The sequence below is a fragment of the Chlamydia gallinacea 08-1274/3 genome (assembly GCF_000471025.2).
In the GTDB taxonomy this organism is placed as follows: Bacteria; Chlamydiota; Chlamydiia; order Chlamydiales; family Chlamydiaceae; genus Chlamydia; species Chlamydia gallinacea.
Genome location: NZ_CP015840.1, coordinates 230,685 through 288,355, shown reverse-complemented (window position 1 = coordinate 288,355; position 57,671 = coordinate 230,685). Strand labels below are relative to the sequence as shown.

The window sequence follows — 57,671 nt, the reverse complement described above, 5'->3', positions numbered from 1 at the left end:
GCTAAAAAATTCTCCCCATTTGCTTTTTTCCCAAGTAAAAGAGGGATCTGTAACTTGCGGTTACATTTTTGATAATCTTCTAATAAATCACGGAAATTTACAGGTTGGGGATAAGGGTTGGGAATTTCAATACCTACAGCAGCTTTGCCAGGAATTGGAGCGATAATTCGAATACTGGAAGCTTGTAAATTTAAAGCAATGTCATTTTCTAAAGCTTTGATTTTTTGAACCTTAACCCCTGTGTTAGGCTGGACCTCAAATGCTGCTAACGTAGGGCCAAAAGAAATATTACCTATTGCTGCTTCAATCCCAAAACTTTCTAATGTTTGTTGTAGGAGCACAGCCTTTTTTTGAAGTTCTTCATAAAGGGCTTCGGGTTTGATATTGTCGCTTTTACTTAGCAAATGGTATTGAGGTAATTCCGACTTTTCTTTTTTCAACACAGGCAGGGGAGAAGGTCGAATAATTTTTTCATGGGGATGTTGTGGTAATACTACAATTTTTGACTCTGATGAAGTAACTCGTGCTTTGTCTACAGAGGGTAGAATACGTTTTTGAGGATGCGGAGTTACAAAGATTGTTGTTGGATCTCCAGAGTCTATAGCATTTCGATGAGCAAATTGTTCATTTTCTTCCATGGGCAAAGATACCGTAGGTGTAGGAAATGAGCGTAAATGCATTTTTGTTGATGTAGGAGAAAGAACTTTAAGTGAAGGCTTAGGTAGATAATTTTGTTTATTTATGAGTCTTTTTAAGATGCTTTTGCAAATACGCCAGCAAGCATGTAGTTTGTTTTTGAGGAACTTTTGTAGGATTTTTTTTTTAATTAGAACAATTCCCCCGCAAAGATAGAAAATAGAAAAGAAGAGGATGAAAGAGAAAATAAGACCAGTACCTACAGAACCAATTAAATGTTTTAGACAGAGTGATTGGCCAGCATACAAGTTATAAAAAGGAATACCTCCTAAATAAGAAATAGGAAAATGCATTCCTAGCACGACTTTTTTGGGAAGCCGAGAGTCTAGAAATAAAGGAAGAACTCGTGCTGGGGAGAACATAGATAGAAGGATTGCAGAGCAAATAGGAATAGATGCAAACGCAAGTGCTTTACGGCGCAGAATTTTTGTTGGAGTGTTTTTAAAATGTAAGAAGGATAGCCACAAAAAATATGGGGGAATGAGGAATGAGGCTACTCCAAAACAATATAAAAGAAAAAAACTCAACAACCAACCGAATAGGCCAATCCAGTTTTGTGTGCAGGGTTGATTATTGTGAAAACTCCACAAACTTAACCCCGAGAAACATGTCAAAAATAAATAAATGCTAGCTTTTACGGTACAAGATATGGAAGGCCATAGGGAATATTTGGACTTTTGTTGCTCTTTCGCCATGAATAAACGCTAAGTTTTTAGTGGAGTGAAAATTTATTCTAATACTTGGTTATAGCAAGAATAACAAAAGAAACAAAGAAGATAAACGAGGGCGAACGACGGGGCTTGAACCCGCGACCTTCGGAACCACAATCCGACGCTCTAACCAACTGAGCTACGTTCGCCATAACGCATGGAATATTATCCCGAAAATAATATTTATCCAAGCTAAAAACCTTAATATAGGCAAGATAGCTCAATAATCAGGAAGAGATAGAGGATTTTAGTTATTGCAAGCTATCTTACTACACTATCCATATTCCCCATATTCCATAAGTGAAAGCATGTAATCAAATTTTATGTTGAAAACACAAAAGTGTTTCTTAAGACAGTTCCCAATAATGAATAAAGAAAGGGGATAGGATATTCTGAATATATATATTTTTTTTTTAATTGCATAAGGTAAGGGTTGATTATCTTTCAAAGATCAGAAAAAAATGAAAAATACGCAAAACTCGCGGCTTTCATTTTCCTGCTCAGAATATAATCAGAGGGCATAATATTTCGTCATGGTTTTTATAGTTCCGAAAAAAAATGAGTGAAATAGGTTGTGCAAAAAATAGGCTTTTTATAAGATGTTGATTTCTTCTTTTTGCGAATCACAAACGAAAGGAAGAAATAGCCCACACTTCGATGTGAGCAGGAAAATGAAGGCTTAATTGTTTAGGCTTTCTTCTTGACAATGCAAATGAGATAGAATGCAGGCCAGTAAATGCTTGTTTTGGATTTTAAAAATCCGTTAGTTTTTTAGGTTTATTTTTTTCTGAGAATTTGATCTTGGTTCAGATTGAACGCTGGCGGCGTGGATGAGGCATGCAAGTCGAACGAAATAACACTTCGGTGTTGTTTAGTGGCGGAAGGGTTAGTAATACATAGATAATCTGTCCTCAACTTGGGAATAACGGTTGGAAACGACCGCTAATACCGAATGTGGTATGTTTAGGCATCTAAAGCATATTAAAGAAGGGGATCTTCGGACCTTTCGGTTAAGGGAGAGTCTATGGGATATCAGCTTGTTGGTGGGGTAATGGCCTACCAAGGCTTTGACGTCTAGGCGGATTGAGAGATTGACCGCCAACACTGGGACTGAGACACTGCCCAGACTTCTACGGAAGGCTGCAGTCGAGAATCTTTCGCAATGGACGAAAGTCTGACGAAGCGACGCCGCGTGTGTGATGAAGGCTCTAGGGTTGTAAAGCACTTTCGCTTGGGAATAAGAAAGATTGGCTAATATCCAATCGATTTGAGCGTACCAGGTAAAGAAGCACCGGCTAACTCCGTGCCAGCAGCTGCGGTAATACGGAGGGTGCTAGCGTTAATCGGATTTATTGGGCGTAAAGGGCGTGTAGGCGGAAAGGAAAGTTAGATGTTAAATCTTGAGGCTCAACTTCAAGCCGGCATCTAATACTATCTTTCTAGAGGGTAGATGGAGAAAAGGGAATTCCACGTGTAGCGGTGAAATGCGTAGATATGTGGAAGAACACTAGTGGCGAAGGCGCTTTTCTAATTTACACCTGACGCTGAGGCGCGAAAGCAAGGGGAGCAAACAGGATTAGATACCCTGGTAGTCCTTGCTGTAAACGATGCATACTTGATGTGGATAGTCTCAACCCTATCCGTGTCGTAGCTAACGCGTTAAGTATGCCGCCTGAGGAGTACACTCGCAAGGGTGAAACTCAAAAGAATTGACGGGGGCCCGCACAAGCAGTGGAGCATGTGGTTTAATTCGATGCAACGCGAAGAACCTTACCTGGGCTTGACATGTATACGATCGCGGCAGAAATGTCGTTTTCCGTAAGGACGGATACACAGGTGCTGCATGGCTGTCGTCAGCTCGTGCCGTGAGGTGTTGGGTTAAGTCCCGCAACGAGCGCAACCCTTATCGTTAGTTGCCAGCACTTCGGGTGGGAACTCTAACGAGACTGCCTGGGTTAACCAGGAGGAAGGCGAGGATGACGTCAAGTCAGCATGGCCCTTATGCCCAGGGCTACACACGTGCTACAATGGCCAGTACAGAAGGTAGCAAGACCGTGAGGTGGAGCAAATCCTTAAAGCTGGCCCCAGTTCGGATTGTAGTCTGCAACTCGACTACATGAAGTCGGAATTGCTAGTAATGGCGTGTCAGCTATAACGCCGTGAATACGTTCCCGGGCCTTGTACACACCGCCCGTCACATCATGGGAGTTGGTTTTGCCTTAAGTCGTTGACTCAACCTGTAAAGGAGAGAGGCGCCCAAGGTGAGGCTGATGACTGGGATGAAGTCGTAACAAGGTAGCCCTACCGGAAGGTGGGGCTGGATCACCTCCTTTTAAGGATAAGGATAGTTGCCTTTTAGGCAGCTAGACTAGGTTGGGCAAGTGTTTGGTAGAGTTTGCATTCTATTTCTTTTGCATTGTCGAGAGTTTGTTTTCAAAACATTTAGTTGTAATCAAGTGTTATTGTAAATAATGGTAACAAGTATAATTCACATATAATAATAGACGTTTAAGAATATATGTCTTTAGTTAAGAGTTAACTTGCATGGATCAATAATTTACAGACCAAGTTGTTAAGAGCTATTGGTGGATGCCTTGGCATTGGCAGGCGATGAAGGATGCGTTTACCTGCAGTAATCTTCGGTGAGCTGGTATAAAGCTATGACCCGGAGGTCTCCGAATGGGGCAACCCGGTAGATTAATTGTCTACCATTGCATATTGAATACATAGGTATGCAAAGCGATACCCGCTGAACTGAGACATCTTAGTAAGCGGAGGAAAAGAAATCAACGAGATTCCCTCTGTAGCGGCGAGCGAAAGGGGAACAGACCAAACCATATTTTTAATATGGGGTTGTAGGGTCGATAATATGGGATCTTAAGTTTTAGTCGAATATTTCTGGAAAGTTAAACGATACAGGGTGATAGTCCCGTAGACGAAAAAACAAGAGACCCTATTCGATACCTGAGTAGAACTAGACACGGGAAACCTAGTTTGAATCTGGGGAGACCACTCTCCAAGTCTAAATACTAGCCAATGACCTATAGTGAACCAGTACTGTGAAGGAAAGGTGAAAAGAACCCTTGTTAAGGGAGTGAAATAGAACCTGAAACCAGTAGCTTATAAGCGGTCGAAGACCTATAGCTTCTTCGGAAGCCATGGTTGACGGCGTGCCTTTTGCATGATGAGCCAGGGAGTTAAGTTAAACGGCGAGGTTAAGGGATTTACGTTCTGGAGCCGAAGCGAAAGCGAGTTTTAATAGAGCGTTTAGTCGTTTGATTTAGACACGAAACCAAGTGAGCTATTTATGACCAGGTTGAAGCATGGGTAAGACTATGTGGAGGACCGAACCAGTACATGTTGAAAAATGTTTGGATGAGTTGTGAATAGGGGTGAAAGGCCAATCAAACTTGGAGATATCTTGTTCTCTCCGAAATAACTTTAGGGTTAGCCTCGGATATTAAGCTTTTGGGGGTAGAGCACTGAATTCTAGCGGGGGCCTACCGGCTTACCAACGGAAATCAAACTCCGAATACCAAAAGTGAGTCCGGGAGATAGACAGCGGGGGCTAAGCTTCGTTGTCGAGAGGGGAACAGCCCAGATCGCCGATTAAGGTCCCAAATTTTATGTTAAGTGAGTAAGGAAGTGATGATTCTAAGACAGTTGGAATGTTGGCTTAGAGGCAGCAATCATTTAAAGAGTGCGTAACAGCTCACCAATCGAGAATTATTGCGTCAATAATAATCGGGGCTCAAACATAAAACCGACATCGCGGGTGTGTATGTAAATATACGCGGTAGGAGAGCGTAGTATTCAGCTGTGAAGGTATACCGTAAGGAGTGCTGGAGCGGATACTAGTGAAGATCCATGGCATAAGTAACGATAAAGGGAGTGAAAATCTCCCTCGCCGTAAGCCCAAGGTTTCCAGGGTCAAGCTCGTCTTCCCTGGGTTAGTCGGCCCCTAAGTTGAGGCACAAATGCGTAGACGATGGAGTAACAGGTTAAATATTCCTGTACCACCTAAAACTATAGCAATGGAATGACGGAGTAAGTTAAGCACGCGGACGATTGGACGTGTCCGTATCACAATGAGATTGGTTAGTAGGCAAATCCGCTAACAGGAGGTCAGGTTGTGGTTAAGGGAAATCTTCGGAGGAACTGATAGTGTGGCGCGAGGCTTTCAAGAAATAATTTCTAGCTGTTGATGGTGACCGTACCTAAACCGACACAGGTGGGCGAGATGAATATTCTAAGGCGCGCGAGATAACTTTCGTTAAGGAACTCGGCAAATTATCCCCGTAACTTCGGAATAAGGGGAGCCTTCTAAGGTGATTGCATTTACTGCATGAGCTTCGGGGGGCCGCAGAGAAATGGCCCAGGCGACTGTTTAACAAAAACACAGCACTATGCAAACCTCTAAGGGGAAGTATATGGTGTGACGCCTGCCCAATGCCAAAAGGTTAAAGGGATATGTCAGCCGCAAGGCGAAGCATTGAACCCAAGCCCTGGTGAATGGCCGCCGTAACTATAACGGTGCTAAGGTAGCGAAATTCCTTGTCGGGTAAGTTCCGACCTGCACGAATGGTGTAACGATCTGGGCACTGTCTCAACGAAAGACTCGGTGAAATTGTAGTAGCAGTGAAGATGCTGTTTACCCGCAAAAGGACGAAAAGACCCCGTGAACCTTTACTGTACTTTGGTATTGATTTTTGATTTGTTATGTGTAGCATAGCCAGGAGACTATGAATGTTTCTCGTCAGGGAGGCAGGAGTCGCCGTTGAAATACTGGTCTTAATAGATTGGGAATCTAACATTATTCCATGAATCTGGAAGATGGACATTGCCAGACGGGCAGTTTTACTGGGGCGGTATCCTCCTAAAAAGTAACGGAGGAGCCCAAAGCTTATTTCATCGTGGTTGGCAATCACGAGTAGAGCGTAAAGGTATAAAATAGGTTGACTGCAAGACCTACAAGTCAAGCAGAGACGAAAGTCGGGCTTAGTGATCCGGCGGTGGAAAGTGGAATCGCCGTCGCTTAACGGATAAAAGGTACTCCGGGGATAACAGGCTGATCGCCACCAAGAGTTCATATCGACGTGGCGGTTTGGCACCTCGATGTCGGCTCATCGCATCCTGGGGCTGGAGAAGGTCCCAAGGGTTTGGCTGTTCGCCAATTAAAGCGGTACGCGAGCTGGGTTCAAAACGTCGTGAGACAGTTTGGTCTCTATCCTTTGTGGGCGCAGGATACTTGAGAGGAGCTGTTCCTAGTACGAGAGGACCGGAATGGACGAACCAATGGTGTGTCGGTTGTTTTGCCAAAAGCATAGCCGAGTAGCTACGTTCGGAAAGGATAAGCATTGAAAGCATCTAAATGCCAAGCCTCCCTTAAGATAAGGTATCCCTATGAGACTCCATGTAGACTACGTGGTTGATAGGTTGGGTGTGTACGCACAGTAATGTGTTTAGCTAACCAATACTAATAAGTCCATTGACTTGGTTTTTGTCATAAGAAGAGCCCTATAGGCTTTTCAAATGAAATAGAACGATCAATGTAAGTTACGCTAAAGACGTTCTTATGCGTCTATTAGTATACGTGAGTTTGCGTTACAAGAGTTTGCTTGGTGATAATGGAAAAAGGGGTACACCTGATACCATTCCGAACTCAGAAGTTAAGCCTTTTATCGCCGATGGTACTATACACAAGAGTATGGGAGAGTAGGTCGTTGCCAAGCTTTTATTTACCGTAATTCTTAGATTTTCAAAAAGAGAGCATGTAATATGCTCTTTTTTTTTGTCTTGATATTTTTATATTGTGTGAGAACGATCAATGTAAGTTACGCTAAAGACGTTCTTATGCGTCTATTAGTATACGTGAGTTTGCGTTACAAGAGTTTGCTTGGTGATAATGGAAAAAGGGGTACACCTGATACCATTCCGAACTCAGAAGTTAAGCCTTTTATCTATACGTATTGTTGGTTTCAATATTTCTAGGTGCTTAGAGGCTATTAAGCTGTCTAGCTAGGTTTTACAAGTGATTTTTATTCTTTAAGTAAAGCGTTACCAATTTCTCTATTTAGAATTCTATACTCTAGAAAAGATGAAGGTTTTCTTGTTACGAGAGCATACAAAGTAACGAGAAAACCTTCTTGTTTTTATATAAAGCTTAACTTCCAAAATCATCAAGAATAATTGAAGAGCGCTCAACGCCATAATTATCTAACAATGTTAAAATACTGCTATTGTGCAGTGGTGGACCACATACATAGTATAGGTAATCTTCTGGATTTTTTAATTTGCTTAATTGTCCAACTTCGAAAGCTCGAAATAAAAAATTCGTTTTTTCAGGATCGTCTTTTGGCCAACCTGAAGCAAGATCCTCAGGAAGAGGTTCTGATAAAACCAAATGATAGTGGAAGTTAGGAAACTCTTTGTCTAGTTTTTCATATTCTTCTTGATAGATGTTTTCTTTTAAAGAACGGGCCCCATACCACAGTGTAATTTCTCTTTGTGAGTGTTTATCTAATAATAAATCTAAAATATGACTTCTGCCGAATGAGGACCCTGCACCACCAATAAGAAAGATTAAAGGGCGAGCATTATCTCGCATAAAAGATTCCCCGTAGGGCCCAGATACAGTGATTTTATCTCCAGGTTTTAAAGAAAAGATGTAGGAGGAACATACTCCCCAAGGAATATTAGGATCTGGGGCATTGTTAACTATGGGAGGGGTAGCAATACGAATATTGAATTTAATTAAAGGAAGTTCTGCAGGATAGGAAGCTAGTGAATAAGCCTTATTTGAAGAATTGGCCTCTAAGGAACTATTATTGATTGTTTTATCGAATAAATGAAACTTCTCCCAATCACTATAATATTCGGGAGACATTGTTTGTTTCCAATCTGAAGTCTGTGTTTGATATGGAGGTACGCTAATTTGTAAATATCCTCCAGGCTTAAAAGGAATAAGATGATTAGAATCAATAGAGACTACAAGCTCTTTGATAAAGGTAGCTACATTGTTATTAGAAATTACCGTCCCCTCCCAAGAAGAGGCATGTAAATAGCGTTCTTCTATTTCTAAACTTAAATCATGCTGCACTTTAGTTTGGCAAGAAAGACGCCATCCCTGCTCTATTTGCTTTTTAGAAAAAGTAGCTAGGTCTGTTTCTAAAGGTGAATCCGCATTTTTTATGATTTTTACCTTACATTGTTTACAGGTTGCTTTGCCTCCACAAGGAGAGGGAATCGGTATACCAGAATCTAAGAGAGATGATAAAAGTATGCGCCCACTGGGTACTGTTTTTGTTAGTGAATCATCATTATTGATTTTTAGTTTGCACGGGTGCTCTTTGATGAGAAATTTACGAGCTAAAAGAATAATTCCGGAAAGCATCAAGCCTATAATAGAAAAGGCAACACTCGCAACACTAATGAAATATAGACCTGAAAGCCAAGCCATGATCGTGAAAATCCCTGATGTTATGAATAGCTTATAGGGTCAAGTTATAACTTGGCTTATAAAAAATCAATGTAGATCTCTTTTCTATAGTAGAAGGCAACTCTCTGTATTTTAAAGTGCTTATGCCTTGGTGCCATCAGGTTTGAATACTTCAGAAATAGCAGCTTTTAGTATTTCAATTTTCCCGGAAGCTATGTTGAGTACTACAGTATGTTCACGAATTTCATCTATAGTACCTACAATACCCATAGCTGTAACTTTATCCCCACGAGAAAGCTCGTTTCTACGTTTCTCCATAGCTTTTCTACGTTTTTGTTCGGGTCGCCATAAAATGAAATAGAAGAATAAAATAGCAATCCCTAGCATAATAGCGGGTTGGGCAAAGGTATTTCTCCCAGAAGTGCTATCTTCATTTGCTAAGAGAGGAAAGCTTCCCATAAATAAAGTAAACATGAATAAATGTGCGAACATTCCACCACCTGTACATCTATTAATTCAGAGAGAAGGTTAACACATTGGGAAGAGTACGTTCAATGCTTTTCCTGGGAGTCCTTTGCTTCTAGTAAAATAATATTTTCTAAATGGGGAGAATGTGGAAATTGATCTATAGGTTGCATTTTTTTGATTGAGTACCCTTCTGCAATTAAACGACAACATTCTTCAAATTGTACTTTGGGATTACAAGAAACATAAATAAGTTTTTTTGGAGCAATTCTTAAAAGATATTTCAAAGTTTTGTTTTGCATGCCACAACGCGGAGGATCGATAATAACAACATCAGGAGGGGGACAATCTTGTTGGCGTTTACAGAAAGTCTGAACATTTTCTAGATACACTTCGACACGAGATTGTTTGTTATTCATAATGATATTTTCTTTTGCCGAGGCTACGGAGTCGGGAATAATTTCTATGCCAATGACTTTTTTTACATAGGTAGAAAGCATGATTCCTATTGTTCCTGTGCCGCAATATAGATCTACTAAGGTTTCATCACCTTGGGGCTGTATGAACTCTTTAATGACTTCGATAATCTTTTCATTTTGCTGAATTTGGGGTTGAAAGAAACTTCGTGGGTGAATGTAAAAAGTCGCGGAATTTTTATCTTTAGGTAATGTTAATTTTTGTGTAATAAAAGCATTACCATGCAAAAGATGGGAGCGGAAATATGTTGGTGTATTTACTTCACTACATTTTTCTTCCCAGATAATAGATGTTATGGGTAGAGAGGAGTTGACAAGAGAGCATTTCCATTGTTCTATGATTGCTCTGTCCACAGAATACTCTTTTCTTGCGGATGTAGTAAGAATGGTCATAAGGTGGTGTTCAGGACCTCCAATGCGTATTGTAAGTGTGCATAGCGATCCTTTATTTTTTGGAGGGTAATATGCTTGGAGTTCTGGATAGGCTTTCCACCAAGATCGTGTTAAGCGAAGAATTTCCATAGCATCTTTATGAATCATAAGACAATCTGTAATGGGAATGCCTTTTTTAGGTTTAGTAGGGGTAATAAATCCTAAGCTTTTTTCTCCTTCATATGTTTGATGAAAAGAAAATTCCATTTTATTTCTTCCTCCTAAAGTGGGAACACAAGGAAGGACCGGAAGAATATTTTTATCTGAAAAAATAGGAGAAAATAACTGATGGAGAAGGCGTTCTTTTATTTTTAAAGAATTTTGATAATCAGATTGTGGTGAGGAACATCCTCCACAAATAGGGAAGTGTTTACAATTGACTTGCATGGTTATAGCAAACTCCAAAGTCAATGATGCTACCATATGTTCAGGAAAATTACGCTAGGAAAATCTATATGCTACTTCAGAGAACGTAGGATCAGAGAAAAGGGAATAATAGTTTAAATAAAAAAGAGGATAATTGTAAAAAAATTATAATTACCCTCTCAAAACCAAGATAGGGGGAAAGAAGTTATTTTCTTAAGAGATGGGATTTAGAACCTTTTTTTGTTTTTACAGCAGCTTTTTTTGCTGAGGTTCTTGCTTTTGGTTTTGCTTTTGCTTTTACAGCAGTTTTTTTTGCCGGAGTTTTTGCTTGTTTTTTGGCAGCAGTTTTTTTTGCTTTAGCTGCAGGTTTACGTTTCATCAAACCAGCTTTTTCAGCTTTGATTGATTCTTTTCGGTATAGTTTTGCAATTTTTTCTAATTTAATAGAGTCTGTACGAACTCTTTGAGCTGCTGCTTTATTTCCTTTTTCGGCTTTGTCTAAATCATGCTGGATACTTTCCAACAGATCCCTCATTTTTTTTGCCGTATCTTTTAGCGCCATGAAAAGCGTCCTCTAGTTGTAGTTTTAAACTATTTTTACTTGTTTTAATTTTTAATTAGTTTGTTTGTTCAAATTCATGCAACATTTTTTTTAGAGAAAACAATAGAGATAATCCTCAATGGATTTTTATATGGAATATAGTTCTTTGTTTATCAGTATGTTATTTTGACAAGTTCTATTTATCTTTTTTTTCATACAAGTACGTTTTGGTTCTGGTAAAGTCGAAAAGGAGGATGCGGTATTTTTAAGGTTTAGCTGTATTGGTAATGATGATTTCGTAGAAAAGACATTTTTTAAGTAATAGTACTCTTTTTCTATTCTTGAGATTTGCATAGGATGTATTTTTAATACTGATTTTTGTTTATGCTTATTCTCCAGGGCTATGGTAAATCACTACTGATGATGAAAATGTATCGCGACTTATTTGTACGTGTTGTTCAGAGTTGCTGTATTTTGCTGGTAGGATTTCTGAGTATTTGTGCTTCACCATCTCAGAAGCTTCCTTTTGGTCATTATTGTGCTGATGTACACACAGCATTAAAGGCAGAGAGAGCATGTGATGAAGTTTTTTCTGGATTTGTAGATCGCATTATTGAAGAAAAAACAGAACTGTCTTTACGGGATTGGGAAACAATTGCATTTTTGGTGCGAGATTATGTTCAAGTAAGAATAAAACAAGGCAATCATGCAACTAGTGCGGAGATTTTAAGAAAATTGTTATCTGTTGCTTCTATGCCTCCTCGGATTAAATCTTCTATACACCTTTCCTGGCAAAAATTAAATCCCGAGGGAGTTTCCTTAAGGGAGCTAACGGCAAAATTGCATGATATCAGTAATTTTCAAGATACTCTAGAGGATCATCTGCTACTGCAATTATATACTATGACCTTGCACAGTAGTTATAACGATCGAAAGCAAGAAATTCTTTTAGCGAAGGAACGTGGAGATTACGATGAAGCTCTACGATTGTGTTATCAATTAAAGAACAGCATGAACGAAGGAATTTGTAGCCCTCATCCTGATATCCTCACTATAGAGAAAATCTTTTTAGAAAAGATAATTCTGGCTTTACAATTGGAGCGATCTCAAGACAATATGGAGTCTTGCGCGTCATTATTGTTATCCTACTGCCGAACTGAAAAGGATTACGCACAGTCTGTAGCCGACTTAGTATTGAGAATATCTCAAGGAGAAGTTTACCGTGCCCATGAGATTGATGTTATTCTTTTAGCACATGCCCTATGTATGCTTCCTTGGAATCAAAAACAAGCGATTCATGAGTTAGAAGTACTTATTGATCATGGAAGGTATTTACAGTCACCTTTGGTGTATTGCGGGTACTTTTCTTTGTTAGAAGTTTATTGCCAAAATAGAAATTTTAAAGAACTTCATAAATTACTTACCGCTGGAGAAAAAATTTTTCTTTCCGATCATCCTTATGCTCCTGAATATAATTTTTTCCTTGCCAGTTACTATTATGAACAACAGGATTATGAGAGATCTCAAGAAGTTTTTTTATCGATTTTAAAACATGCGACAAAATTAGGAGTGACTTTAGCTAGAGTATATGAGTACCTTGGCTGTATTGCTTGTATGCATCAGCATTATTCTGAAGCAGAAGATTTTTTCTTGAGGGCATATAAAAGTTGGAATCGGCAGGAAGCAGGTTTAGGGTTATTCCTTACCTACGCTATGCAAGGGAAATCCGTGTTGTGTGAAGAATTTCTTACTCATTCAACCTTTTCTTTTGCATATCAAAACATTGTGAAAGCAATGACTTCGTTATTTTTACATCATGATCATGTGATAGTGTCTCCCGTGATGAAAGTTTGTCTGAGGTTACAGAGCCGTCAGCATGTTCCTCTTGAGGATATCTATTATCACTGTATTTATGATATGATAAAGAGATATTCTATTCGCCACCATTCTCATCCTATTTTTTCCCTTATCGATACACAAATTACACGTGCTGAACAAGAATATCTTGAAAAAACTCGAGAAACCTTGCGGGATACAGATTACTCTCAAGCATTAACTTTTTGGTTAGCCTTTCGTCAGGGCAAGTTAGCAAAAGAACATACGGGAGAACCTCTCACCCATTCTGTGTCTTTGAGAGAAATTGCTTTGTGTTGTTTTCATGCTTTGTATAATCATAACTCTGCGTCTGGAGATGCCTTAGCTCAGGTATTTTCTTCTGAATGTTCTTCTTTGCAATCTGTCATTCGTTGGGTATGGGCCTTAACAAGGTCGCATTATGATTTGAAAGATTTAGAGCGTTATTGTGAAAACTTGTCTTTACGTCCCTACGGCGATCGGTTGTACTTACTTGCTTATGATATTCAAGAGTATTTCTTAAAGAATGCTCGAGCTTTGTCACATTTGTCTGCTTTTTCTAACTATTTCCCTAATTCTTCGTTATTGCCTGTAGTTTATTATTTCCAAAGTTATGCAGAGACTACTTTGGTAAGAAAAATTAGTTGGCTAACAAAAGCATTGCATGAGTTTTCAGAAGTTACTTTATTAGGAGAGAATACGCAATCCTGGACATATCTATATTATACTGCGAAGTTAGACCTTGCACATACTTATCTTGCTTTGGGGGATGTTATACGAGCTAAAGAAGTTTTTGAGGAGGTGAAGGAAGATTGGGTTATTCCTCACCCTCAACTACTCTTTATTGAAGATTCTCGTGTTCGTATCACCATGGAAATGCGTTGGGTTATAGGCTTAGCCCATGTGTATGAAAAACTGAAAGAAAGAGATCGTTTAATTCATCATCTTTTAGAACATATTGAACAGCGTTTGCTCAACCATTCTTTACGTCGTGAATATGTTGGAGAGATGTTAATGGAGACAGTGGCTCTTTGTGAACGTTTTCTCTCTATAGAGAGTAGCAATGGTATGGTAGGCTGATGCTACACAGCGATTAACTCCAGGCCCTGAGAAGTTTTGCCCCACAATCTTGAGATTCTGAGGGATATGAGGGAGAACACAGTTTTTCATTTCTAAAAATCCCACACAGTGTTGAGGTAAACCGTCTTCAGGAGAGAATAGAGAAAAGACATCGGGTTTGCATGTAATATTGAGATATTCGGAAATTGCTGCTAGCGAAAATGCATAAGCATCTTCTTTATACCAACGGTTTTCTAAGAGTAAAGAAATCACCGTTTTTCCTGAGAGTTGCTTAGGGAAAATTTGAGAATGAAAAACAATTCCTAGTAGAGGGGGGGCATCAGAAAATAACATGCCATATCCTTGAGGTAGATGTGGGTGTTGTGTCTTCCATCCTAAAGTTGCACAGGAGAGATCCCAAGGAAGAATTTTTTTTGCAAGCTGAGACATACCAGGAATGTGGATAAGATGAGACAAAGAAGTCAATGGTCCTGTGTAAATCGCTAGATCCCCTGCAAGAGTTTCTTTTTCTGTATGAATAATTACTTGGGAAGGTAAACAGTCGATTTTTATTACAGGCGAGGAGAATTTCCACGTGACAGGTAGTTTTTTTACTAGTGTATCAATAAGAATTCCAAAACTGGGTTTTAATGAGGCAAGATAGGGACTATTCTTAGTTTTTATTGAGGATTCTTTGAGGTAACTGCGTAATAGAGATCCTGTTTGTGCTTCATACTTTGAAAGAGAAGGGAAAGCCATATGAGCAGAAAGCAGGTGGCTATGTCCAGCTCGGGTAGCTAGGACAATAGGATTGAGAATATGATGGATCAAAGATTTTGTGCTATGCCGTTGTAAGAATTCTTGCACGGAACTATCTTTATCATATCGAAAAGCAAAAAGGTCTTTGATTAAAGCTAAAGGTAGTCCCTCTTTAAGCAGAGTCCATAGAGAAATTTTTCGGGTTTTCCCTTTGTAATGGATGAATCGCGTCTTTGCTGCTTTATTACTAGTTACCAGTGAAGAGTAGAGCCCAAGTTCTTTAATTAGTTGTAGGGTGTATTTACCATCGCCATGAGTAAGAAAGCCTTTAGGTCCTAAATCTAAAGCAAAATCATTAAGATATTCCGTATAGAGTAATCCTCCAGGTCGAGGAGATTTTTCTAGAATAAGGCATTCGGTGTGAGGAAATTTTTTCTTTAACCACCATGCTGTGGATAATCCTGAAATTCCTGCTCCTATAATAAAGATTTTTCTCATATGGACTTTGAAAATTTGGGAACCGAAGAAAGTGATTTTAAGAAATAATGGTCAAAAGCAGTAGCAATGACACGGACAAATAATTCTCCTAGAGGCGTAACTGTTATAGACGAGGAACTGTTTTGTAAGAGACCCGTAGATGCCATGCTAGAGATCCTTTCTTGGCTTTCAGAGAAGTAGGTATCGAAATGATGACCATAAAGATCAGAAAATTCTTCTTTAGATACATGGAATGTGCACATTAATTTATGAATTACCCATTTTCGGATTTTATCATCTTCGGATAGGATTTTACTTTTACTCGTTGCTAGAGAACCTGCAGCTATTTTTTCATGGTAAGATTTCAATGTCTTTGTATTTTGTAAGTAAATCCCTCGAATAAAACTTGTCGCTGTAATTCCTAATCCTACTAAGTCTTCCTCAGGGGGTAAGGAATAGCCTTGGAAGTTGCGAATGAGCGTTTTATTTTTGAAGGCAATGTTTAAAGGGTCTTCAGGAAGAGAGAAATGATCTAAACCGATTGCTTGATATCCCGCTTGTGTTAGCGTATGGCGTGCATGAGAGTAAATGGCAAATTTTTCTTCCATAGAAGGTAAGGAATTTTGTTGGATTGCTTTTTGGTGTGGCTTTGCCCAGGGAACAAAAGCAAAAGAAAATAAAGCTAAACGGTCGGGTCGCATCTGCAGAATATCGGCAATTGTTTGTGCGAATGTTACTTTTGTTTGTTTGGGGAGACCATAGATTAAATCGATGTTAATACTTTCAAAACGTAATTGTCGGAACTTTTCGTAAGCTTGTAATGATTCTTGGTGGCTTTGGCGGCGACGTACAGATTCTTGCACATCGGGATGCGTGTCTTGTACGCCTAGGCTAACCCGATTAAATCCCAAAGATTGGAGGAACAGAGGTTTATTCTCATCGTTCCTTAAAGAACGTGGATCAAATTCAATAGCAATTTCTTGTGTTTCCGTAAGGTTAAATAGGCGATGTATGGCAGAAAAGAGTTTTTCAAAAAGCTTCCGAGATAGACGACTTGGTGTTCCTCCTCCAAAATGGATACGAGATACTTTTCTTTTCCCTAGAAGAGAGTGGATTAGCTCCATTTCTTGAATTAAGGTGTCGATATATTGTTCTACAATATCTTCGCGACGATTTAGTATTACAGAACACCCACAATATAGACACATAGATTGACAAAAGGGAATATGAAAATATAAAGATAAAGGATGATTGCTCTGCTGAAGAAGAGAAAAAGCTTGGTAAGCAGGCTGTGCATCAGAATTCTCCCATTCTAAAACAGTAGGATAGCTAGTGTATCTAGGTGCCGGTTGCTGGAGACCTTCTAGGAATTTAAAGTTGAGGTTAAACATAATAGTACGGCCTGAACGTTTTCTAAAGGGGTTTCAGGAAGAATACCGTGTCCTAAATTGAAAATGTACTGAGGCTGTGATTTTAAAGGAACAAGGTATTGCTCAACATAATGAATAAGTTTGTCTTGAGGCAGGAGAAGCAGTGCTGGATCGAAGTTTCCTTGTAGAGATCCTGGTTGCGGAAGAGTAGCATATAGATGTGCAAGGTCAACATGGTAATCAGGATGTAAAGTATCAGCTCCTGTGGTGTAGAGATCAATAAAGTTTTCGTAAAAGCATCGGCAAAACAAGCTAACGGGGGAAGAGGTTCCCTGTTTTATCTGAGTAATCAATTGCGTATTCCATCTAGTGATGTAACGGGAAAATAGAGAGGGAGGAAGTCGTAAACTCGAGGATTCAAATAATTGAATAGCCGAAGCTCCGGCATGGATTTGTACTTTTAAGTAAGAAGCTATTGCCGTGGTTAGTTGTGATAAAAGAGAGTCGAATTTTTCAGGATATTGGTACAAAAAGGACATTGTCTTAGGAGAATCTTTAGTATTTCCCCCATCTAAGAGGTAGTTAGCTAGTGTAAACGGAGAGGCAGAAAAAACAATCAAAGGTACAGACAAACGAGGAACAAGACGGCGAATAGCTTCCAAAAGATAAGAAAAATGTTCTTCAGGATACTTTGTAAAGAGGTAGTCGTTCTGAGGAGAAAAATTTACTTTAGGACCAGGAGAGAAATCATAGGGAATGGCGAAACCATCTAATATAGAAAGAATATCAGCAAAGAGAATAGCAGCATCTACATTTAGTAATTCTGGCCCTAGCAGGGTAGCTGCAACAATAGCTTCGGTATCATGGAAAAATTCTTTCAATGTTCGAGAGCCTTTGAGTTCTTGATACTGGGGCATATACCTCCCCACCTGTCTAAGAAGCCATGCAGGTGGACGAGAAGTGTCTGGTTTAATCAATTCATAAAATTTTGACATGATATTTCTCTAGCAAGAGGCTTGTGTAGGGAATGCTTTCTCTAAAGATTCTAAAACTTCTGATACTAATAATTCAGGAGTAGGTGATAGGGAATAAGGTAATACCTTTTTAAGTTTTTCTGTTTTTTCTTGGTGTTGTTGGATATATAAAGCATTTGTTGTGCCTTTAATACTGGTAATATGGCGTTCTAAAGCAAATATACGTATTCTAGCTAGAGCGAACAGCCATAAAACTTCATCCGGAAGAGGGCCGAAACGGTCACGCATTTCTTCTTGTATACAAGTTAATTGTTCTGGGTTTTCCGCATTTCCTATTTTTTGATAGAACTCTATGCGCATCGATGCTAGCTCTATGTAAGAGTCAGGAATACGCGAATTGTAGGGGAATTCAATTTTTACATCATCGTTGAATAACAGCGGCGATGTATTGTTTTTCAAGGCAGCTACTGTTTTTTTTAGTAATTTACAATATAAATTGAATCCTATGGCGCTAATGTGTCCTGATTGATCTGTACCCAAAATATTTCCTGCTCCTCGAATTTCTAAATCATGCAGAGCAATTTTCATTCCTCCCCCATATTCTTGTTTATTTAGGGCTTCCAAGCGCTTAGCAGCTGGGCTAGATAACCGATCTAAATGGGATACTAAAAAATAGCAATAGGCTTTTCGATTCCATCGTCCGACACGCCCTTTCATTTGATATAAGTCAGCCATACCGAATTTATCTGCTTGGTCAACTAAAATGGTATTAGCATTTGGAATATCAATACCATTTTCAATTAATGCTGTAGCTACAAGAATATTGATTTGTTGATCTTTGAATTTTTGAAAAATAGCGGCGAGTTCTTCGGAAGACATTTGTCCATGAGCGACAGCGATCCGCGCTTCAGGAATTAAAGAGCGAATAGTGTTCGCCAATCTAAAAATACTTTCAATACGATTGTGAATGACATAGGCCTGTCCACCTCGGAGTAGTTCGTGGCGTAAAGCAGCTGTTAATGTTTCATCACTATATTCCAATACAAATGTACTCACGGGAAGCCTATCTAAAGGAGGCATGGTGATGAGAGAAAGATCACGAGCTCCCGATAATGACATGTATAAAGTTCGAGGAATAGGTGTAGCGGATACAGTAAGGCAATCTACAGTGGGATAGCGTTCTTTTAGGAAATCTTTTACTTTGACACCAAAACGCTGTTCTTCATCAATAACAAGCAAACCAGGATTTTTAAATTCTAAGTGTTTATTAATAAGTTTATGTGTGCCAATAAGGATGTCAATGTCTCCATTAGATACGCCTTCAAAGATTTTTTTTGTTGTCTTGTTATCTGAAAAGCGAGATAGAACAGCGATGTTTATTGGTAGTCCCGCCATACGCTGGGTAAATGTTTCATAATGTTGGGTGGCAAGAATTGTTGTAGGAACCATAACAATTACTTGACGATGACCATCGCAAACCGTTTTTACAGCCGCACGCATAATGACTTCCGTCTTTCCGAATCCAGCATCACCACAAATAAGGCGGTCCATGAGCTTTTCTGACATCATGTCGTTATAAATTTGTTCGATAGCTTTTAATTGATCAGGAGTTTCCTCATAGGGAAAGCTTTCTTCGAATTTGATTACTTCTTCTCCATGAGGGGGATAGGTAAATGCTGCTGCTGTTGAACGTTGCGCCTCAAGTTGAAGAAGCTTTTCAGCATAGAGAATCAGAGACTTTTCAGAGAGATCGCGAGATCTTTTCCATTTAGATCCGTTGAGATTATGCAATTCAGGAGATTTTTCAGAAGTTCCCACATAACGAGAAATTAAATACGCTTGATCAGAAGGTACGTAAAGTCGTGCTCGATCTGCATACTCAATAACGAGATAATCTGTCTCAATATTTAAATGGTTGGGTTTTTTTTCTATTCCGATGAATTTCCCGATACCATTGTGCAGGTGGACAACAGTTTCTCCTGGAATGGGAACGAAAACTTCTTCAGTCGCTACAGAGGCATAACTCCGCTGTTTTTGTCTTCGTAAAACTTTTGTAGATGCAAACTCAGATAAGGAAATAGCAACAAAACCTTGTTCTACTAAGGCAAAGCTTGATGAGAGATTATGGCGTTTTTCATGAATCTGCCAGTGGGGATGGCGGAGAGTTTCTATGAGTGTGTGAGCTTCTTTTAAGGACTTAGTATTAGTATGATAGATAGATATATGGAACGGAGATTCTGTATTAGGAAGATATTCATGCAATTGTTGTAAAAAGTCTAAAAGAGGATTTCCTTCACTAGCAAAGATTTCATTAGGATAGATGAAGGGAGCTGCAACACGTGATGTTGCAATATGGCAATGGAAAGCCTCTATATGGACTTCTTGATTTTTTTTAATTTGCGCATTGGGATAGGTTGTTTCTTCAAAAAAAATTGTCGGAGATAGGAAAGCACGCGAACAAAATTCTTTAATGGATAAAAAGCGTTTAGGTAGAGAGGCAAGCGTTCCTGCCATTTCTGCAAAATCATCTTCTAATTGTGTTAAATTGTCGAAAATAAATGCAGGGGGGGAGAGGAAATAATCTAAAAGGCTGTGCTCTAAGGACTCTTCTCCAGAATTTTGTATTGCTGGAGATATGGAGAGCCTAGAAGTTTTCCCTGTAGAGAGTTGATCTGAAGGATTAAAGGGACGTATAGAAATAATTTTTTCTCCCCAAAATTCTATTCGAAAAGGCTCGGGAGAAGATAAGGGGAAAATATCAATAATCCCACCACGATAAGCAAATTCCCCTTTATCGCTAGCAAGAGTTGTATGACGATAGCCTAAATTTTTACATAAATCTATCATCGTATCAGGATCTAACATATCCCCTACGTGAATATCTAGATATTGGCTTGCTAAATTCTGAGGAGAACGTGTTTTCTCTAATAATGCTTTTAATGTAGTCACACAAAATACGGGTTTATCTTTCCCACAAAGTTCATAAAGAATTTTATCACGCTTGCCCACAGCATCAATATTGACCAGCTCAGGAGACAAATCAATTTCTGATGAAGGAAACTCTAGAGGAGGGACTTCTAAAAATGCAGAGAGATCTTCAAAAAGATCATCCAGTCGAGAACGTGTTGTTACCATAACAACGGAAGTATTTTTTTGATGAAAAAATTGAGCTGCTAAAAATGCGCGTGCTCCCGAGTGGATGTTTTCTATTAATAATGGAGTAGAGGCATGAGTAAGTTGAGAAAGAAGAGTTGGAGCTAAGTTATCTGTGTTGAAATCCATTGCCATAAAACTGTGTTTATTGTGTCTATTTGTGGGAATGTATTTGTACTACCCTGAGCAAATGTAGCTTTCCCTCCCCAGCGACCTCCACAAGGTGCTAGTAATTGTTCTAACAAATTGTTTGCTTGTAATCCTTGGTGGACAAGATCATCGGAAAGTTTAGAAAAGAGGATATATTTTCCTTGCTTTTGAGTAATCCATAAAGAGATGCTACGGTTAGGGATTCTTTGATGAAAACAATTCGCATATTGCTGTAAACGATGACTTTCTGATGCATCTAAGTACTGTACTATATAAGAAATGTCCTCTATGCGTTGACAGTTCTCAATAATTTTATCTAACTGTGCATTGATTAACTGCGTTTCTAATTCAGAAATCAGTTTATTTTGGAGTTTTTTCTCTTCTAGAACATTGTGTAGCTTATGTAGAATTTGATCACGAGGGGATTGTAAAATCACAGAGATTTCGTTAAGGTCTTCGTGATCTCGAAGAGCTAAAAGCTCAGCTTCTTTCCCTGTGACGGCTTCTATACGACGAATTCCCGTAGCAACAGCGTGTTCCTTGATAATGCGAAAGTATCCCAAATCACCTGTATATTCTGCATGAGTTCCCCCACACAGTTCATGAGAAAATCCAGCAGAAACTATTCTTACAACATCACCATACTTGTCTCCAAAGAATTGTTTAATCTCTTTGGAATTGATAACGTCTGAGTACAGAGTTTCGCGAATTTCCACACGATGGTTTTCTCGAATTTTTTCATTTACTAGGAGTTCTATCGATGTTAAGTCTTCGGGCGCTATAGCTTTGGGGTGTGTAAAATCTAAACGTATTTTTGTGTCATCAACATAAGATCCCGCTTGGCGAATATGATCACCTAAAGTCATCTCTAATGCTTTATGTAGAAGGTGGCAGCCGGTGTGATTATTGCTGATATGTGTTCTTCGGACGTAATGTACTTGCGCTGTTACTGCAGAAGACTGAGAAAGATGTCCTTGTACAAGCTCCCCATGGTGCACAATAACTCCTGGTTTTGGCGATGTTGTATGAGTTACTATAAATGTCCCATCCGAACAAAAAATTTCTCCAGAATCACCAACTTGCCCACCTTTTTCTGCATAGAAAGGAGTTGCTTTTAAGATTAAAGCACCTTTGTCTTTTTCGTTGAGAGCAGGAACTTGTTGGCCCTCATATAGCAGAGCTTCAATAAACGTATCACAAGATAGTGTGGTGTAGCCTAGGAACTTAGAATTTTCTTTTAAAGATAGTGTGTCGTAGAAAGCTATGTCATCATCCGTTAAGCTAGGAGTTTTCACTGCATTTTTCTTAGAACGCTCTTTAGCCTCTTTTTCTAATTGATCAAAAGTTGCCATATCTACAGAGAGATTATAGTCTTTGGCTAATAGTGCGATTTCATCAATAGGCAGCCCGTAGGTGTCTTTGAGTTTAAAAGCATCCTGCCCAGAAATCGTGGAAGTAGATGTTTTTATCACCTGTTGCAATAGGTTCCCTCCACGATGTAGTAATTTTAGGTAATTTTCTTCTTCCGTAGTAACAGTTTCTTGAATTTGAGATAGAGAAAGACGAAGCTCTGGATATGCATTACCCATAGCTTCAACTAGAGAAGGAACAATATCGGCTAAAAAAGGTTGGGTAAATCCTAAACGTTTTCCATAGTTCACTGCTCTGCGTAGAATTTTTCTTAACACATAACCGCGTTCTGTATTTCCAGGAAGCAAGCCATCCGCAATAGCAAAAGATAAGGAGCGCACATGATCAGCAATCACCCGAAAAGCAGCTCCTAAAGGATGGTGGGGTTGATACGGTTTTCCTGATAATTGCTCTGTTTGAGCGATGAGGAGACGTAAGACATCTGCTTCGAAAATCGTGTCAGTGCCTGAAATAAGTGCAACTAAACGCTCTAGTCCCGCTCCTGTATCTACGTGTTTATTAGGAAGAGAGAGAAGAGAACCATCTGCAGATCGATTGAATTCCATGAAGACAAGGTTCCAATACTCTAGAAAACGCTCGCCCTCAGTATCTTCTAGAGGAGAGGAGGCTTTACCAAATTTTTCTCCTCGATCAAACAGAAGTTCCGAGCAGTAGCCGCAGGGGCCTACATCTGCCATACTCCAAAAATTGTCTTTATCTGTTAAGCGAAAGATGCGATCTGAAGGTAAGTATTCCTCCCAGAGAGCAAAAGCTTCATCATCTTTCTCATGCACAGTTGCGTAAATTTGCTCAGGGTTAAAATTAAATACAGAAAGAGATACCTCCCAGGCAAAAGCAATAGCTTGAGATTTAAAATAATCACCAAAAGAAAAGTTTCCCAACATTTCAAAAAATGTGAGGTGACGTGACGTGTGCCCTACGTTAGTTAAATCATTGTGCTTCCCTCCAGCACGGATGCATTTTTGTGAAGTAGTTGCTCGAGAGTAGCTAGTTTTTTCTTTATTTAGAAAAACATTTTTAAATTGGTTCATCCCTGCATTAGTAAAAAGAATGGAGGGATCGTTATGGGGGAATACTGGGGAGGAAGGAACAATGGTATGGTGCCGATTCGCATAGAATTTTAAGAAGTTGGATCGCAAAGTATTACTTAACATAAGATGGGCTTTATCGCGTTATTAAAGTATTATAGATTGATTACAATTATATGAGAGTTATTCATTTTAGTCTCTAATCTGTCTTTTGAACACTATTTTTTCATTGGATGCATAGAATTCCTTAATTTTATGAATTCATTGCAAACAATAGTATTCTACGATGTTGTACATGTATAGTGTAGAAATCGCGTAACTTGCTTTTTTGATAATACATGCTATAATTCTGAGTTTCTTCTTTACGCAGTGCATTTAGGTCTGAAAAATGAATAAGGGAGTAGATGTAGATATCTTAGAAAAGATAGCTGGAACTCTAAAACAATTGAGTATAGAGATGATCCAAAAAGCGGGTTCAGGACATCCTGGTTTGCCTTTAGGTTGCGCGGAGCTTGCGGCTTACCTCTATGGCTATCTGCTAAAACATAACCCCAAAGATCCTCTATGGATTAATAGAGACCGTTTTGTTCTATCTGCGGGGCATGGATCTGCTTTATTATATGCATGCTTACACCTTGCAGGATATGATGTATCCTTGGAAGATTTGCAACAGTTCCGTCAGCTACATTCACGTACTCCGGGGCATCCTGAATTTGGAGAAACTAGTGGTGTTGAGGCAACTACAGGTCCTTTAGGGCAGGGAGTTGGTAATGCTGTGGGCATGGCATTATCTATGAAGATGCTCGCGGTGCGATTTAATCGACCAGAATATGAAATTTTTAATGGTAAAGTCTATTGTTTAGCTGGTGATGGCTGCATGATGGAGGGAGTAAGCCATGAATCTTGCAGTTTTGCAGGTGCTTTGAGTTTAGATAATCTTGTAGTCATTTATGATTATAATAATATTGTTTTAGACGGATTTTTAGGAGAGGTTAGTTGTGAAGACGTAAAAAAACGTTTTGAATCCTATGGGTGGGAAGTTTTTGAAATTGATGGTTATGATTTTTTAGGGATGCATGAAACATTTACTAAAATCAAACAATCCCAACAACGCCCCGTCTTAGTTATTGCTCATACTATTATAGGTCATGGTTCTCCTAAGGAGGGGAGTCATAAAGCACACGGTTCTCCTCTAGGAGAAAGTGGTGTTGAGCAAACAAAACGTTTTTGGCATTTGCCCGATGAAAAGTTTTTTGTATCTCCTGCGGTCAAAGCATTCTTTTCACAGAAACTACAGAAAGATCGTAAGTTGCAGGAAGCATGGCAAGATAATTTCTATGTGTGGTCCCGGCAATTTCCCGAACTGCATCAAGAATTTCTTTCACTTAAAGCACCCATAGTTTCAGAGCAACTTGAAACTATTCTTGAAAGCGTAGACATGCCAGAGATCATAGCGGGTCGCGCAGCATCTAATAAGGTAATTCAGAACTTAGCTCAGCATATTCCTTTTTTAATTGGAGGATCGGCGGATCTATCTAGTTCTGATGGGACCTGGATAGCCGATGCTAAGGAAATTAGTCGTCAAGATTTCTCAGGAAGGAATATTAAATACGGTGTTCGTGAATTTGGTATGGGGGCGATTACTAATGGCTTAGCTTATTCTCAAATATTTCGTCCTTTCTGTGGAACATTTTTAGTCTTTTCTGATTACTTGAGAAATGCTATTCGCTTGGCTGCATTAGCGAAATTGCCTGTGATTTATCAGTTTACTCATGATTCAATTGCTGTAGGTGAAGATGGACCCACCCATCAGCCTATTGAACAGGTTATGTCCTTAAGAATGATCCCGGGTTTACAAGTGCTCCGACCTGGAGATGCTAATGAAGTTAAGGGGGCCTGGCGTGCAGCTTTGCACTATATGGGACCCACGGCTTTAATTCTTTCTCGTCAAAATCTTCCTACTCTATCTCAAACAAAAGTTGCCTATGAAGAAGGTGTAGGGCGTGGGGCGTATATTGTATTGTCTGAGACTCCGGGAGTTCCCCTGGACTATACTTTATTTGCTACAGGTTCGGAACTTCATTTAGCTTTAAATGTAGCTAAGGAACTGATGTATTTAGATAAAAATATTCGTGTTGTCTCTTTCCCCTGTTGGGAGTTGTTTGAAAAACAGGATGCTGAGTATCGTTCTAGCGTAATTGGGGGAGATTTAGGGCTTCGCGTATCTATAGAAGCAGGATCCGCATTAGGTTGGCATAAGTATATTGGAACGGATGGCCTAGCAATTGCTATGGATAGATTTGGGTATTCTGGAACTCCCGCCGATGTTACAGAAGCTTGTGGATTTACTACGGACTGTGTAGTGCAAAGGATACTCTCTCAGTAGTCTTGATCTGAGATTCCTGAACCTGGAGGCATAATATCATCGGATTCTCCAGGTTCCATATGGGGTAGTCCTTTTGATTTTACACGATTTTTTAGGACGAAATTGAGTTTTGAAACAACTTTTACTCCGACATCAATATGGTCGTGAGTAAAGGTATCTAATACAAATTTTCCGCTTTTTTTGGTTTTTATGCCCTCTTTGCGTAAAGGTAAGTCTGAGATGATAAGTAAAGCTCCTATAGGTAAATTTCTTCTGTAGCCCGCAGAAAATAGCGTTGCGCATTCCATTTCTATAGTTTGTGCTTTATTTTCATATAATTTTTTTCGAAATTCTGTATTAAACTCCCAAAAACGGATATTTGTTGTTTGCGTAATACCAATATGATAGCTTGCTTTTCTTTCTTCTAAGACTTCAGAAATTGTTTTCTGTACAATAAAATTGGCTAACGCGGGGACTTCCGGAGGGAAGTAAATATCCGAGGTGCCTTCTCCTCTGATGCTAGCTATGGGGACAAAATAGTCTCCAACTTGATAATGTGAACGCAAGCCCCCACACATGCCTAACATAACTGCAGCTTTTGCATTAGGAAGAAAAGAACATAAATCCATGGTTAAAGCAGCACCGGGAGATCCTAATTTAAAATCTAAAATAGAGATATTAATTTGGGGTGCATGAGCAGCTGAAAACATGGAACCTTTAGAAATAGGAACTTGATATGTTTCTGCAAACACATGGGTGTAGTGTGCAAAATTGGTTAGGAGTAAGTAGGGACAAAATTCTTCAATCGCTGATCCAGAATACCTCTCTAACATGTCCTGAGCAATTTTTTTTTCATTAATTTGTTTATCTGTATCTGACATGTTGTTGCCTTGTGAACTCCATTTTGCTTAGATCCATAATTACTTGTGGTATTCGTGTCTAGAAAATTTTATAGATTTATTTTGCACATCATTTTTATTTATGCAGGTTGTAGTTAAGACATTCTTCTGGACAAAGGATAGGAGTCCGCGATAACATAGAGAAGAGAATTTTAAAGATTAGTAGCTATGGTTCGTATAAGTACTAGTGATTTTCGTGTAGGATTAAGAATAGAAATTGATGGACAGCCCTATTTGATTTTACAGAATGATTTTGTAAAACCAGGAAAGGGTCAAGCTTTTAATAGGATTAAAGTAAAAAATTTTTTAACAGGGCGAGTTATTGAAAAGACTTTTAAATCAGGAGAGTCTGTAGAAACTGCTGATGTTCGTGAGAAACCCATGCGTTTTCTCTATTCTGATCAGGAAGGAGCTACATTCATGGATGATGAAACTTTCGAACAGGAAGTCATCTTCTGGGATAAGATAGAAAATATCCGGCCATGGTTGTTAGAAGATACTATCTACACATTAGTTTTATATAACGGGAATGTCATTGCTGTAGAACCCCCGATTTTTATGGAACTCACGATTACAGAAACAGTGCCCGGTGTACGTGGTGATACCGCATCAGGAAGAGTACTAAAACCCGCAGTGACTAATACCGGAGCTAAGGTGATGGTTCCTATTTTCATTGACGAGGGTGAAGTTGTTAGAATTGACACACGCACAGGAAGTTATGATTCTCGTGTGTCTAAATGAGTTGGTGCGCGTCTAAGTTCTGTTGTATAAAAAGAACGCTTCCTCTAATTTCTACAATATGAAAGCAAAAAAAATAAAAGAGCTGTCTGTAGAAGCAGAGTTGTTAAAAAAAATGCGTGATAAAGCTGTTGCTCTTGAGGAACAGAAAAAACGTCGGGTATGGGTAGAAAAATTAATTGCTCTTCCCGAGTCTACGCGAGCTGTTTCTCCTAGCGAAGTTCTCGATACTCCTGATGTACTCAGAGCTATTGCGGAAAAAATTTATGAAGAAGGCGTGTAAATTACACGCCTTGATCTCCCCTTGTACATTGCCTTTATTCTACGTGCGCTTCTACTACAGAAATTTCAAAAGGTTCTCCGGTCGTAAGGTTTGTGATTGTTGCTGTATAAATACGATAACCTTGCGGATATAAATCAATAATATGAAAGCAAGCATTTGAAGGAAGAGAAATAGAACCACTATTTAAAATCAAGTAGGGGGCAGAGTCTTTATTGTGATACATAGCAGCTTGATGGTCATGACCATGTAGATACAAATGCACATTAGAATATTTTTTTAATGTGTGTTGTAAACTTCTATTGTTGATTAGGTCATGAGTAGGTTTCGCTGTAGATAGCAGAGGATAATGATTAGCAATAATAATATTATCTTGAGGAAGGCTAAGAATGAAGTTCTCTAGTATAGAAATTTGGGAGGATTTTATCATGCCATTAGCTGCAAACCAGCCATTTAAACAAGAGCAATCTAATAAAACTAACCACCAGTGATCGAAAAGTTTATGAAAGGAAATACCTGTATTTTGTAATGGTGTATTCGGGAAATACTGGTAAAATGTTTGCTGAATTAGAGAATGCTGGGTGTAGACATCATGATTCCCAGGAAGGACGTACACAGGTACATGGTGTGCTAATGTATGGACAAATTGCTTAGCTAATGCAAATTCTTTATCCAAGGCAGTGAGAGAAAAGTCTCCTGTAATACAAATACTATTTGCCTGTAATTGTTGAGCTAAAATGGGAAAGCCTTGCGCAATTGCTTTCGCTTGAAAATGTACACAACCAAAAACTTGACGAAGTAGACCTTTAAATCTTTTATTTGTAAGAGTTAAAGGATTTTTGGGAAAAACAGTAAAATGTATATCAGAAATATGAAGAAGACGGTGTGCTCCATACGGTTTATTATACATGTTTTCTTCTCCTTAAACGGGAAACCTTCTATGGAGTTCTCTCCACCTAAGCCGTTGTTGCTGTCCCTACTTCATTTTGTATTATTGTTTCGCAAAATTTACACGTTTTTTTGTGAAAATAGCCTATCACGTACAAGACAACATAAAGTTATGTATTCCTTCACGGACAGTTGGAGTTAAAGCGTGCTTAGCTGTTGTGAGCTTGCGTAGCTCCCCTAGACAAGGATAGGAATTACCGCGGAGCGTGAATAACTCCTTTTGTTAATAATATAGTTATTGCTGTTTCCAATGCAAATGAGAAGATGTCTTCTATTTTTCCTAAAGGGTCTAAAACTCCTGAGGCGATGAGATCTTCTATTTGTCTCGAGAGTACGTTAATTCCTAAACTAGGTGTTTCTAAGGAAATCAGTTTTTCTGTAATTGCTTTCCCATCTAATTGAACGGCATTTGCTAGTTGTTCCATAAGTGTAAGCGAACTTGTTTGCAAAATTGTTCTCGCAGCCTTTTCTTCTTCAGAAAGTTCTTGTTCATGATTTAGTTGTAAGGCGGCATAGAATATGCCCGCTCCTCCTCCGGGAATATATCCTGATTCTATAGCAGAAGTTAGTGTCGATAAGGCTATAGAGTAGGGAAGTGCAAGAGTTTCTTTAATAGGAAGGATAGCTACGGAACTTTGTAATCTTCGTTTCCTTTGTATAAGCTCCGTTTTTCTCATTTGGCAGCTATTGGTATGAATTTCCTTGTCTATTTGATGAATTTTAAGTTTAAGAAATTCTGACACACCTTTGCCATGCATAAGCATCGTATGTTTCTCAGAGATTTCTACAAAATCACAAGAGCCTAAGGATGAGCGTTCTGGCGTAGGTCCATTGGGAGAGATAGAATGAGAAAATACATTGGTTCCTGTAAATAAGCTAATATCTTCAAAGAAGGAGTTTGCTTCCGAGCACGTTGTAGGAATACGGACAACAACAATATGTAAGAGTCCTTCTAGCCTATTTAAAGTAAGTGTTGAAAGAACATTGGGATCAATATCTTGGCACACAAGAAGTAAAGATTCATGATGTTCGCTCAACTCTTGGAGTAAGGGAAGGAAGTGCAGAATTGTCGTAATCTTTTTATCGGTGACGAAAATCCGAGGTTGTGAAAGTACAAAAGAACGCGGTGGGGACTGCATAAGAAAATAGGGAACGATATAGCCATGAGGAATATGTAAGCCTTGCGTGATTTGCATGGCTGTAGATTCCTGATGAGATACAAAGATGAATCCATCAGATCCTACTTGGGAAAATGCTTCTGATATTTCTGTAGCTATCTCTAGGTCTGGTACAGCAGAAAAAATAATATTTTTTGCTTTTGTTTTATCTTTTAAAGGTAAGGACTGGTTTCTTAAAGCAGATAGCAGCTTCTTCCCCATTTTCTTTAACGCAATGCTCAGCTGATAGGGGGATAGTTCTTGGTGGCATACGCAATAGCTATTTTTAAGAAGAGCATAGAGTAAGAGAATCCCAGTAGTAATCCCATCGTGATATTTCTTATAGATTTTATTTGATAGGATTTTTGTAAAATCAACACCGATATTTTCGTAAGGATCTGATAATATAGTTTTATCTATGAGAGCGCAGCTTGTATTTCCTAGAGGAGAGTTTAGATCAGGACCGTAATGATCCTTAAGTAAGTGAAAGATTTTATCTATTCCAAGGAAAAGTCTTTTATCTGGATTATACAGTAATTTTTCCTTGTCGAACATGGATAGCCTCCGGAAACTCTTGGGAAATTTCCACACTATCAAGTCATTTTTTAGTATACAATACCTTAGGTGAAGATGAAAAGGTGGCACCCGGAATCGAACCGGGGATAGAGGCTTTGCAGGCCTCGGCCTTACCGCTTGGCTATGCCACCAAAAAAGACAAGCAGCTTTAGTTTAAGCAAAAGATGATTTTCTAGTCAGTAGGAAATCTTGGTCTTCGACAACCTTACTTGCATTGATGTAGGGTATTTCTTTATATTTATGAATAGAATATTTGACGTGCTCTTAGGTTTATTTGGAAAAATGCATTTCCTTCGGGTGTCTGCTGGCATAAGTTTAAGCAAAAGAATTAAGGCAACGCTATGCGATCTATCTTATTAGAAGATTGGGTATCGTTAATGTTATCCGATGCTAAATTCCCCAGATCAGGGAAAAAAATTTCTGGCGTAGCTATTGATAGTCGTCAAGTACGTCCGGGAGATGTATTTTTTGCATTAACTGGAAAGTGTACTGACGGTCATCGATTTTTGCATGATGCTGCCCGCGCAGGAGCCGTAGCTGCTGTTGTTTCTAGAGATTATCAAGGGAATGCTTTTGGCTTGGATTTGATTGTTGTAGATGATACTACAGAAGCTTTAAGGGAGGCAGGAGAAAACCAAGGGCATTTATTCCAAGGAACGATTATAGGGATTACAGGTTCTCTTGGGAAAACCACAACAAAGGTGTTTGCCCAAACATTTCTTTCCTCAATGTATAAGGTGTACGCGAGTCCTAAGAGTTATAATTCGCAATTAACAGTACCCCTGAGTTTGCTTCTTTCTGATGGAGATGAAGATTTTCTTATTTTAGAAATGGGAGTTTCTGAACCCAATAATATGCGGGATCTTCTTTCTATTGTAGAGCCGGAAATCGCAATTATTACGCATATAGCAGATCAACATACTATGCATTTCTCTAATGAAGGAATACGAGGTATTGTTGAAGAAAAAAGCCGTATTCTACATAAAAGCCGTATTCAGCTTTTCCCTAAGGACTCTCCATGGTATCCTTATTTTATCAAGCAATCTTCTTTTTCAGAGAAATTCTCGTTTGCTTTTTATGACGAGACTGCGGATTTTTATTATAAATTTCTTGGTGAGGATCACGTAGTTATTCATACTCCGGAAGGGGATAGTGAATTTGCTATTTCTCTTCCCTATAAGCCTGCGTATAGTAATTTATTAATCGCTTTTTCTCTGGCATGGTTATTAGATATTCCTACGGATAGGATCGAGCACTCTTTCCCTTCTTTGCAGCTTCCTCCCATGCGCTTTGAGCAGAGTACGCGCAACGGTATTCAGGTAATTAATGATGCGTATAATGCTTGCCCTGAGGCCATGTTAGCTGCCTTAGATGCTCTTCCTCATCCTCCAGAAGGAAAAAAAGTCGTTCTTATTCTCGGACATATGGCAGAGCTAGGAAGTTATTCTGAAGAAGGTCATCTAGTTGTAGCAGAAAAAGCTTTGTCAAAAGCGAATATTATTTTCTTTATTGGAGAAAAATGGCTCCCTACACAATATCTTGTTAAAAATAGCTCGTGTGATGCTTCTTTTTATCCTTCAGCTAAAGACATTGAGAAAGCCTTAAAGAGTGTTGTCCAGCAAGGGGATGTTGTCTTATTGAAAGGATCGCGTTCTTTAGCTTTGGAATCTTTATTAAGCTGTTTTTAATTGTATTGTCTGCATATTATGGACTTTGTGTTTTCGTGTTTTTATAATGTTTTGAGCTTATTTTTAATTTTAGTTTTTAGTGTTGCTGTAGCTCAAGGGCTGATTCTAGGGTATCCTATGATTCAGTGGCTAAGAGCACAAAATCATTATAATCAACTACAGAAAGCTTATTGTGAAAAATTAGAAGCTCTTCATTATGAGAAAGCTAGCACTCCCACAGCAGGAGGCATACTTTTTGTTCTCGTTTTGCTTACAGCAGTTTTTCTATGGCTCCCTTTAAGTTATCCGACGACATGGCTTTTTGTATTTTTAATTGGAAGCTGGGGAAGCTTAGGTTGGTACGATGATATAGTAAAAAAAAGGCAAAAAAAAGGTCATGGTGTTACAGCACAACAAAAATTGATTACGCAATTACTCATAGCTGCGATTACTGTAAGTGTTGTCCTATATGTTTATGATGAACCGAGTAAGTTTTACACGTTGCATGTGCCTTTTTATGGTGTGATATCTTTGGGAAGTTCTTTTCTAGGGAAGTGTTTGTGCTTTTCTTTGGCTATTCTTGCTATTGTAGGGACAAGTAATGCCGTAAATCTTACTGATGGTTTGGACGGATTAGCAGCGGGAACAGTAAGTATGGCTGCTTTTGGCTGTTTAGTGATTGCTGTTCTGCGTACATCTTCTCTTCTAACTGCCAACATTGCTGTAATTCTCGCTGCTTTAATAGGAGCATGCTTAGCATTTTTAAAATATAATCTTCTTCCAGCAAAAGTATTTATGGGAGATACGGGGTCTCTTCTAATTGGAGGGATATTAGGTAGCTGTGCTGTTATATTACGTTTGGAGCTTTTTTTAATTTTGTGTGGTGGGGTATTTGTTGCTGAAGCTGGCTCCGTTATTTTGCAAGTTCTAAGTTGTCGTTTAAGAAAGAAGCGTATTTTCTTCTGCTCTCCCTTACACCATCATTATGAATATCAAGGAATATCGGAAAAAATAGTTGTGAGAAATTTTTGGTTGGCTGGATTCCTCTGTATGGTGTTGGGAATTGCAGGCGCTATTTTAGGATAATGATATGAATCATCAACGAGTCGTTATTTTAGGTGCTGGCGGTGTTACAGGGAAATCAGTAGCAGAATTTCTTTATAATCGAGGTGACTACGTTCTGGGAGTTGACAAAGATACATGCGCTTTAGCTAAGTGTTTGTTTTTGCATGAGCGTTATTGTGATTCTAGTGACGATTTCCCTGAGCATGTAGATCTTTGTATACGCTCTCCAGGGATTAAGATGTCCCATCCTTGGATAGTTGAAGCTAGGCGTAGGCAGATTCCTATTCTTTCTGATATACAACTTGCCTTTCAAGATGCAGAATTCAATAAATACCCTTCTCTAGGAATTACAGGTTCTAATGGGAAAACGACAACATCTTTATTTCTTGTCCATTTATTTCGTATTTTAGGACTTCCTGCTCATGCTATGGGGAATATTGGTATACCAATACTTCAAGCTATGCAGTATCCCAGTATACGTGTTGTAGAAATGAGTTCATTTCAGCTAGAGGGACAGGAGATGGTGATTCCTGTGTTATCTGGAGGGGTGATTCTCAATATTTTCCCTAATCATTTAGATTATCATCAAACTATGCAAGCGTATAGTGAAGCAAAAAACAATATTATTTACTGTTTGCAGAATTCTGCATCTTTATGGGTTGGAGAAAATGTCTCTGAGGGGAAATCTTATGTAGAATACACGCAAGGAATTCAAGAAGTTTTAGATAAAGAAAGTGCATTAAAACCAATATACTTGCATGATAGGAACAATTATTTTGCTGCTTATGTATTAGCTAGTGAAATCGTGCGTGTAACTCCGGAGGCATTTTTGAGTGCTGTGCGTACTTTTGAAAAGCCTGCCCATAGGATAGAATATCTAGGAGAAAAAAATGGCGTGCGTTATATCAATGATAGTAAAGCTACGACAATGAGCGCTGTAGAAAAGGCTCTTATAGTTGTTAAAGAAAATGTCATTGTTATTTTAGGTGGAAGGAATAAAGGCAGTGATTTCACTTCCCTCATCCCCATACTAACTCAAGCAGCAAAATATGTTGTGGCTATGGGGGAATGTCGAGAGGAAATAGCACAAGCTTTGTCTGATACTCTTCCTTTAACTCAAGCCCAAGATCTACAAGAAGCTGTAACTTTAGCTCAAAGAGTAGCTCAACCTGGAGATGTGATTTTATTATCTCCTGGTTGTGCAAGTTTTGATCAGTTTAAAAGCTTTGAAGAACGAGGGAATGTTTTCAAGCAATTAGTTGGTGATGTGGAGGCATTAGAATATGAACCGTAGAGATACGATTATTATTGCAACACTAGTTAATGCTGCGTTAGTTGTTGTTCTCTTTGTTACAGCAAAGCAGACGGATAAGAAGCATACGGATAGTCTGCTTCTTAATTTACCCCCTAAAATAATTGAAGCCGTACCGGCAACGACGATTGTAAATAAAAAGCAGGAGAAAGTAGAGAACATTGAGAAATCTGTTGTTGTTCCACAAAAGATATCCAAAGAAGAATTAGCCTCAGATTTTGCAGAAAAAGAGCTTATTGTAAAAACTACCCCACAACCTGTTACAACTCTTAAATCACTATCCCAGCCATCGGCTACAGAAGTCTCTACACCCACTGAACCTAAGACGCAGCCTAACAAAGAAGCTTATACAACAGTTATTGTGAAGAAAGGAGATTTTTTGGAGAGAATTGCCAAGGCAAACCACACTACAGTCAGTGTGTTAATGCAGTTGAATGACTTGTCTTCAACACAATTAAAGATTGGCCAGGTCATCAAAGTTCCTGTATCAGATAAACAAGAAGAGGCAAAAAAAGCAAGAATAGCTTTGGCTGATGACTTTTATACTGTTCAAGAAGGAGATAGTCCCTGGACCATAGCTTTACGTAATGGAATCCGTTTAGAAGATCTATTAAGGATGAATGATCTTGATGAACAAAAAGCACGTCGTTTACGCCCAGGAGATCAATTACGTATAAGATAATGAAAAGGACCCAAGCCCTATGAAGTGGTTTATTGTTTCGTGTTTATTGGGTATTTTTTTCTTAGGGCTTATTATGGTGTTTGATACCTCTTCTGCAGAAATCTTAGATCGTTCTCTTTCTTGTAGTACTCATAAAGCATTAATTCGTCAGATTATCTATCTTGTCTTAGGACTAGGTCTTTCAACTATAGTATACATGACAGGGTGGAGAGATTTTCTTAAAATTAGTCCTTCTCTTTTACTAGTTGCTGGGTTGGCTCTGGTTATTGTACTTATCCCTGGTGTGGGTATATGTAGAAATGGAGCACGACGTTGGTTGGGCATAGGACAGTTAACATTACAACCTTCTGAATTTGTGAAATATCTTGTTCCCTGCGTTGCTATTGACTATCTTGTTTCTCGTCCTCAATATCGGAAAAACTTCCTACTCTTTTTAAAGCTAACAGCTGTATTGTTTCTTCCTATTTTTCTTATTGTCATAGAACCTGATAATGGCTCTGCTGCAGTGATTGCTTTTTCCTTAATTCCTGTGTTTATTATGACTTCTGTGCGTTTGCACTATTGGTTGCTTCCTCTGACCTGTATTCTTATTTTAGGTGGAGCTTTTGCTTATCGTATGCCTTATGTACGTCATCGCTTGAATGTTTATTTGCATCCTGAATTGGATATTAAAGGTCGAGGACATCAGCCATATCAAGCAAAAATTGCAGCAGGGTCGGGAGGATTGTTAGGTAAAGGGCCGGGAGCTAGTTTACAAAAACTTACCTATCTTCCTGAGGCACAAAATGATTATATTGCTGCTATTTATGCTGAAGAGTTTGGCTTTATCGGGATGTTGTTATTAATCTTATTGTATATGTGTTTTGTCTATAGTGGTTATACCATCGCTATGAAAGCTTCTTCTTTAGAGAGTGCGTCATTAGCAATAGCTATTACGGTGATTATTGGCATGCAAGCTTTTATGAATTTAGGTGTCGTATCAGGACTATTGCCTAGTAAGGGAGTAAACCTTCCCTTTTTTAGTCAAGGAGGGTCCTCATTGATTGCCAATATGTGTGGTGTGACTTTGCTATTAAGAGTAGGTGATGAAGGAAATCAGTAAAGTAGTTCTTGCAGCAGGAGGGTCGGGAGGGCATATTGTTCCTGCTCTTTCTGCAAGCAAAGCCTTGCGTGAACACGGAATAGAGGTTATATTATTAGGTAAGGGATTACAAAATCATCCGAGCCTTCTGGGGTGTACGATAAATTATAAAGAAATCCCTTCGGGCTTGCCCACACTCGTACGGCCAATACATTCTTTAAGAAGTTTACGTTCTTTATATAGAGGATATAAGAAAGCAAAAGAGGAGTTAAAAAGATTTTCTCCTAATCTTGTTATAGGCTTTGGAAGTTACCATTCTCTTCCTATATTACTTGCTGCATTAAGAAAGAGAATCCCTATAGTTCTACATGAACAAAATTTATTGCCTGGGAGGATAAATCGAGTATTTGCCCCCGTAGCGAAAGGAATTGGAGTTACGTTTTCTCCAGTAATAAAACAGTTTTCAGGCTTTGCTCAAGAAGTCACTTTGCCTAAGCGTGCTGTTTCCTCTAAGTATCCTCTTGCCGATAGTCTACCTAACTACTCTCCAATTATTTGTGTTGTAGGTGGATCACAAGGAGCAAGAAGATTGAATTTTCAAGTTCCTGATGCTTTGGTCTCTGTTGCTAAAAGCTATCCCCATATGTATGTGCATCATATTGTTGGACCTCAAGGAGATATTGGTTCCATACAGAATGTGTATACTCAAGGAAGAGTCGCCTGTTGTGTGAAGTCTTTTGAAGACAATATGCTGGATGTTTTGCTTTCCGCAGATCTTGTGATTGGTCGTGCAGGAGCAACGATTTTAGATGAAATTCTGTGGGCAAAAGTTCCTGCTATACTGATTCCTTATCCTGGAGCTTATAGACATCAAGAAGAAAATGCTAAATTTTTTGTTTATCAAGTAGGCGGAGGGTCAATGATTTTGGAGAAATATCTTTCACAGGAACTTCTAGAGGAACATATTTTCCTTGCTCTAGATTCTAAAATGATGAAGAATAGGCGAGAAGCACTTCAACAGTATTATCAAAGAAAGTCTCCGAAGTCTTTTTATCAATTTATTTGCGAATGCTTATCAAGGTAGGCTATGAATACAGTCCATTACCATTTTATCGGTATTGGTGGAATAGGAATGAGTGCCTTAGCGCATATTCTGTTAGATCGAGGGCATTGTGTTTCTGGAAGTGACGTACGCACGAGTGTAATTATAGATACTTTAAGATCTAAAGGAGCAACATGCTTCTTGGGGCACGATAAGAATCATGTTCCTAAAAAGGGTTATGTAGTCTATAGCTCAGGGATTGCAGATGATAATGTAGAATATCAGGAAGCAAAGTCTTTACGGATTCCTTTGATTCATCGTTCTGTATTATTGGCACAATTAATGGAAAATCATACGAGTATTCTGATTTCCGGTAGTCACGGGAAAACAACCGTATCTTCATTAATCACTGCCATTTTGAAAACAGCAAATCAAGACCCTTCCTATGCTATTGGGGGCCTAAATGCTGAGTCTTTGAATGGATATGCAGGACATACGAAATATTTTATAGCAGAAGCGGATGAGAGTGATGGTTCTTTGCGAAATTATTCTCCATCAGCTGTTGTGATTACCAATGTGGATAATGAGCATTTAAATAATTTCGAAAATGATCGGAGGAAATTAGTCGATTCTTTGGAAGAATTTGCTAGAAAAGTCCCTGACCCTCGCTATTGTTTTTATTCCAGTGATTGCTCCGAGCTACGTGCACGGATTCAAGGAGTTTCCTATGGATTTTCTGAGAAAGATGACCTTTACATTTCTTCATTTAGTCAGCAGGGATGGCAATCCGTATTTTCAATAAAATTTTTAGGTAAAGAATATCACGATATCCGTGTCTGGCTTGTAGGTAAGCATAATGTAGCGAATGCTGCAGTTGCTATGGGGATGGCATTAACATTGGGTATAGATGAAGGTCATATCCGTGCAGGATTGAAGAATTTTTCAGGTATTCAGAGGCGTTTGGAGAGAAAAAATCACTCAGAAAAGTTTTTGTTTCTTGAAGATTATGCTCATCATCCCCGAGAGATTATGTGTACGTTACGGGGAGTGCGAGATGCTATCGGATCTCGGCGGATTCTTGCTATATGTCAGCCACATAGGTTTTCACGATTATATGCATGTTTAGAGGATTTTTATGTTGCGTTTCGCGATGCTGATGAAGTGATACTTACTGATGTCTATAGTGCTGGAGAAACTCCCGTAACTTTGCCTGATATTGAAAAGATAGCTTCTATGATCTCTAAGTTGTCACATGTACAATGTTATTATATCCCTTATGATCATATTGTGAGTTACCTGAAACAAAATATTTGTGTTCATGATGTTTGCCTAGCACTAGGTGCAGGAAACATTGATGCTATAGGGAATGCTTTACAAGATTTTGAACCTAAAAAGCTGTCTGTAGGTATTATCTGTGGAGGGCAATCGTATGAACATGATATTTCTCTACTTTCTGCTAAGAACGTAGCTTCATATTTTTCTTCTGAGCATTATGACGTGAGCTATTTTATTATCAATCGTCAAGGGCTTTGGAAAAAAGTCGATCATCTACATGATGTTCTATACAGTGGTCAAGGTGTTTTTTCTTCTATTCTCTCAGAAGAGATTGCCAGTGCGCTGAATGATACGGAGTTTGTTTTTCCTATTTTACACGGCCCTTTTGGAGAAGATGGAACTCTTCAAGGTTTCGTAGAAATGCTTGGGAAACCCTATGGAGGACCTTCTCTTCTCTGTGCCTCTATAGGTATGGATAAAGTTATGACTAAGCTTATTGCCTCTTCAGTCGGTGTTCCAGTAGTCCCTTATCAAACATTAACCTTACGAGCTTGGAAACGCTCTCCCGAATTATGTCTTCAGAATCTCTTGACTACGTTTACTTTTCCCATGTTTGTCAAGACAGTGCATTTAGGATCAAGTTTGGGAATCTTTGAGGTTCATAATGAACAAGAACTTCATGAGAAAATTTCTGAAGCTTTTTTATATGATACCGATGTGTTTGTCGAAGAAAGTCGGTTGGGATCTCGAGAAATTGAAATCTCTTGTATAGGGGACGCGAGTACTTGCTATTATATGACAGAGCCTCATGAACGTGGATCACGACAATTTATCGATTATGAAACCAAATATGGTTTAAATAATAGGGACAGGGCGCAAATAAATTACCATCCGGATTTATCTTTGGAAGAAAAAACCACAGTCAAAGAATTGGCAAAAAAAGTATACCGCGTGCTACGAGGTCAAGGTTCTTGTAGAATAGATTTCTTTTTGGATCATGAAGGAAATTTTTGGCTTTCCGAAGTTAATCCTATTCCAGGAATGACCAAAGATAGTCCTTTTTTACACGGCTTTTTACATTTAGGATGGACTCCGGAACAAGTAATTCATGAAATAATTATCTCAGGATTATATAAATTTAGATGTAGACGTTCTGTTTCTATGAATAATGAACCTAATCAACGTAGCACAATAAAAAAGCTAAAAACCCCTTAATGCAAGGAGATTTTAGCTATAAAAAATAATTGAGTGTTTAAGGCTTACTCGTCACAACAACCATGGCTATGACAAGCACACTCGTGATGCATAGAAAATACTTCTTGAGTTTCTTCTTCTTGAGATGAACAACAACTACTTTCATGACAACAGCTGCTTTCCCTATCTAAATCATCAAAATCGCAGCAACTTTTTGAAATTGTGACATCATCACAAGATTGTTGCACGCTTTCAGGCTGAACTAAATCAATTTGTACTTTCTTTTTTAATCTAGAGCACACACGTCTAAGAATAGTCCTTAAAGCATGTATGGTGCTTCCTCTTCTACCTATGATTTTCCCAATATCATCAGGAGAAACTCGGACTTCTAATTTAATAGATTCACCAGTTTCATCCTGTGTAGAGAGAATTTCTACAGCTTCAGGATTAGCAACTAAATTTTTCACGATATATGCTACAAATTCTTCCATAAAATCCAAACTAAGATAAGAAATAATGTTGATTCATCTTTAAAACTTTAGAGAAATTGTACTGAATTAAAAAATAATGGCAAGACTAGTGTGTACGGCTAAGACGTTTTAGAAGAACTTTCTGAGGATAACCAATGCAAGTATTCTTCACTACCCGAAGTGATTTTTACTAAGAGGATTTCAGGCACTTGGTAAGAACACAATGAGCGGATGACTCGAGAAATAGGGGAGAATTGTACACACAGGGTTTTGATTTGTAGATGATATTCTGAAGAAAACTGTAGCTCCCCATTCCACGTGTAAATAGATTGCCCTTGAGGGAAAATATGCACACAAGCAGCAAGTTTTTGTGTGACTAAGGTAGTTGCTATAAGTTCGGCTTCTTCTTTAGAAGGGACTTGGGTAAAAATTAGTGCGGGCATCATTGTTTGCTAAATAATACACAATGAGGAAACCGCAAATCATAAACATAGCGGCATTTTTCTTCTATCCCTATACTAGCTTGCATACGGTGATAGTTATCTAATCCAGCTTGGAGGGCGTGATAGTGAAATCTAAGAAGGCTCCCCGAGTGTAAGGTCACAACAATTTCCATAGGGTAAATTTCCGTAGTGGACATGTCAATGATCTCTGGGGGATCGAGTTGTAATTTTTTGATCAAGAGGTCAGCAATAGCAAGTTTCCAAGAGGGGAGCAAAGGCCTTTCTCTATCCTGTTGAGAAAAAAATATTTTAGGGAGATTTAGAGATTTAAAGAAGGGCTGGCAGGGGAAGCATTGTCCTGAGGAATTAATTAGTGTATTTGTTTGATTCCCGAAGTACCCTAGAGGGGTATGTAGAGCATAAAAGATAATGATTCCTTTGTTGTCAGGGACCTTTTGTATAGAAAGAGAAGAGAAGACCCCAATGTTATTTAAAATCGTTTCTGCTTGTTTAGTAGAAAATTGATGAAGAAATGTCGGGTAATCGGCTGATAGCCCTAGGATTTCTGAGAAAAGAATAACAGGAAGTTTATAAGGGGAAGAGGAGACAAGGAAGATGTTTTTAATCGGAAGGTGTTTTTTAGAGAGAAATGTATAGGTTTCGGGGAATAAAAACCAATGAACAGGAGGAATGCATACAAGAACACTCAGTAATATGCATAATAGAGAGTAGGAAAGAGAATATTTTGGACCTGAAGAAAATATTGTTTTTATATAACTCCTTACCATAGGTGTGCGTTGTTTTTTATTTTTATCGTAAATAATATCGGTAATATTTGCAGGTACTATTTGGAGATGTTTTTATGGACTGGGTAATTAAACAGTATGGAGATATTCTTATTATTACTTTAAATGGGAATTTAGATGCTGTTTCTGTTCCTCCTGTAGAAGCGTTTCTAGAAAGTAAGCTTCAGGAAGGTAAAAATAAAGTTATATTAAATTTGCGCCATGTCGTTTATATGAGTAGTTCTGGGGTACGACTCATATTTTCTATAGCGAAGTTGTTGCAATCCTGTCAGGGGATGTTATGTTTGTGTTGTGCACAGGATGGCGTTGCTGAAGTTCTTAAGATTGCGGGAGTAGACCAATTGTTACCTGTATGTCAATCAGAACAAGAATGTTTCTCTAGATTTTAACGTGTAGCCTATGCGTAATGCGGAATTTCAAGCAGATGATAATATTTCTGTGGAATATGATGTTTGTTTAGATCCTCAAAAGTCATTTATAAAATTGTTTAAACGGACAGTGATTTTACTTGCAGGCCCTACAGGATCTGGGAAAACAACAGTTTCTTTATGGCTAGCTCCTATGGTTGATGGAGAAATTATATCCGTCGATTCTATGCAAGTCTATCGAGGAATGGATATTGGTACAGCAAAAGTATCTTTAGAAGATAGAGAAAGAGTTCCTCATCATTTAATTGATATTTGTCATATTCAAGAAACATTTAATGTTGTGGATTTTTACTATCATGCTATGCAGGCGTGTCAAAGTATTCTTACAAGAAATAAAGTCCCTATTCTTGTCGGAGGGTCAGGCTTTTATTTCCACACATTTCTTTCAGGGACTCCACAAGGTCCCCCTGCAGATCATACATTGAGAAGACAACTAGCTCAATATGCCCAGGATTATGGTATAGAATGTCTATATGCGAGTCTTTGTGAAAAGGATCCCGAGTACGCGTCCACGATTACGAAAAATGATAAGAATAAAGTGATTCGCGCTTTAGAAATCATACATCTCACAGGGAAAAGAGTTTCTGATCATCACTGGAATTCCCAAATGTCAGAACCTAAGGAATATTACTGTCGTGGGTGGTTTCTTTCTCCTCCTCAGGAGTTGCTACGTGATCAGATTCAATACCGTTGCCATAGAATGCTTGAAGAAAATTTACTTGGTGAAGTGGAGCAATTATTACACCAGGGGATACGGGAAAATACTTCAGCGTCTCGAGCTATAGGTTATAGAGAGTGGATTGAATTTATAGATCATGGATCGCAACAAGGAGAATATGAGGATACAAAACGACGATTTATAGCAAATACTTGGCAGTACACCAAAAAACAAAAAACATGGTTTAAGCGGTATCCCCTATTTCGTGAGTTGCCTACTAGGGGACTTTCTGCTGAGGCAATCGCCGAGAAAATCGCTGAAGATTATTTTTTACATGGATAACTAGGAGAGATGGTTGCATAAAAAGTATTTCTTTCTACAGGAACAAATCCTTCTGAACTAATAAGAGTACGGATCTCTTCTTCTGAACTTTGGATTGTCCAGCCTGTACATTTGTGAACACTTTCATCGATAATTGTTCCCCCGAAATCATCTGCGCCATAATGAAGACCACGAACCCCATTTGCTTTCCCCTCACCAAACCAGGAGGCAGCTATATGATCAAAATTATCCAAGAAAATTCGTGATAATGCAAGTATGCGATAATACATTTCAGGTGGAGCAAGGTTAGGGACTTTACGCCCTAAAGCTGTATTTTTAGATTTGTAGCTCCAAGGAATAAAGCTATAAAATCCAGGATTTTCATCCTGCGCTTGCCTTAATGTTTCTAGATGCATGAGGATGTCTTCGGGTGTTTCTATATGCCCAAACATCATAGTTGCTGTGGAACGAAAACCTAAACGGTGTGCTAGCTTATGGAAGTGTATCCAACCATCAGGACCTAGTTTTTTAGGAGAGAGAATTTTACGTACTCTTTCAGATAGAATTTCAGCTCCTCCTCCGGGGAGAGTTCTTTGCCCTGCATCCCAAAGCCGAATTAGGGCTTCTTTGTCACTAATTCCTGATACGCGAGCTGCATGAGAAATCTCTACAGCAGAGAAGAAGTGCGGGTGGATTTGAGGAAACTCTTGGACAGTAATTTTCACAAGCTCCTCAAGATACTCAATACTGATTTTTGGGTGCACTCCTCCTTGAAGTAGTACAGTTTTCACTCCCAAGGTTAGGTACCGATGCATTAAGGTGCGAAATTCTTGGAAAGAAAGAAGATAGGCGTCGGGAGAATGTGGCTTGCGATAAAAGGCACAGAACGAGCAGTCAATTTTACAAATATTTGTGTAATTAGGATTAGCATCTAAAACATAAGTTACTTTATCATCAGGATAGCGTTGCTTACGTATAGAATTTGCAATTTCTTGAAGATCTTTTAGGGGGCTTTTTTTAAATAGCTCTATCCCCTCATGAAAAGAAATTCTAGGAAGCACATACATAAAAACGATTGACGATAATGCATTACAGAAGCAAACTTTATTTTCTATTCATTTCTTTGTCAAGCTTTACACCCTAAGTTGTTACTATGGACATTTCAGACGACTGCTTTCACGTTTTAGAGGAAAAACAAGATTCCCCAGTAGTTTCTCATGAGGAAATTGCACCGTCTGCTGATGAGAATCTCACTATTGCTACAGATAGTGCACTAACCGCATTTTCTCAGGAACTTTCTCAGATTCCATCGATAGAAGCTCAAATAACTTTTAGTTTGGAACAAATGGAGAAAGCTTTAGAGAATAATGCAAATCTCAAGCTATTTTGGAGCATACGTAAGCATTGTCTTCCCCTGTTTCAGCAGGTAGAGAATTCGGGACAACGTGCGGATTTATGGAGTCGGTACATTGATTTGACTAAAGAAGGTCGTCGGGTTAGGTCTTTACAAGATGAGGAGGGGGCATTTGTTATCGGACAGATTGAACTAGCGATATCTTGTTTGGAAAATGACGTTGCCAATTTTGTAAATGAGGATCCAATTTCTGTACAACAAGAAGAATTGCCTGCCTGTTTAGAAATACAGACCTTAGAAAAGCGTAGGGAATTTTATCAAAAATTACATCTTTCTCTTGTTTGGTTAAGTAACTTCTCCACTAGAATTATTGATTTACGTAAAGAGTTGATGAATGTAGGCATGCGTATGCGGCTGAAAAGTAAATTTTTCCAACGTTTGTCTGCTTTAGGTAATCAAGTATTCCCCAAAAGAAAAGAGCTTATTGAACAAGTAAGTGCTGCCTTTGCTGAGGATGTTGAATGTTTTGTTGCTAAATATTTCTCGCATAATAATAAAAATTCATTGAAGCGCTTTGTTTTTTTTTTAAGGAAGGAAATAAAAAATCTTCAGCAGGCTGCTAAATATTTGGCTATTTCTTCTGATATATTTTCATCTACGCGCTTGCAGTTAAGTAAATGTTGGGATCAGCTAAAAGGTTTAGAAAAAGAAATTCGTCAAGAGCAAAGTCGGTTGAAAGTCGTTTCTACGGAAAATTCTAAAGAAGTACGAGAACGTTTATCTCAATTATCCCAGCTTTTGGAAGAAGGTAAAGACTTAGTAAAATTACGTAAGGAGTTAGACGGGATCTCTAAACGTATGCGGTCTTTAGATTTGACTCATGAAGATGTCGTTGCTTTAAAGGGTGAATTACAAGGCGTATTTGATAAGCTAAAAGAAAAGCAAGAGATAGAGGATAAGCGCCTTCAAGAGCAGGCAGCTCGTAATAGACAGATCCAGCAAGAAGCTATTAAGGAGTTAAATGAAAAAATTGAAGCATTTTCTGAGAAGTGCTTGTCTGGAAATATAACGAATGAATCTCGTTCAGAGTGGGGAGAGCTCAAACATAAGTTGACCAAAGCGACTTATCTCACTGCTTCTGAAAAATTTCCTTTAGAAAATCGTTTAAATGCTATTTTGCAATATATTATTTCTTTTTTAGAAGAGCAGCTACTGTCGTCAGCTCATGCAGATGAAAAACTGGTGCATATGCGACAAGTATTGGCTCAGAGGCAGGAGCGCCGCAAAGAATTAAAGCATAAATTAGAATATGATAAAAAATTGTTGGGATCCTCGGGGTTGGATTTTGATCTCGCTATGCAGTATAGCGCACTAGTGGAGCAAGATAAACGTGCGTTGGAAGAGCTTGATGAAGCTATTGTAGAACTGAAGCAGCAAATTCAACAATTATCCTCATGAGACAATCTTGTATATATGCTTTTGATTTAGATGGCACGTTGCTTCGAGGTACAAGTAGCATAGGTTTCTATAGATATGCATTGCGGCGGGGAGTTTTTTCTTATAAAACGTTACCTTCGTGCTGTTTTTCGTTCTTTTGCTTTTTAACTTTTTTAGATTTACCCACCTTTTATTCTCGTATTGTTTCTTCGTTACTTGTTAAAGTTCCTTTCTCTGATCTGGTTTCTGTTGCCAGGGATTTTGCTGAAAAATTGTGTCAAAAAGATTTTTATTTTCCAACATTGGAAAAATTTTATGAAGCTTTGAATGATCCCCTGGGGGAGGTGATGATTTTTTCTTCTTCTCCCGACTTCATTGTAGAACCCATAGCAAAGAAGTTAGGAGCCAATATGTGGTATGCTTCTTATTTTCAGGGAGGGGTTAGCAGACAAATGGTTGAAAATCAATGTTTAACAGGGAATAATAAAGCAAAGATTCTTAGCTATTTGAAGAAAATAGGACGAGCAAGAAGTCATACCTTCTCGGATAGTATTTTAGACCTTCCATTTCTACTCTTAGGAGAAGAGAAAACAGTGGTTCGCCCTAGAGGGAGGTTGAAAAAGATGGCTAAAAAGTATTATTGGAATATTATTTAGTAGAAGAAAAAAGCTCGACCTTATCTTAGATAATCGAGTATTCTCTTACCAAATTCTATGGAATTATTTTGCTTTAACTTATTAAAAGTAATTGCCAAAGCTATTGATAGCAAAAAGGGGAACAATCCTGTTGTTCTAGATGTTCGTGCCATTTCTCAGTTCACAGATTATTTTGTTTTTGCTGAAGGAAATGTTGGCATACATGTGAAGGCTCTGGCGGATGCTATTGTACAGGAATTAAAAACACATAATGTCTCTCCCTTACACGTAGAGGGGTTACATCATGGTGACTGGGTAGTTATAGATTGTGGATATATCGTCATCCATCTTTTTGTTGCTTCGGTGAGAGAACAATACCGATTAGAAGAGCTATGGAAAGACGGTTCTATCATTACATCGAAACTTCTAGCTTCTTGAGGGGTAGAATACTTTATGAGTAAAAAACGTGTGGTAGTCACCGGGTTGGGTGTTGTTTCTTGTTTCGGGAATGAAATAGACACTCTTTATGATAATTTATTGGCAGGGAAGAGTGGTGTACGGAATATTACATCTTTTCCATGCGAAGATTATGCTACTCGTTTTGCGGCCTGGGTTCCCGAATTTAATCCCGAACCTTATTTGGATAAAAAACAAGCACGCCGAGTTGACCCTTTTATTACTTATGCCGTAGTAGCTGCAAAAAAAGCTATCGCCATGTCGCGATGGGATAAAGAGAATCTCCCAGCGGATCCTTTGCGTTGTGGTGTAATTATTGGCTCTGGGATGGGGGGATTGCAGACTCTAGATGAGGGTATGGAACGCTTGATTCTTTCCAATAAAAAGCTTTCTCCATTTTTCATCCCCTATATTATTACAAATATGGCTCCCGCATTAATTGCTATGGATTTTGGTCTTATGGGGCCAAACTATTCTATATCTACAGCGTGTGCGACAGCGAATTATTGCATAGATGCCGCGTATCATCATTTAGTTTCTGGACGTGCAGACATGATTGTTTGTGGTGGCACTGAGGCGGCTGTTAATCGTGTGGGTTTAGCTGGATTTATTGCTAATCGTGCGCTTTCTGAAAGGAATGATGCCCCTCAAGAAGCTTCACGTCCTTGGGATAGAGATCGTGACGGCTTTGTTATTGGAGAAGGTGCTGGCGTGTTGGTTTTGGAGACTTTAGAGAATGCTTTAAAACGCGATGCTCCTATATTTGCAGAAATTCTTGGTTCTTATACTACCTGTGATGCTTTTCATATTACAGCGCCTAGAGATGATGGTGAGGGGATTACTTCGTGTATTCTCGGTGCTTTGCAACAGGCAGGGATAGCTAGGGAACGGGTGAATTATATTAATGCTCACGGCACTTCAACCCCTTTAGGGGATATTTCTGAAGTATTAGCAGTGAAAAAAGCTTTTGGAAGTCATGTTAAGAATCTACGAATGAATTCTACAAAATCTCTTATAGGACATTGCTTAGGAGCTGCAGGAGGGGTTGAAGCTGTGGTGACAATCCAAGCGATCCAAACAGGCAAGTTGCATCCTACGATTAATTTAGAGAATCCTATTGTAGAAATAGATGAGTTTGATGTGGTTGCAAATAAAGCCCAGGATTGGGATATTGACGTTGCTATGTCAAATTCTTTTGGTTTTGGCGGACATAATTCAACGATATTATTCTCGAGGTATATACCCTGATTATGACGAAGACAAAGTATGAGTATTCTTTTGGTGTAATTCCTATCAAGTTTTTTGGTACTCCAGATCGTAGTACGCTAAAAGCTTGTTTTATTTGCCATACCCAAGGTAAGCATTGGGGGTTTCCTAAAGGGCATTCGGAAGAGAAAGAAGGGCCCCAAGAAGCAGCAGAAAGAGAGCTGGTTGAGGAAACGGGATTGAGTGTAGTGCATTTTTTCCCAAAAGTTTTGGTGGAGCACTATTCTTTTAATGATCATGAGGAAGAGTTTGTACGCAAGGAAGTCGCCTACTTTCTAGCAGAAGTGCAAGGAAATGTGCATGCAGATCCTCATGAAATTTGCGATAGCCAATGGCTAAGTTTTCAAGAGGGTTTACGTTTATTAAATTTCCCTGAGTTAAGGGAAATTGTTGTAGAAGCAGATAAGTTTATTAATAACTATTTGTTTTCGTAGCTAGCATTTATTATTATTCCTGGGTGGTTATTGAGGAGAGAGTTCTCTCCTCAAAGTTTAAATAGAAGTTTTTTCTTGAGAAAAAGCGTTTAGATAGTCTTGGTGTGCTAGTTGAATGACTTTTTGAGCTTCTTTTTTCCCATAAATACCAACAATTTCAATTTTTGCAGGTTGGGCATTCATTAAGTGCTCAGGGGTGGCTTTGTAAGTAAGAAAATAGTGTTGGATCATATCTAATACTGTCCCGGGACAATCGGAAATGTCTTCTATTCCTGAAAATACTAAATCATCTTCAAGGACAGCAATAATTTTGTCGTCAGCTTCTCCAGAGTCGATAATACGTAATCCCCCAATGGGCTTTGCTTGAAGTAAGATGTTGCCATGAGTAATGTTTTTTTCCGTGAGTACACAAACATCCAGGGGATCTTTATCGCCTTGGATATTTTCTTTAAGACTTTGTTCTCCACTATATTTTCCTGATAATTCTCCACAATAGGTTCTTGGCAACAGTCCATATAAACAAGGACAGAAATTGGAGAACTTTTGTGGGCGATCTACTTTGAGTAAACCTGAAAGCTTATCTAATTCAAATTTTACAGAATCTTGAGGAGTAATTTCTATATAACAACACAAGGATTCATAATTATCTTGAGTTAGGATAGGCCCGTGCCAAGGATGTATAATTGCTAGTGATTGCTGATTTAACATAGACGATTCTCACTCTCTATAGGCTTTTTATTTATAGTTTTGTCACGGCATTTAGGGTAACACTTGAGAAATTTTAAGAGAAGAAGAGAGGGAGAGAGTGAATTGACTTTTAATTAATTATATAGAATACTTTATCCATTATAATTGCATATCGTTTTAATTAAGATTATGAAATATCCATTAGTGTTTAGAGATATAAATATACAAGATTATGAACGTGTAATAGAAGTTATTTGCGAAAGTGTACAATTACATGCATTAATAGCAATTCACCAAACACTAGTGGGTCCTGCTTTGGGGGGAGTACGGGCATTTGCCTATTCTACTTTTGATGATGCTTTAAAAGATGTTTTACGCTTGTCGAAAGGAATGACGTATAAGTCTCTTCTTAGTAGTGTAGGTACGGGGGGAGGAAAAAGTGTGATTATTCTCCCTCAGGGAATGTCTTGTGCTACAGAAGATATGTTAAGAGCTTTTGGGCAAGCCGTAGATTCTTTAGGAGGCAAGTATATAGCTGCTGAGGATCTTGGAATATCTGTGAACGATATTCTCACTATTCATCAAGAGACTTCTTGGGTTTGTGGTATAGATAGTATTAGTGGGGATCCGTCAATTTATACGGCTCATGGCGTTTTGTTATGTATTAAAGAAACAGCTAAGCAGTTATGGGGAACTCCTTGTTTACAGGGAAAAAAAATTGCGATTCAAGGTCTTGGTGCTGTAGGGAAAAAATTACTTCATTCTTTGTTTTTTGAAGGTGCTGACCTGTATGTTTCTGATGTCAATTCCTCTGTTTTAGAGGAAGCCAGAAGGTTTTATGGAGCTACAGTAGTTTCCCCAGAGGATTTCCCCTTAATAGAATGCGATATTTTTTCTCCCTGTGCTTTTGGTGGTGTGATTCATAGAAATAATGTGTTTTCTTTGCGTTGTCAGGCTATTGTAGGCTCTGCAAATAATCAATTAGAAGATCCTTCTTTAGGAGCCGTATTACATGAGCGAGGTATTCTTTACGCCCCTGATTATTTAGCAAATGCCGGAGGGTTATTAAATGTTGCTCTTGCTGTGGGGACTGCCTATTGCCCTAAAACGGTTTTGCAGAAGGTCAATCATTTGCCTGTCATTCTTCACGATATCTATGAGAAAAGTAATCAGCTAAACAAAGATACAGTAACGTTGTCGGATGCCATTGTACAGGCGAAACTGAATGCTTATGTTTAATAATCTTCCAAAGAAGTCCCTGAAGAAATAGCGTAGTGTTTTTGTAACACCTCTAGGGTTGTGCTGTGAATTTGCGCATTCCCCGAAGCTAGGATAACTGGATGGTTTTCTAAGGTAAAGTTGTTTTCGCAATAGTTCAAGGCGTGACCAAATATATCAGTAACAACTCCTCCAGATTCTTCGACTAAAAAGGCTCCAGGAACATGGTCCCAAGCACGTGTATGCAAAACTGCGAAAGGATAGCGTATAAAAAAATCTACCATACCTTCAGCAACCATAGCATATTTATATTGGCTATCTACACGATACGCCTGAGGTTTTCCAGGAAGAGATAGACTTAACAATCTTGTAGAATGATGCTGTTGATTTCGTGCAGCAAGTGAGGCCTCACAGAACTTTCCCGTACTTGTTGTTCCTGCTTGTAAACGATGACGTCCCTGTATTGCAGTGCCAAACACAGTAGCTCCATGGTTTTTAGCTGCAGAATAAATTTTAAATGCCTGAAAATGAGGGGATGGGCAAGCCATTACAGAGAGAATCGGTTGATTGTTATGAATTAAAGATAAGGCTATGGCAAAGAATCGATTTTTGATAAATCCTGCTGTGCCGTCAATAGGATCCATAAGCCAATACAAGGAAGAATCTTTTGTTGTTGACGTCAGGGTGTCTAAGAGGTCTTGAGTTGTAGCCTCTGGATACAGAATATGTACAAGTTCTAAGATTTCAGGGCATTTCTGTTCATCGTGTATAGGGTCGAGGATTTCCTCGCCTATAAAAGAAATATGAGGGAAGGACATGAACAGTTTCTTTTGTAGGCAGTACTGCACAGCATAATCTGCAGGAGTTACGAATGACCCATCAGATTTTGTCCAAAAGGGAACTAGGGGTAACCGATTTCGGTAATGGAGTAATTCTGTGATTGTTTTTTCAACTATATTTTCTGCAACTTTTTGATAGTCTAATAAATGCGAGGGCATAGGTGGTTTCCCTAATAAAACTAAGCTATATTATCAAAAGCGAAGATTATGTTAAACTAAACTAGGGAGCCAATGTATTGCGAAGGAATAGAGGAATGGGAGTACGCAAGTTGTGGCGAACACTGTATGAAACTATTTATGCTTTTTTAGTTGGCTCGGCATTAAAATTACGTTATCGAATTCAAATAGAAGGCGAAAAGTCTTTAAGACCTCACCCTAATAAAGGATGTCTATTTTTATCCAATCATGTGGCAGAGATTGATCCTGTGATTTTGGAATATCTTTTTTGGTCTCGTTTCCATGTCCGCCCCCTAGCAGTAGATTATTTATTTAAAAATCCTGTAGTTCGCTGGTTTTTACAGTCTGTGCAGGCTATTCCTGTTCCTTCGTTTGTGCCTGGAAAGGCACGTGAAGATGCTTTAGCACAGATGGATACGTTTTGTGCAAAAGCAAGCCAGATTCTAGATAATGGCGGAAGCTTGTTGCTGTATCCTTCAGGGAGACTGTCAAGGAATGGTAAAGAAGAAATTATTAATCAGTATTCAGCGTATGTGTTATTGCATAGATCTAAGGAATGTAATGTATTTTTAGTACGAATTTCTGGTTTATGGGGCAGTTCTTTTTCTCGATATAAAACACAAACTACTCCCAAATTAGGTAAAGTATTTAAAATGGCGTTGAAGGCTGTATTGCGTAGTGGAATATTTTTTCTTCCTAAGCGAACAGTCAAGGTTACGATACACCAAATGGATTATAAATATTTAATGCAGTTTTCTAAAAAACAAGATCTCAATGCTTTTTTATCTTCTTGGTTTAATGAAGAGCAAGCCGACTTACCTATAGAAGTTCCTTACAATTGACTTAGGGGAACAGTCGTATGCACGCATGGCATCTTTCAGATAAACAGCGTATTAAGTTACGTGAAGGGGATACGGTTTTAGAAAGATTTTTAGCTGTATGTTCTGAATTAACTTCCAATGCTATCTGTTGGGATGAACAGTTAGGGGTTCTTTCCTATGATACTATGCTGAAAGCTGTTGTCGCTTTGGCCCTCAAGATTTCTCGCTATCCCGATAAGTGTATAGGCGTGATGATGCCGGCATCTGCAGGAGCATTTATTGCTTATTTTGCTATTCTCTTAGCGGGGAAGATCCCTGTAATGGTGAATTGGAGTCAGGGAATTAAAGAAATGCAAGCATGTTTAGATCTTGCAGAAGTTCATTATATTCTTACTTCCAAGCAACTAGTAGGACGTTTACGTCAGCTGCATGGAGATGCTACGCACTATCCTGCTGAGTTGATCTATATGGAAGACATACGTAAGAAACTGTCTTTCTGGGATAAACTACGCACAGCGCTATATGTCTCTCTTCCTTTTCATTGGCTAATGCGTATCTTTGGTGTTCTAACACAAACTTCTGAAGACATCGCAGTGATTTTATTTACATCAGGGACAGAAAATACTCCAAAAGGCGTTCCTTTATCTCATGGCAATCTATTAGCTAATCTTAAGGCGTGTTTGTTTTTTTTCGATCCTGTAGAGACGGATATTATGCTCTCCTTCCTCCCTCCTTTTCATGCTTATGGGTTTAATTGTAGTTCTCTGTTCCCTATACTTACAGGAGTTCCTGTTGTTTTTTCTTATAATCCCTTACAGCCAAAAAAGGTTGTTAGGAATATTGAAAGGATGCAAGTCACCTTTTTCTGTAGTACTCCAGTGTTTTTTGATTATCTCATTAAGACGGCAAAAAAATCTCGATCTTCATTGAAGTCACTACGGTTTGTTGTTCTCGGTGGGGATACTTTTAAAGATTCTTTAAGAGAACGAGTCAAAAAAGACTTTCCTCACGTTGTTCTTCGTCAAGGATATGGTACTACGGAATGTTCACCAGTTGTGACAATTAATGACACTAAAAGTCCTGAAAAAGCCTCTTGTGTAGGTGTTCCTATTGATGGAATGGATGTCTTAATTATTTCGGAAGATACTCATGTTCCTGTTTCTTCTGGGGAGGTAGGATTGGTTGTTATACGGGGGACTTCATTATTTTCTGGTTATTTACATGCAGATCCTCATTATGGGTTTATTTCTCTTGGAGGGGAAGATTGGTATGTTACTGGGGATTTAGGTTATGTAGATACACGGGGAGAGTTGTTTTTACAAGGCCGACTGAGTCGTTTTGTCAAAATTGGTGGTGAGATGATCAGTTTAGGAGCTGTAGAAAGTTTATTATTACAGGGTTTTGGTATTTCCCAAGATCAGGAGGGGGCGGCACTCATTGTGTGTGAGGTTCCTCATGGTAAAGGAAAACTATGCTTATTTACTACATTTCCCACGACATGTAGTGAAGCAAATCATATCTTAAAAAACTTGAAAACAAGTAGCATAATGAAAGTATCCTATCATTATGAGTTAGAATCGATTCCTATGTTGGGGACAGGGAAACCCGATTATCGTAAGTTAAACTCATTAGCTGATACACTATTTAAGAAGAAAACTGAGAAATAGTAAAGTTGTTACAGGATCTTTGATGTGCGTCTCTCCTATAGATTTTATAACTAATGATTTTTTAGGCTTTGCTCGTTCAACGCAATTAATGTATGAAGTTGAAAGGCGCTATCGCCAGTATTGTCAAGAGTTTCCATATGCAAAATCAGGAGCTCGAGGTTCTCGATCAACTTTAGGTTCTCCACCAGTTGTCCATGACTTAGAAGAAAAAATTGCTCGCTTTCATAATGTAGAAGCCGCATTTGTGGTGAATAGCGGCTCTATAGCAAATTTTGGACTATGCTACCATATCACAGAGACTACTGATATGGTTTTCTGGGATGCAGGTGTTCATATTTCTGTGTATAGCAGCTTGCGAGTTATTGTAGGCAACCATAAATCATTTCCTAATAATGATCTTGATGCTTTGGAGTCTTTATTACGCGCTCATAGGCGCTTATCTTCTGGAAGAATTTTTATTTTTGCCTGTTCAGTATACTCGTGTTTAGGGACTGTGGCTCCTCTAGAGAAACTACTCATACTTGCACGTAAGTACGATGCCTTTTTAATAATAGATGAGGCTCATGCCTTAGGACTTTTTGGAGAAGAAGGACGTGGTTTGTGTCATCACTGGGGATATGAGAATTTCTATGCTGTTTTGGTAACTTATGGAAAAGCTATGGGCGCTGTAGGTGCTGCGATTCTCTCTTCTAGGGAAATAAAGACAAAGTTGATGAACACAGTCCCTTTGTTATGCTACACAACTGCTATGGCTCCTCATGCTTTGTTGACCATAGGAGCAGCTTATGATCATCTTCTGATTTCTGGAGCAGAAGCTCGTAATCAGCTTGTGCAAGTACAAACGTATTTTTCCAAGCGTTTTAGTATACGTGTTGTTGGGGGTGGGGTGCCACTGTTTTTCCCGGATGATGTTAGGAAACTTCTGGCAGCAGAGCTCAAAGCTGCTCATGTGCATGTGGGAATGATGAACTTCGTCAAGCAACCTTGCATTCGCGTGAATTTGCATGCATATAATACGGAAGATGAGATTGACATTCTCGCAGATAAACTTAATGATTATTTAGAAAAATGTTGTCATGGGGTCCACATCGATTGTAAATCGAACTTTTGATGATAGTTTTACCGTTGCTAGAGTTTCATGAAGCTTTTGATTTACCGGGAGGATTTGTTTGCTCTTGATTAAAAATTGATAGCGAAAGGTGTCTTTAATTTTAAAATGACCACAAGGAGTAATTTCCATAACTTTGGCTTGTATGCCTAGTTTTTCCTTTAATGTGTTGTGAACACGCTCGGCTTCTGATCGAGTGAATTTAGGGCATTTCCCCAGGAAGATACAACGAATCAAACGTGTAAATGGAGGGTAAACACATAATTTCCTACCAAGAATTTCTTGAGAGTAAAAGGCAGAATAATCTTGTTGCATAGCGCAACGAATCGTCTGATTCTCAGGAAGAAAAGTTTGAATGAAGACTTCTCCTGGAAGGTAGCTGCGTCCCGATCTTCCCATAACATGAGTAATTAATTGGAATACTTGTTCTGACGCACGAAAATCAGGGATGTATAATCCAGAATCTCCGTTAAGAATCACTGCGAGAGTCACTGCAGGAAAATGCATTCCTTTAGCAATCATTTGTGTGCCAATGAGGATATCCGCTTTCCCCGTAGCAAATTGTTTTAGTAAGGATTCATGATCTCCAAGAAACTTAGTGGTATCCGAGTCAATGCGTAGCGTACGTGCTTGCGGGAAGAGATTCTTGACTATTTGTTCTATTTTTTCCGTCCCCGATCCACGATATTGCAATGTCAATGTTCCGTGGCATTTGGGGCAAGAGGTTTGCGGTTCTTTAAGAGAGGAATTACATAGGTGACAAAGAAGGACATTTGCATACTTATGAAAAGTTAATACCATGTCACAACGAGGACATTTTAATAGGTGTTTGCATGATGAACAGGAAACATTCGTGTGGTATCCTCGGCGATTAAAAAAGATTAAAGATTGTTCTCCTATAGCTAATCGTTTTTCAATACCTCGAATGACAGCTTGTGAAAACAGAGTTTTTGCTTTTTGTTTTTCCATTTCCAGGTTCATATCAATGAGGGAAACTTTGACATCAGAGGTTGCGGAAACTCGCGAGGTAAGTTCAGAAAGAATGTATTTCCCAGAGAGTGCATTGGTATAGCTTTCTAGGCTGGGCGTAGCACTACCTAAGATGACAGTAGCTTGTGCTAATTTCCCTCGCATAACAGCGACATCACGTGCATGATAACATGGGTGGCTATCATTGTGTTTATATGCAGAGTCGTGCTCTTCATCGACAATGATTAATCCTAAGTTTTGTACAGGACAAAATAAGGCGGATCTTGGGCCAATGATAATATGAATTTCTCCTTTGCAGGCACCTCGCCATACTTTATTTCTATCACTATTATATAACTTGCGATGGAGAACCCCGACCTCTTCTTTAAAATACGCTTTAAATAATGTAACGATTTGTGTTGTTAAAGCAATTTCAGGGACTAAAAGAATCACACTTTTCTTTAATTCCCTGGCTTTGCGCACGGCTTGAAAATATACCTCAGTTTTTCCACTTCCTGTGATACCAAAAAGAAGATGGGTTTGGAATTTCTCTGAAGTTAGGGAAAGGAAAATTTTATCTAAAGCATCGCGTTGTTGCTTATGTAATGGATAGGGGTTCGGAGGAAAAAAGGTACATTTGCTTTCTTGAAGTTCTAAATCGCCTGGGCTAATGAGTTTTACATGTCCTTGTTGTTCTAGAGAATGTAAGGTCGATAAGGAAACTTTCACTTTCCTCATTAGTTCAGATAATTTTGGAGGCGAAGAAAAGGATAAGAGTGCTTTGACTATGGTAGCGTGTTCAGGAGAAATTGTAGGAAGGATTTTTTGGATTTGTGTTTTGTTTTGTTTAAGAACAATGCGATAATGCTGTTTAGATTGTGTAGCTTGTGACGTGATAATACTTAGGGGAAAAACAAGATGAACAATCCTACCCAGAGGGGTGAAATAGTATTGACTCATCCAAAATATTAATTGTAAGAGATCAGAAGATAGGAAAATCTCTGAAGTAATAATATTTAAAATAGGAAGAACTTGTTTACAAGAAGTCGTGGTTTTGATTCTGTAGACGATACCATATGTTTTGCTTCTCTGTAGGGGGACACTAACGCCAGTACCCACAGGAATATGTTCAAAATCCTTAGGAAGACCGTAGTCTAATATTTTATTGATATTAGAGTTTACAATGACTTCTGCGTATAGGCGAAAGGAAGTTGATTTAGTAGAGTCCATAGATCTCGTTTTAATTGCGGATCATTTTCATAGTATATCGAAGAATAAATAGGAATCCAAGTGCTCCCATTTTCTGTGAAAGATTGATGATAACGTGCGTGGGAGATTTTGTAACGTATCATGGCTAGAGGGGCTAGGGATAAAGAGAAACTTTCATGGTTATGAAAGACATTTTTATTTCCTACGGAGATGAGTGTTGTTGGGAAGAGTTGTTGAGTAAGAATTTTTGCCAGTCTATTGAAAAATAAAATTTCTTCATTGTTTTCTTCATCTACAAAAATCCTACAAGGAATTTTTATGGGGGAAGCAAGAACATGAGGTTGTAATGCACGATAGCTTAATCTCAAGATTTCTACTTTGGAAAAATCCGCATGGGGAGGAAGATACTCCCAGGAAGTAGTTTTCTTTTGATCACGAACAGGAGGTAATTGTGGTTCTGGGAGTGAGGTGATAACTTGAGATGAGTTGGTTTCAGATGGACTAGGAACTTTTTCTGGGGCTTGTTGGGGAGCAGTATTCCCCTGGGTCTGGGCAGGGAGAGGGGAAAGTAGATCGTGCGCAAGATGTAAAGGAGTGAGTTGTGCTAA

42 protein-coding genes, 2 tRNA genes, 4 rRNA genes and 1 pseudogene (2 of these 49 cut by a window edge) are annotated in these 57,671 nt (G+C 38.7%); 26 read left to right on the top strand and 23 right to left on the bottom strand.

The annotated features are described in order from the left end of the window. Both M787_RS01265 and M787_RS01260 read right to left on the bottom strand, forming a co-directional pair. Positions 1-1,391, bottom strand: the 5' portion of a protein-coding gene (locus M787_RS01265) for an FtsK/SpoIIIE family DNA translocase (protein WP_021828651.1). It extends 1,006 nt beyond the left edge of the window; only the first 1,391 of its 2,397 coding nucleotides appear in the window; it begins with the start codon at positions 1,389-1,391; its stop codon lies off the left edge, out of view. A 90-nt stretch (positions 1,392-1,481) separates the two neighbouring features. Further along, positions 1,482-1,555: transfer RNA gene (locus M787_RS01260), tRNA-His, on the bottom strand. 634 nt (positions 1,556-2,189) lie between these two features. Between M787_RS01260 and M787_RS01255 the strand changes: the two genes are divergently transcribed. The 4 genes from M787_RS01255 (at position 2,190) to rrf (M787_RS01240) (ending at position 7,399) form a co-directional block, all read left to right on the top strand. Beyond that, positions 2,190-3,739 (top strand): 16S ribosomal RNA (locus M787_RS01255). Positions 3,740-3,968: 229 nt separating this feature from the next. Beyond that, a 23S ribosomal RNA gene (locus M787_RS01250) occupies positions 3,969-6,907 on the top strand. Positions 6,908-7,023: 116 nt separating this feature from the next. Further along, positions 7,024-7,138: ribosomal RNA gene (gene rrf, locus M787_RS01245) — 5S ribosomal RNA — on the top strand. A gap of 163 nt (positions 7,139-7,301) precedes the next feature. Next, positions 7,302-7,399, top strand: a 5S ribosomal RNA gene (rrf, locus tag M787_RS01240). Together the 16S, 23S and 5S rRNA genes form the textbook arrangement of a ribosomal RNA operon. A 170-nt stretch (positions 7,400-7,569) precedes the next feature. Here the strand turns inward: rrf (M787_RS01240) and nqrF are convergent. The 4 genes from nqrF to hctA form a co-directional block, all read right to left on the bottom strand. Beyond that, on the bottom strand, positions 7,570-8,865 hold the full coding sequence (gene nqrF / locus M787_RS01235; protein WP_021828650.1) for an NADH:ubiquinone reductase (Na(+)-transporting) subunit F: 1,296 nt from the start codon (positions 8,863-8,865) through the stop codon (positions 7,570-7,572). Positions 8,866-8,985: 120 nt separating this feature from the next. Beyond that, complete coding sequence (gene yajC / locus M787_RS01230) at positions 8,986-9,336, bottom strand: preprotein translocase subunit YajC (RefSeq protein WP_021828649.1); 351 nt, start codon at positions 9,334-9,336, stop codon at positions 8,986-8,988. Positions 9,337-9,395: 59 nt separating this feature from the next. Beyond that, complete coding sequence (gene rlmD, locus M787_RS01225) at positions 9,396-10,604, bottom strand: 23S rRNA (uracil(1939)-C(5))-methyltransferase RlmD (protein ID WP_034734912.1); 1,209 nt, start codon at positions 10,602-10,604, stop codon at positions 9,396-9,398. 184 nt (positions 10,605-10,788) lie between these two features. Next, on the bottom strand, positions 10,789-11,145 hold the full coding sequence (gene hctA / locus M787_RS01220; RefSeq protein WP_021828647.1) for a histone H1-like protein HctA: 357 nt from the start codon (positions 11,143-11,145) through the stop codon (positions 10,789-10,791). A gap of 402 nt (positions 11,146-11,547) precedes the next feature. On the opposite strand from hctA, the gene M787_RS01215 reads away from it, so the two are divergent. Next, a complete protein-coding gene (locus M787_RS01215) occupies positions 11,548-14,058 on the top strand; it encodes a tetratricopeptide repeat family protein (protein WP_021828646.1) in 2,511 nt (836 codons plus the stop codon). Here M787_RS01215 and M787_RS01210 read toward each other — a convergent pair. The 5 genes from M787_RS01210 to alaS are packed head-to-tail and all read right to left on the bottom strand — an operon-like array spanning position 13,990 to position 23,505. Next, positions 13,990-15,294, bottom strand: a complete 1,305-nt coding sequence (locus tag M787_RS01210) for a protoporphyrinogen oxidase (protein ID WP_021828645.1) — start codon at positions 15,292-15,294, stop codon at positions 13,990-13,992. The genes M787_RS01215 and M787_RS01210 overlap by 69 nt on opposite strands. Then, the gene (hemN, locus tag M787_RS01205) at positions 15,291-16,664 is read right to left on the bottom strand and encodes an oxygen-independent coproporphyrinogen III oxidase (protein ID WP_021828644.1); all 1,374 of its coding nucleotides are present in this window, start codon (positions 16,662-16,664) and stop codon (positions 15,291-15,293) included. Before hemN ends, M787_RS01210 begins: the two co-directional genes overlap by 4 nt. Then, a complete protein-coding gene (hemE, locus tag M787_RS01200) occupies positions 16,637-17,638 on the bottom strand; it encodes a uroporphyrinogen decarboxylase (protein WP_021828643.1) in 1,002 nt (333 codons plus the stop codon). Before hemE ends, hemN begins: the two co-directional genes overlap by 28 nt. A 9-nt stretch (positions 17,639-17,647) precedes the next feature. Beyond that, complete coding sequence (mfd, locus tag M787_RS01195; RefSeq protein ID WP_021828642.1) at positions 17,648-20,899, bottom strand: transcription-repair coupling factor; 3,252 nt, start codon at positions 20,897-20,899, stop codon at positions 17,648-17,650. After that, entirely contained in the window at positions 20,875-23,505 is a 2,631-nt protein-coding gene (gene alaS / locus M787_RS01190; protein WP_021828641.1) for an alanine--tRNA ligase, read from the bottom strand. The genes mfd and alaS overlap by 25 nt, the downstream gene beginning before the upstream one ends. 262 nt (positions 23,506-23,767) lie before the next feature. Between alaS and tkt the strand changes: the two genes are divergently transcribed. Continuing rightward, complete coding sequence (tkt, locus tag M787_RS01185; RefSeq protein ID WP_021828640.1) at positions 23,768-25,765, top strand: transketolase; 1,998 nt, start codon at positions 23,768-23,770, stop codon at positions 25,763-25,765. Here tkt and M787_RS01180 read toward each other — a convergent pair. Continuing rightward, positions 25,759-26,625: an AMP nucleosidase gene (locus M787_RS01180; RefSeq protein ID WP_021828639.1), complete on the bottom strand. Its 867-nt coding sequence runs from the start codon at positions 26,623-26,625 to the stop codon at positions 25,759-25,761. The two genes, tkt and M787_RS01180, sit on opposite strands and share 7 nt — an antisense overlap. Before the next feature lie 186 nt (positions 26,626-26,811). On the opposite strand from M787_RS01180, the gene efp reads away from it, so the two are divergent. Together efp and M787_RS01170 are read left to right on the top strand one after the other, a co-directional pair. Then, the gene (gene efp / locus M787_RS01175) at positions 26,812-27,384 is read left to right on the top strand and encodes an elongation factor P (RefSeq protein ID WP_021828638.1); all 573 of its coding nucleotides are present in this window, start codon (positions 26,812-26,814) and stop codon (positions 27,382-27,384) included. 58 nt (positions 27,385-27,442) lie between these two features. Further along, a complete protein-coding gene (locus M787_RS01170) occupies positions 27,443-27,664 on the top strand; it encodes a hypothetical protein (RefSeq protein ID WP_021828637.1) in 222 nt (73 codons plus the stop codon). Between the two features lie 34 nt (positions 27,665-27,698). On the opposite strand, the gene M787_RS01165 is transcribed toward M787_RS01170, so the two are convergent. The 3 genes from M787_RS01165 to M787_RS01155 form a co-directional block, all read right to left on the bottom strand. After that, positions 27,699-28,571: a metallophosphoesterase family protein gene (locus M787_RS01165; protein ID WP_021828636.1), complete on the bottom strand. Its 873-nt coding sequence runs from the start codon at positions 28,569-28,571 to the stop codon at positions 27,699-27,701. A gap of 232 nt (positions 28,572-28,803) precedes the next feature. Continuing rightward, positions 28,804-30,321 (bottom strand): variant chaperonin GroEL3, encoded by a 1,518-nt coding sequence (gene groEL3, locus M787_RS01160; protein ID WP_021828635.1) that lies wholly within the window; start codon positions 30,319-30,321, stop codon positions 28,804-28,806. A gap of 81 nt (positions 30,322-30,402) precedes the next feature. Further along, positions 30,403-30,473: transfer RNA gene (locus tag M787_RS01155), tRNA-Cys, on the bottom strand. Between the two features lie 210 nt (positions 30,474-30,683). On the opposite strand from M787_RS01155, the gene M787_RS01150 reads away from it, so the two are divergent. The 7 genes and pseudogenes from M787_RS01150 to M787_RS01120 all read left to right on the top strand — a co-directional run bounded on the left by M787_RS01150 (position 30,684) and on the right by M787_RS01120 (position 39,681). Continuing rightward, the gene (locus tag M787_RS01150; RefSeq protein ID WP_021828634.1) at positions 30,684-32,030 is read left to right on the top strand and encodes a UDP-N-acetylmuramoyl-tripeptide--D-alanyl-D-alanine ligase; all 1,347 of its coding nucleotides are present in this window, start codon (positions 30,684-30,686) and stop codon (positions 32,028-32,030) included. Positions 32,031-32,048: 18 nt separating this feature from the next. Beyond that, complete coding sequence (gene mraY / locus M787_RS01145; protein WP_021828633.1) at positions 32,049-33,095, top strand: phospho-N-acetylmuramoyl-pentapeptide-transferase; 1,047 nt, start codon at positions 32,049-32,051, stop codon at positions 33,093-33,095. Between the two features lie 4 nt (positions 33,096-33,099). Continuing rightward, a complete protein-coding gene (gene murD / locus M787_RS01140; RefSeq protein ID WP_021828632.1) occupies positions 33,100-34,368 on the top strand; it encodes a UDP-N-acetylmuramoyl-L-alanine--D-glutamate ligase in 1,269 nt (422 codons plus the stop codon). Then, entirely contained in the window at positions 34,358-35,068 is a 711-nt protein-coding gene (locus M787_RS01135) for a LysM peptidoglycan-binding domain-containing protein (protein ID WP_021828631.1), read from the top strand. Before murD ends, M787_RS01135 begins: the two co-directional genes overlap by 11 nt. A 19-nt stretch (positions 35,069-35,087) precedes the next feature. Then, positions 35,088-36,167 (top strand): annotated as a pseudogene (gene ftsW, locus M787_RS01130) (putative lipid II flippase FtsW); the annotation flags it as partial. Further along, the gene (gene murG / locus M787_RS01125) at positions 36,151-37,233 is read left to right on the top strand and encodes an undecaprenyldiphospho-muramoylpentapeptide beta-N-acetylglucosaminyltransferase (RefSeq protein ID WP_223200922.1); all 1,083 of its coding nucleotides are present in this window, start codon (positions 36,151-36,153) and stop codon (positions 37,231-37,233) included. The pseudogene ftsW and the gene murG, both read left to right, overlap by 17 nt. 3 nt (positions 37,234-37,236) lie before the next feature. Continuing rightward, the gene (locus tag M787_RS01120) at positions 37,237-39,681 is read left to right on the top strand and encodes a bifunctional UDP-N-acetylmuramate--L-alanine ligase/D-alanine--D-alanine ligase (protein ID WP_021828628.1); all 2,445 of its coding nucleotides are present in this window, start codon (positions 37,237-37,239) and stop codon (positions 39,679-39,681) included. Positions 39,682-39,725: 44 nt separating this feature from the next. Here M787_RS01120 and M787_RS01115 read toward each other — a convergent pair whose 3' ends face one another. The 3 genes from M787_RS01115 to M787_RS01105 all read right to left on the bottom strand — a co-directional run bounded on the left by M787_RS01115 (position 39,726) and on the right by M787_RS01105 (position 41,361). Further along, a complete protein-coding gene (locus M787_RS01115) occupies positions 39,726-40,151 on the bottom strand; it encodes a KH domain-containing protein (RefSeq protein ID WP_021828627.1) in 426 nt (141 codons plus the stop codon). A 98-nt stretch (positions 40,152-40,249) separates the two neighbouring features. Further along, complete coding sequence (gene cutA / locus M787_RS01110) at positions 40,250-40,576, bottom strand: divalent-cation tolerance protein CutA (protein ID WP_021828626.1); 327 nt, start codon at positions 40,574-40,576, stop codon at positions 40,250-40,252. Continuing rightward, complete coding sequence (locus tag M787_RS01105; protein ID WP_021828625.1) at positions 40,573-41,361, bottom strand: hypothetical protein; 789 nt, start codon at positions 41,359-41,361, stop codon at positions 40,573-40,575. The genes cutA and M787_RS01105 overlap by 4 nt, the downstream gene beginning before the upstream one ends. 74 nt (positions 41,362-41,435) lie before the next feature. Between M787_RS01105 and M787_RS01100 the strand changes: the two genes are divergently transcribed. Further along, a complete protein-coding gene (locus M787_RS01100; protein WP_021828624.1) occupies positions 41,436-41,768 on the top strand; it encodes an STAS domain-containing protein in 333 nt (110 codons plus the stop codon). A gap of 10 nt (positions 41,769-41,778) precedes the next feature. Then, a complete protein-coding gene (gene miaA / locus M787_RS01095; RefSeq protein ID WP_021828623.1) occupies positions 41,779-42,807 on the top strand; it encodes a tRNA (adenosine(37)-N6)-dimethylallyltransferase MiaA in 1,029 nt (342 codons plus the stop codon). Here miaA and mqnC read toward each other — a convergent pair. Then, on the bottom strand, positions 42,789-43,853 hold the full coding sequence (mqnC, locus tag M787_RS01090) for a cyclic dehypoxanthinyl futalosine synthase (RefSeq protein ID WP_021828622.1): 1,065 nt from the start codon (positions 43,851-43,853) through the stop codon (positions 42,789-42,791). The two genes, miaA and mqnC, sit on opposite strands and share 19 nt — an antisense overlap. A gap of 86 nt (positions 43,854-43,939) precedes the next feature. Between mqnC and M787_RS01085 the strand changes: the two genes are divergently transcribed. Genes M787_RS01085 through M787_RS01065 form a run of 5 tightly spaced genes read left to right on the top strand, consistent with a single transcriptional unit; the run spans position 43,940 to position 48,368 of the window. After that, positions 43,940-45,598 carry a coiled-coil domain-containing protein gene (locus M787_RS01085; protein ID WP_021828621.1) on the top strand — a complete coding sequence of 553 codons (1,659 nt, stop codon included), beginning with the start codon at positions 43,940-43,942 and terminating at the stop codon, positions 45,596-45,598. Next, positions 45,595-46,233 carry a haloacid dehalogenase-like hydrolase gene (locus tag M787_RS01080; protein WP_021828620.1) on the top strand — a complete coding sequence of 213 codons (639 nt, stop codon included), beginning with the start codon at positions 45,595-45,597 and terminating at the stop codon, positions 46,231-46,233. Before M787_RS01085 ends, M787_RS01080 begins: the two co-directional genes overlap by 4 nt. A gap of 57 nt (positions 46,234-46,290) precedes the next feature. Next, on the top strand, positions 46,291-46,650 hold the full coding sequence (gene rsfS / locus M787_RS01075) for a ribosome silencing factor (protein WP_021828619.1): 360 nt from the start codon (positions 46,291-46,293) through the stop codon (positions 46,648-46,650). Positions 46,651-46,665: 15 nt separating this feature from the next. Further along, positions 46,666-47,916: a beta-ketoacyl-ACP synthase II gene (gene fabF / locus M787_RS01070; protein ID WP_021828618.1), complete on the top strand. Its 1,251-nt coding sequence runs from the start codon at positions 46,666-46,668 to the stop codon at positions 47,914-47,916. A gap of 2 nt (positions 47,917-47,918) precedes the next feature. Continuing rightward, the gene (locus M787_RS01065; protein WP_021828617.1) at positions 47,919-48,368 is read left to right on the top strand and encodes a bis(5'-nucleosyl)-tetraphosphatase; all 450 of its coding nucleotides are present in this window, start codon (positions 47,919-47,921) and stop codon (positions 48,366-48,368) included. Positions 48,369-48,425: 57 nt separating this feature from the next. Here M787_RS01065 and M787_RS01060 read toward each other — a convergent pair whose 3' ends face one another. Further along, positions 48,426-49,076, bottom strand: coding sequence for an inorganic pyrophosphatase (locus M787_RS01060; protein WP_021828616.1), 651 nt, complete (start codon positions 49,074-49,076; stop codon positions 48,426-48,428). A gap of 168 nt (positions 49,077-49,244) precedes the next feature. On the opposite strand from M787_RS01060, the gene M787_RS01055 reads away from it, so the two are divergent. Beyond that, positions 49,245-50,294: a Glu/Leu/Phe/Val dehydrogenase family protein gene (locus tag M787_RS01055; protein WP_021828615.1), complete on the top strand. Its 1,050-nt coding sequence runs from the start codon at positions 49,245-49,247 to the stop codon at positions 50,292-50,294. Here M787_RS01055 and M787_RS01050 read toward each other — a convergent pair. After that, on the bottom strand, positions 50,291-51,271 hold the full coding sequence (locus M787_RS01050; protein ID WP_021828614.1) for an inositol monophosphatase family protein: 981 nt from the start codon (positions 51,269-51,271) through the stop codon (positions 50,291-50,293). The two genes, M787_RS01055 and M787_RS01050, sit on opposite strands and share 4 nt — an antisense overlap. A 95-nt stretch (positions 51,272-51,366) precedes the next feature. On the opposite strand from M787_RS01050, the gene M787_RS01045 reads away from it, so the two are divergent. Genes M787_RS01045 through M787_RS01035 form a run of 3 tightly spaced genes read left to right on the top strand, consistent with a single transcriptional unit; the run spans position 51,367 to position 54,888 of the window. Further along, on the top strand, positions 51,367-52,131 hold the full coding sequence (locus M787_RS01045) for a lysophospholipid acyltransferase family protein (RefSeq protein WP_034734723.1): 765 nt from the start codon (positions 51,367-51,369) through the stop codon (positions 52,129-52,131). Between the two features lie 17 nt (positions 52,132-52,148). Beyond that, positions 52,149-53,777: an AMP-binding protein gene (locus M787_RS01040; protein WP_021828612.1), complete on the top strand. Its 1,629-nt coding sequence runs from the start codon at positions 52,149-52,151 to the stop codon at positions 53,775-53,777. Between the two features lie 22 nt (positions 53,778-53,799). Then, positions 53,800-54,888 (top strand): aminotransferase class I/II-fold pyridoxal phosphate-dependent enzyme, encoded by a 1,089-nt coding sequence (locus M787_RS01035; RefSeq protein ID WP_021828611.1) that lies wholly within the window; start codon positions 53,800-53,802, stop codon positions 54,886-54,888. Here the strand turns inward: M787_RS01035 and priA are convergent. Continuing rightward, positions 54,838-57,084, bottom strand: coding sequence for a replication restart helicase PriA (gene priA, locus M787_RS01030; RefSeq protein ID WP_021828610.1), 2,247 nt, complete (start codon positions 57,082-57,084; stop codon positions 54,838-54,840). The two genes, M787_RS01035 and priA, sit on opposite strands and share 51 nt — an antisense overlap. Beyond that, positions 57,033-57,671: the 3' portion of a hypothetical protein gene (locus M787_RS01025; protein WP_034734918.1), read on the bottom strand. 78 nt of this gene lie beyond the right edge of the window; only the last 639 of its 717 coding nucleotides appear in the window; the start codon falls outside the window, past its right edge; the stop codon is at positions 57,033-57,035. The genes priA and M787_RS01025 overlap by 52 nt, the downstream gene beginning before the upstream one ends.

Excerpts from the sequence above, each read along its gene's own strand:
- nqrF (WP_021828650.1), bottom strand. The coding sequence starts at position 8,865 with ATGGCTTGGCTTTCAGGTCTATATTTCATTAGTGTTGCGAGTGTTGCC.
- yajC (WP_021828649.1), bottom strand. The coding sequence starts at position 9,336 with ATGTTCGCACATTTATTCATGTTTACTTTATTTATGGGAAGCTTTCCT.
- rlmD (WP_034734912.1), bottom strand. The coding sequence starts at position 10,604 with ATGCAAGTCAATTGTAAACACTTCCCTATTTGTGGAGGATGTTCCTCA.
- hctA (WP_021828647.1), bottom strand. The coding sequence starts at position 11,145 with ATGGCGCTAAAAGATACGGCAAAAAAAATGAGGGATCTGTTGGAAAGT.
- M787_RS01215 (WP_021828646.1), top strand. The coding sequence starts at position 11,548 with ATGAAAATGTATCGCGACTTATTTGTACGTGTTGTTCAGAGTTGCTGT.
- M787_RS01210 (WP_021828645.1), bottom strand. The coding sequence starts at position 15,294 with ATGAGAAAAATCTTTATTATAGGAGCAGGAATTTCAGGATTATCCACA.
- hemN (WP_021828644.1), bottom strand. The coding sequence starts at position 16,664 with ATGTTTAACCTCAACTTTAAATTCCTAGAAGGTCTCCAGCAACCGGCA.
- hemE (WP_021828643.1), bottom strand. The coding sequence starts at position 17,638 with ATGTCAAAATTTTATGAATTGATTAAACCAGACACTTCTCGTCCACCT.
- mfd (WP_021828642.1), bottom strand. The coding sequence starts at position 20,899 with ATGGATTTCAACACAGATAACTTAGCTCCAACTCTTCTTTCTCAACTT.
- alaS (WP_021828641.1), bottom strand. The coding sequence starts at position 23,505 with ATGTTAAGTAATACTTTGCGATCCAACTTCTTAAAATTCTATGCGAAT.
- tkt (WP_021828640.1), top strand. The coding sequence starts at position 23,768 with ATGAATAAGGGAGTAGATGTAGATATCTTAGAAAAGATAGCTGGAACT.
- M787_RS01180 (WP_021828639.1), bottom strand. The coding sequence starts at position 26,625 with ATGTCAGATACAGATAAACAAATTAATGAAAAAAAAATTGCTCAGGAC.
- efp (WP_021828638.1), top strand. The coding sequence starts at position 26,812 with ATGGTTCGTATAAGTACTAGTGATTTTCGTGTAGGATTAAGAATAGAA.
- M787_RS01170 (WP_021828637.1), top strand. The coding sequence starts at position 27,443 with ATGAAAGCAAAAAAAATAAAAGAGCTGTCTGTAGAAGCAGAGTTGTTA.
- M787_RS01165 (WP_021828636.1), bottom strand. The coding sequence starts at position 28,571 with ATGTATAATAAACCGTATGGAGCACACCGTCTTCTTCATATTTCTGAT.
- groEL3 (WP_021828635.1), bottom strand. The coding sequence starts at position 30,321 with ATGTTCGACAAGGAAAAATTACTGTATAATCCAGATAAAAGACTTTTC.
- M787_RS01150 (WP_021828634.1), top strand. The coding sequence starts at position 30,684 with ATGCGATCTATCTTATTAGAAGATTGGGTATCGTTAATGTTATCCGAT.
- mraY (WP_021828633.1), top strand. The coding sequence starts at position 32,049 with ATGGACTTTGTGTTTTCGTGTTTTTATAATGTTTTGAGCTTATTTTTA.
- murD (WP_021828632.1), top strand. The coding sequence starts at position 33,100 with ATGAATCATCAACGAGTCGTTATTTTAGGTGCTGGCGGTGTTACAGGG.
- M787_RS01135 (WP_021828631.1), top strand. The coding sequence starts at position 34,358 with ATGAACCGTAGAGATACGATTATTATTGCAACACTAGTTAATGCTGCG.
- M787_RS01120 (WP_021828628.1), top strand. The coding sequence starts at position 37,237 with ATGAATACAGTCCATTACCATTTTATCGGTATTGGTGGAATAGGAATG.
- M787_RS01115 (WP_021828627.1), bottom strand. The coding sequence starts at position 40,151 with ATGGAAGAATTTGTAGCATATATCGTGAAAAATTTAGTTGCTAATCCT.
- cutA (WP_021828626.1), bottom strand. The coding sequence starts at position 40,576 with ATGATGCCCGCACTAATTTTTACCCAAGTCCCTTCTAAAGAAGAAGCC.
- M787_RS01105 (WP_021828625.1), bottom strand. The coding sequence starts at position 41,361 with ATGGTAAGGAGTTATATAAAAACAATATTTTCTTCAGGTCCAAAATAT.
- M787_RS01100 (WP_021828624.1), top strand. The coding sequence starts at position 41,436 with ATGGACTGGGTAATTAAACAGTATGGAGATATTCTTATTATTACTTTA.
- miaA (WP_021828623.1), top strand. The coding sequence starts at position 41,779 with ATGCGTAATGCGGAATTTCAAGCAGATGATAATATTTCTGTGGAATAT.
- mqnC (WP_021828622.1), bottom strand. The coding sequence starts at position 43,853 with ATGTATGTGCTTCCTAGAATTTCTTTTCATGAGGGGATAGAGCTATTT.
- M787_RS01085 (WP_021828621.1), top strand. The coding sequence starts at position 43,940 with ATGGACATTTCAGACGACTGCTTTCACGTTTTAGAGGAAAAACAAGAT.
- M787_RS01080 (WP_021828620.1), top strand. The coding sequence starts at position 45,595 with ATGAGACAATCTTGTATATATGCTTTTGATTTAGATGGCACGTTGCTT.
- rsfS (WP_021828619.1), top strand. The coding sequence starts at position 46,291 with ATGGAATTATTTTGCTTTAACTTATTAAAAGTAATTGCCAAAGCTATT.
- fabF (WP_021828618.1), top strand. The coding sequence starts at position 46,666 with ATGAGTAAAAAACGTGTGGTAGTCACCGGGTTGGGTGTTGTTTCTTGT.
- M787_RS01065 (WP_021828617.1), top strand. The coding sequence starts at position 47,919 with ATGACGAAGACAAAGTATGAGTATTCTTTTGGTGTAATTCCTATCAAG.
- M787_RS01060 (WP_021828616.1), bottom strand. The coding sequence starts at position 49,076 with ATGTTAAATCAGCAATCACTAGCAATTATACATCCTTGGCACGGGCCT.
- M787_RS01055 (WP_021828615.1), top strand. The coding sequence starts at position 49,245 with ATGAAATATCCATTAGTGTTTAGAGATATAAATATACAAGATTATGAA.
- M787_RS01050 (WP_021828614.1), bottom strand. The coding sequence starts at position 51,271 with ATGCCCTCGCATTTATTAGACTATCAAAAAGTTGCAGAAAATATAGTT.
- M787_RS01045 (WP_034734723.1), top strand. The coding sequence starts at position 51,367 with ATGGGAGTACGCAAGTTGTGGCGAACACTGTATGAAACTATTTATGCT.
- M787_RS01040 (WP_021828612.1), top strand. The coding sequence starts at position 52,149 with ATGCACGCATGGCATCTTTCAGATAAACAGCGTATTAAGTTACGTGAA.
- M787_RS01035 (WP_021828611.1), top strand. The coding sequence starts at position 53,800 with ATGTGCGTCTCTCCTATAGATTTTATAACTAATGATTTTTTAGGCTTT.
- priA (WP_021828610.1), bottom strand. The coding sequence starts at position 57,084 with ATGGACTCTACTAAATCAACTTCCTTTCGCCTATACGCAGAAGTCATT.